This window comes from Spongiactinospora sp. 9N601 (genome assembly GCF_044326295.1).
Taxonomy (GTDB): Bacteria; Actinomycetota; Actinomycetes; order Streptosporangiales; family Streptosporangiaceae; genus Spongiactinospora; species Spongiactinospora gelatinilytica.
On the sequence record NZ_JBIRBB010000011.1, the window covers coordinates 113,537 to 169,167 of the forward strand.

55 protein-coding genes and 3 tRNA genes (2 of these 58 running past the window's edge) are annotated in these 55,631 nt (G+C 71.2%); 19 read left to right on the forward strand and 39 right to left on the reverse strand.

Annotation, left to right across the window (positions count from 1 at the left end):
• Positions 1–121: the 5' end (the start) of a hypothetical protein gene (locus ACH34R_RS26240; protein ID WP_397564180.1), read on the reverse strand. The gene continues 455 nt to the left of window position 1, outside the view; 121 of the gene's 576 nt are visible here — the first part of the coding sequence; the start codon lies at positions 119–121; the stop codon falls past the left edge of the window.
• Between the two features lie 469 nt (positions 122–590).
• Between ACH34R_RS26240 and ACH34R_RS26245 the strand changes: the two genes are divergently transcribed.
• Positions 591–947: a hypothetical protein gene (locus ACH34R_RS26245; protein ID WP_397564181.1), complete on the forward strand. Its 357-nt coding sequence runs from the start codon at positions 591–593 to the stop codon at positions 945–947.
• A 746-nt stretch (positions 948–1,693) separates the two neighbouring features.
• Here the strand turns inward: ACH34R_RS26245 and ACH34R_RS26250 are convergent.
• Positions 1,694–2,137, reverse strand: a complete 444-nt coding sequence (locus ACH34R_RS26250; RefSeq protein ID WP_397564182.1) for a hypothetical protein — start codon at positions 2,135–2,137, stop codon at positions 1,694–1,696.
• A 1,085-nt stretch (positions 2,138–3,222) separates the two neighbouring features.
• Entirely contained in the window at positions 3,223–3,870 is a 648-nt protein-coding gene (locus tag ACH34R_RS26255; RefSeq protein ID WP_397564183.1) for a response regulator, read from the reverse strand.
• 317 nt (positions 3,871–4,187) lie between these two features.
• Here ACH34R_RS26255 and ACH34R_RS26260 point away from each other — a divergent pair, with 317 nt between their 5' ends.
• Positions 4,188–5,810, forward strand: a complete 1,623-nt coding sequence (locus tag ACH34R_RS26260) for a substrate-binding domain-containing protein (protein ID WP_397564184.1) — start codon at positions 4,188–4,190, stop codon at positions 5,808–5,810.
• A 347-nt stretch (positions 5,811–6,157) separates the two neighbouring features.
• Positions 6,158–6,781, forward strand: coding sequence for a hypothetical protein (locus ACH34R_RS26265; RefSeq protein ID WP_397564185.1), 624 nt, complete (start codon positions 6,158–6,160; stop codon positions 6,779–6,781).
• A gap of 195 nt (positions 6,782–6,976) precedes the next feature.
• Here the strand turns inward: ACH34R_RS26265 and ACH34R_RS26270 are convergent.
• The 3 genes from ACH34R_RS26270 to ACH34R_RS26280 form a co-directional block, all read right to left on the reverse strand.
• Positions 6,977–7,051, reverse strand: a tRNA-Val gene (locus ACH34R_RS26270).
• 23 nt (positions 7,052–7,074) lie between these two features.
• Positions 7,075–7,145: transfer RNA gene (locus tag ACH34R_RS26275), tRNA-Cys, on the reverse strand.
• A gap of 33 nt (positions 7,146–7,178) precedes the next feature.
• A tRNA-Gly gene (locus ACH34R_RS26280) sits at positions 7,179–7,251 on the reverse strand.
• 113 nt (positions 7,252–7,364) lie between these two features.
• Here ACH34R_RS26280 and dusB point away from each other — a divergent pair.
• Entirely contained in the window at positions 7,365–8,489 is a 1,125-nt protein-coding gene (dusB, locus tag ACH34R_RS26285; RefSeq protein WP_397564186.1) for a tRNA dihydrouridine synthase DusB, read from the forward strand.
• Positions 8,490–8,508: 19 nt separating this feature from the next.
• Here dusB and ACH34R_RS26290 read toward each other — a convergent pair whose 3' ends face one another.
• The 3 genes from ACH34R_RS26290 to ACH34R_RS26300 form a co-directional block, all read right to left on the reverse strand.
• Positions 8,509–9,939, reverse strand: coding sequence for an esterase/lipase family protein (locus ACH34R_RS26290; RefSeq protein ID WP_397564187.1), 1,431 nt, complete (start codon positions 9,937–9,939; stop codon positions 8,509–8,511).
• A gap of 126 nt (positions 9,940–10,065) precedes the next feature.
• On the reverse strand, positions 10,066–12,570 hold the full coding sequence (locus tag ACH34R_RS26295; protein WP_397564188.1) for a DEAD/DEAH box helicase: 2,505 nt from the start codon (positions 12,568–12,570) through the stop codon (positions 10,066–10,068).
• Positions 12,571–12,619: 49 nt separating this feature from the next.
• The gene (locus ACH34R_RS26300; RefSeq protein WP_397564189.1) at positions 12,620–13,906 is read right to left on the reverse strand and encodes an acyltransferase; all 1,287 of its coding nucleotides are present in this window, start codon (positions 13,904–13,906) and stop codon (positions 12,620–12,622) included.
• Between the two features lie 193 nt (positions 13,907–14,099).
• Between ACH34R_RS26300 and ACH34R_RS26305 the strand changes: the two genes are divergently transcribed.
• Together ACH34R_RS26305 and ACH34R_RS26310 are read left to right on the forward strand one after the other, a co-directional pair.
• Positions 14,100–15,347 (forward strand): sensor histidine kinase, encoded by a 1,248-nt coding sequence (locus ACH34R_RS26305; protein ID WP_397564190.1) that lies wholly within the window; start codon positions 14,100–14,102, stop codon positions 15,345–15,347.
• Positions 15,338–15,985, forward strand: a complete 648-nt coding sequence (locus ACH34R_RS26310) for a response regulator (protein ID WP_397564191.1) — start codon at positions 15,338–15,340, stop codon at positions 15,983–15,985. Before ACH34R_RS26305 ends, ACH34R_RS26310 begins: the two co-directional genes overlap by 10 nt.
• Before the next feature lie 42 nt (positions 15,986–16,027).
• Here ACH34R_RS26310 and mihF read toward each other — a convergent pair whose 3' ends face one another.
• Positions 16,028–16,333, reverse strand: a complete 306-nt coding sequence (mihF, locus tag ACH34R_RS26315; RefSeq protein ID WP_397564192.1) for an integration host factor, actinobacterial type — start codon at positions 16,331–16,333, stop codon at positions 16,028–16,030.
• A 159-nt stretch (positions 16,334–16,492) separates the two neighbouring features.
• Positions 16,493–16,900: a heme-binding protein gene (locus ACH34R_RS26320; RefSeq protein WP_111169795.1), complete on the reverse strand. Its 408-nt coding sequence runs from the start codon at positions 16,898–16,900 to the stop codon at positions 16,493–16,495.
• Positions 16,901–17,021: 121 nt separating this feature from the next.
• Between ACH34R_RS26320 and ACH34R_RS26325 the strand changes: the two genes are divergently transcribed.
• Both ACH34R_RS26325 and ACH34R_RS26330 read left to right on the forward strand, forming a co-directional pair.
• A complete protein-coding gene (locus tag ACH34R_RS26325) occupies positions 17,022–18,113 on the forward strand; it encodes a phosphotransferase enzyme family protein (protein ID WP_397564193.1) in 1,092 nt (363 codons plus the stop codon).
• A complete protein-coding gene (locus ACH34R_RS26330; protein ID WP_397564194.1) occupies positions 18,110–18,994 on the forward strand; it encodes a ribokinase in 885 nt (294 codons plus the stop codon). The genes ACH34R_RS26325 and ACH34R_RS26330 overlap by 4 nt, the downstream gene beginning before the upstream one ends.
• 65 nt (positions 18,995–19,059) lie before the next feature.
• Here ACH34R_RS26330 and ACH34R_RS26335 read toward each other — a convergent pair whose 3' ends face one another.
• Positions 19,060–21,042 carry a glycosyl hydrolase family 18 protein gene (locus ACH34R_RS26335; protein ID WP_397564195.1) on the reverse strand — a complete coding sequence of 661 codons (1,983 nt, stop codon included), beginning with the start codon at positions 21,040–21,042 and terminating at the stop codon, positions 19,060–19,062.
• A gap of 440 nt (positions 21,043–21,482) precedes the next feature.
• Between ACH34R_RS26335 and ACH34R_RS26340 the strand changes: the two genes are divergently transcribed.
• Positions 21,483–22,325, forward strand: coding sequence for a formylglycine-generating enzyme family protein (locus tag ACH34R_RS26340; RefSeq protein WP_397564346.1), 843 nt, complete (start codon positions 21,483–21,485; stop codon positions 22,323–22,325).
• 14 nt (positions 22,326–22,339) lie between these two features.
• Here the strand turns inward: ACH34R_RS26340 and ACH34R_RS26345 are convergent, their stop codons facing one another.
• Positions 22,340–23,296: an SPFH domain-containing protein gene (locus tag ACH34R_RS26345; protein ID WP_397564196.1), complete on the reverse strand. Its 957-nt coding sequence runs from the start codon at positions 23,294–23,296 to the stop codon at positions 22,340–22,342.
• Between the two features lie 187 nt (positions 23,297–23,483).
• Between ACH34R_RS26345 and ACH34R_RS26350 the strand changes: the two genes are divergently transcribed.
• The gene (locus ACH34R_RS26350; protein ID WP_397564197.1) at positions 23,484–24,386 is read left to right on the forward strand and encodes a phenylalanine 4-monooxygenase; all 903 of its coding nucleotides are present in this window, start codon (positions 23,484–23,486) and stop codon (positions 24,384–24,386) included.
• A 59-nt stretch (positions 24,387–24,445) separates the two neighbouring features.
• Here ACH34R_RS26350 and ACH34R_RS26355 read toward each other — a convergent pair whose 3' ends face one another.
• Positions 24,446–24,673 (reverse strand): ferredoxin, encoded by a 228-nt coding sequence (locus tag ACH34R_RS26355; RefSeq protein WP_397564198.1) that lies wholly within the window; start codon positions 24,671–24,673, stop codon positions 24,446–24,448.
• A 120-nt stretch (positions 24,674–24,793) separates the two neighbouring features.
• Between ACH34R_RS26355 and ACH34R_RS26360 the strand changes: the two genes are divergently transcribed.
• Entirely contained in the window at positions 24,794–25,060 is a 267-nt protein-coding gene (locus tag ACH34R_RS26360) for a DUF4031 domain-containing protein (protein ID WP_397564199.1), read from the forward strand.
• Here ACH34R_RS26360 and ACH34R_RS26365 read toward each other — a convergent pair.
• A complete protein-coding gene (locus ACH34R_RS26365; RefSeq protein ID WP_397564200.1) occupies positions 25,020–25,679 on the reverse strand; it encodes a metal-dependent phosphohydrolase in 660 nt (219 codons plus the stop codon). The two genes, ACH34R_RS26360 and ACH34R_RS26365, sit on opposite strands and share 41 nt — an antisense overlap.
• Before the next feature lie 84 nt (positions 25,680–25,763).
• On the opposite strand from ACH34R_RS26365, the gene ACH34R_RS26370 reads away from it, so the two are divergent.
• Positions 25,764–26,588 (forward strand): SAM-dependent methyltransferase, encoded by an 825-nt coding sequence (locus tag ACH34R_RS26370; RefSeq protein ID WP_397564201.1) that lies wholly within the window; start codon positions 25,764–25,766, stop codon positions 26,586–26,588.
• A 19-nt stretch (positions 26,589–26,607) separates the two neighbouring features.
• Here ACH34R_RS26370 and ACH34R_RS26375 read toward each other — a convergent pair whose 3' ends face one another.
• From ACH34R_RS26375 to ACH34R_RS26390, 4 genes are all read right to left on the reverse strand, one after another.
• Positions 26,608–27,003 carry a DUF2809 domain-containing protein gene (locus ACH34R_RS26375; protein ID WP_397564202.1) on the reverse strand — a complete coding sequence of 132 codons (396 nt, stop codon included), beginning with the start codon at positions 27,001–27,003 and terminating at the stop codon, positions 26,608–26,610.
• Between the two features lie 238 nt (positions 27,004–27,241).
• A complete protein-coding gene (locus ACH34R_RS26380) occupies positions 27,242–28,084 on the reverse strand; it encodes a hypothetical protein (protein ID WP_397564203.1) in 843 nt (280 codons plus the stop codon).
• Positions 28,077–28,583: an RNA polymerase sigma factor gene (locus tag ACH34R_RS26385; protein ID WP_111169086.1), complete on the reverse strand. Its 507-nt coding sequence runs from the start codon at positions 28,581–28,583 to the stop codon at positions 28,077–28,079. Before ACH34R_RS26385 ends, ACH34R_RS26380 begins: the two co-directional genes overlap by 8 nt.
• Positions 28,584–28,687: 104 nt before the next feature.
• Positions 28,688–29,416 carry a cellulose binding domain-containing protein gene (locus tag ACH34R_RS26390; protein WP_397564204.1) on the reverse strand — a complete coding sequence of 243 codons (729 nt, stop codon included), beginning with the start codon at positions 29,414–29,416 and terminating at the stop codon, positions 28,688–28,690.
• A gap of 128 nt (positions 29,417–29,544) precedes the next feature.
• Between ACH34R_RS26390 and ACH34R_RS26395 the strand changes: the two genes are divergently transcribed.
• Together ACH34R_RS26395 and ACH34R_RS26400 are read left to right on the forward strand one after the other, a co-directional pair.
• Complete coding sequence (locus ACH34R_RS26395) at positions 29,545–30,279, forward strand: phosphotransferase (protein WP_397564205.1); 735 nt, start codon at positions 29,545–29,547, stop codon at positions 30,277–30,279.
• A 123-nt stretch (positions 30,280–30,402) separates the two neighbouring features.
• Entirely contained in the window at positions 30,403–30,834 is a 432-nt protein-coding gene (locus ACH34R_RS26400; RefSeq protein ID WP_397564206.1) for a TIGR03667 family PPOX class F420-dependent oxidoreductase, read from the forward strand.
• An 11-nt stretch (positions 30,835–30,845) separates the two neighbouring features.
• On the opposite strand, the gene ACH34R_RS26405 is transcribed toward ACH34R_RS26400, so the two are convergent.
• From ACH34R_RS26405 to ACH34R_RS26490, 18 genes are all read right to left on the reverse strand, one after another.
• Entirely contained in the window at positions 30,846–32,585 is a 1,740-nt protein-coding gene (locus tag ACH34R_RS26405) for a CDGSH iron-sulfur domain-containing protein (protein WP_397564207.1), read from the reverse strand.
• 174 nt (positions 32,586–32,759) lie between these two features.
• Positions 32,760–34,076 (reverse strand): IS701 family transposase, encoded by a 1,317-nt coding sequence (locus ACH34R_RS26410; protein WP_397564208.1) that lies wholly within the window; start codon positions 34,074–34,076, stop codon positions 32,760–32,762.
• 534 nt (positions 34,077–34,610) lie between these two features.
• The gene (locus ACH34R_RS26415; RefSeq protein WP_397564209.1) at positions 34,611–35,366 is read right to left on the reverse strand and encodes a MinD/ParA family protein; all 756 of its coding nucleotides are present in this window, start codon (positions 35,364–35,366) and stop codon (positions 34,611–34,613) included.
• Between the two features lie 3 nt (positions 35,367–35,369).
• Positions 35,370–36,584 (reverse strand): PP2C family protein-serine/threonine phosphatase, encoded by a 1,215-nt coding sequence (locus tag ACH34R_RS26420; RefSeq protein ID WP_397564210.1) that lies wholly within the window; start codon positions 36,582–36,584, stop codon positions 35,370–35,372.
• Between the two features lie 24 nt (positions 36,585–36,608).
• Complete coding sequence (locus tag ACH34R_RS26425) at positions 36,609–37,064, reverse strand: ATP-binding protein (protein WP_397564211.1); 456 nt, start codon at positions 37,062–37,064, stop codon at positions 36,609–36,611.
• 11 nt (positions 37,065–37,075) lie between these two features.
• Complete coding sequence (locus ACH34R_RS26430) at positions 37,076–37,393, reverse strand: STAS domain-containing protein (RefSeq protein WP_397564212.1); 318 nt, start codon at positions 37,391–37,393, stop codon at positions 37,076–37,078.
• 43 nt (positions 37,394–37,436) lie between these two features.
• Entirely contained in the window at positions 37,437–39,551 is a 2,115-nt protein-coding gene (locus ACH34R_RS26435) for a glycogen debranching protein (RefSeq protein WP_397564213.1), read from the reverse strand.
• Positions 39,551–39,904, reverse strand: a complete 354-nt coding sequence (locus ACH34R_RS26440; protein WP_397564214.1) for an STAS domain-containing protein — start codon at positions 39,902–39,904, stop codon at positions 39,551–39,553. Before ACH34R_RS26440 ends, ACH34R_RS26435 begins: the two co-directional genes overlap by 1 nt.
• 28 nt (positions 39,905–39,932) lie before the next feature.
• On the reverse strand, positions 39,933–41,750 hold the full coding sequence (locus ACH34R_RS26445; protein ID WP_397564215.1) for an AGE family epimerase/isomerase: 1,818 nt from the start codon (positions 41,748–41,750) through the stop codon (positions 39,933–39,935).
• Entirely contained in the window at positions 41,734–42,192 is a 459-nt protein-coding gene (locus ACH34R_RS26450; RefSeq protein WP_397564216.1) for a VOC family protein, read from the reverse strand. Before ACH34R_RS26450 ends, ACH34R_RS26445 begins: the two co-directional genes overlap by 17 nt.
• Positions 42,189–42,773 carry a DJ-1/PfpI family protein gene (locus tag ACH34R_RS26455; protein WP_397564217.1) on the reverse strand — a complete coding sequence of 195 codons (585 nt, stop codon included), beginning with the start codon at positions 42,771–42,773 and terminating at the stop codon, positions 42,189–42,191. Before ACH34R_RS26455 ends, ACH34R_RS26450 begins: the two co-directional genes overlap by 4 nt.
• Entirely contained in the window at positions 42,766–44,376 is a 1,611-nt protein-coding gene (locus ACH34R_RS26460; RefSeq protein ID WP_397564218.1) for a GMC family oxidoreductase, read from the reverse strand. Before ACH34R_RS26460 ends, ACH34R_RS26455 begins: the two co-directional genes overlap by 8 nt.
• On the reverse strand, positions 44,376–44,753 hold the full coding sequence (locus ACH34R_RS26465; RefSeq protein ID WP_397564219.1) for a nuclear transport factor 2 family protein: 378 nt from the start codon (positions 44,751–44,753) through the stop codon (positions 44,376–44,378). Before ACH34R_RS26465 ends, ACH34R_RS26460 begins: the two co-directional genes overlap by 1 nt.
• On the reverse strand, positions 44,750–45,190 hold the full coding sequence (locus ACH34R_RS26470; RefSeq protein WP_397564220.1) for a hypothetical protein: 441 nt from the start codon (positions 45,188–45,190) through the stop codon (positions 44,750–44,752). The genes ACH34R_RS26465 and ACH34R_RS26470 overlap by 4 nt, the downstream gene beginning before the upstream one ends.
• A 26-nt stretch (positions 45,191–45,216) precedes the next feature.
• Complete coding sequence (locus ACH34R_RS26475) at positions 45,217–46,836, reverse strand: thiamine pyrophosphate-binding protein (RefSeq protein WP_397564221.1); 1,620 nt, start codon at positions 46,834–46,836, stop codon at positions 45,217–45,219.
• 2 nt (positions 46,837–46,838) lie between these two features.
• The gene (locus ACH34R_RS26480; RefSeq protein WP_397564222.1) at positions 46,839–47,663 is read right to left on the reverse strand and encodes a type 1 glutamine amidotransferase domain-containing protein; all 825 of its coding nucleotides are present in this window, start codon (positions 47,661–47,663) and stop codon (positions 46,839–46,841) included.
• Between the two features lie 151 nt (positions 47,664–47,814).
• Positions 47,815–48,150: a nuclear transport factor 2 family protein gene (locus tag ACH34R_RS26485; protein ID WP_397564223.1), complete on the reverse strand. Its 336-nt coding sequence runs from the start codon at positions 48,148–48,150 to the stop codon at positions 47,815–47,817.
• A gap of 97 nt (positions 48,151–48,247) precedes the next feature.
• Positions 48,248–49,393 carry a low temperature requirement protein A gene (locus ACH34R_RS26490; RefSeq protein WP_397564224.1) on the reverse strand — a complete coding sequence of 382 codons (1,146 nt, stop codon included), beginning with the start codon at positions 49,391–49,393 and terminating at the stop codon, positions 48,248–48,250.
• A gap of 75 nt (positions 49,394–49,468) precedes the next feature.
• Between ACH34R_RS26490 and ACH34R_RS26495 the strand changes: the two genes are divergently transcribed.
• From ACH34R_RS26495 to ACH34R_RS26510, 4 genes are read left to right on the forward strand one after another with little or no spacing between them, the layout of a single operon-like run.
• Positions 49,469–50,323, forward strand: coding sequence for a type 1 glutamine amidotransferase domain-containing protein (locus tag ACH34R_RS26495; RefSeq protein WP_397564225.1), 855 nt, complete (start codon positions 49,469–49,471; stop codon positions 50,321–50,323).
• A gap of 19 nt (positions 50,324–50,342) precedes the next feature.
• A complete protein-coding gene (locus tag ACH34R_RS26500) occupies positions 50,343–50,801 on the forward strand; it encodes a (2Fe-2S)-binding protein (protein ID WP_397564226.1) in 459 nt (152 codons plus the stop codon).
• Complete coding sequence (locus tag ACH34R_RS26505; protein WP_397564227.1) at positions 50,798–53,194, forward strand: xanthine dehydrogenase family protein molybdopterin-binding subunit; 2,397 nt, start codon at positions 50,798–50,800, stop codon at positions 53,192–53,194. Before ACH34R_RS26500 ends, ACH34R_RS26505 begins: the two co-directional genes overlap by 4 nt.
• A gap of 2 nt (positions 53,195–53,196) precedes the next feature.
• Positions 53,197–54,030 (forward strand): FAD binding domain-containing protein, encoded by an 834-nt coding sequence (locus ACH34R_RS26510; RefSeq protein WP_397564228.1) that lies wholly within the window; start codon positions 53,197–53,199, stop codon positions 54,028–54,030.
• A gap of 12 nt (positions 54,031–54,042) precedes the next feature.
• Here ACH34R_RS26510 and ACH34R_RS26515 read toward each other — a convergent pair whose 3' ends face one another.
• Both ACH34R_RS26515 and ACH34R_RS26520 read right to left on the reverse strand, forming a co-directional pair.
• The gene (locus tag ACH34R_RS26515) at positions 54,043–54,360 is read right to left on the reverse strand and encodes a DMT family transporter (RefSeq protein WP_397564229.1); all 318 of its coding nucleotides are present in this window, start codon (positions 54,358–54,360) and stop codon (positions 54,043–54,045) included.
• Between the two features lie 5 nt (positions 54,361–54,365).
• A complete protein-coding gene (locus ACH34R_RS26520) occupies positions 54,366–55,100 on the reverse strand; it encodes an SDR family NAD(P)-dependent oxidoreductase (RefSeq protein ID WP_397564230.1) in 735 nt (244 codons plus the stop codon).
• A gap of 86 nt (positions 55,101–55,186) precedes the next feature.
• Here ACH34R_RS26520 and ACH34R_RS26525 point away from each other — a divergent pair, with 86 nt between their 5' ends.
• On the forward strand, positions 55,187–55,631 hold the 5' portion of the coding sequence (locus ACH34R_RS26525) for a TetR/AcrR family transcriptional regulator (RefSeq protein ID WP_397564231.1). Its footprint extends 179 nt past the window's final position; the window shows 445 of its 624 coding nt (coding positions 1–445); the start codon lies at positions 55,187–55,189; the stop codon falls past the right edge of the window.

Genomic DNA, 55,631 nt, shown 5'->3' on the forward strand with positions numbered 1-55,631 from the left:
CGGCCAGCCAGATCCCCAAGGTGATGACGGCGGAAATCACGATCGCGAAAGCGGCGATCTTATCCGTCCGTGCCCACCTCCGCCTGCGGTGGGTGGGCTCTTCCGGGCTCGGTTCATTCATCGCGTGCACCGCCCCTCCGAATCCGAGCTTCCACCCTTATGGTAAGCGGGGAACCTGCATTCCGCTTACGGCCTGCTTTAAATTGGGTTTGGTCCGGCAATGGCCGCTTTATCCGCTACTGTGGCCGCGCAACGACGGCCACGGCGATGCCCATGGCCGGGCGAACGGCGGGCCGCCGGGCCCACCGGACGATCCGCGCCGATCCGGCCGGGATCTTCAAAGCGCCGATCAAGAATGCGCGGCCCGGCGCGTAACCGCCGGGGCTTATGGCGAACCGTATGTGACCTGCGGAAAAGCCGTGGCGGTGTTTCCGGCCCCTATTGCCGGGGATGTCGAAGACGAAGGGAGGCGAATGGCAGCGAATGGAGGTGAAAGGGAGAGCAGGCGCGCGCCCGGCCGCTTCCAGCGGCCGATGCCTCCAGCGCGAGCGCGGCACCGAACCGAAGCCGTACGGAGGGAGGCGTGACCTTTGCGTGAAGCCGATGACACCACCGACCTGGCCGCGACCCGGCACGATGAGCCGGACGTGACGTGCCAGACCGCGCTGGAACGCAGGGTCCGGGTGATCCTCGGCCGGGCGGGCTTCGTGGTCGACCCCGCCGACCTCGCCGTGGACGGCGGCCTGCAGGTCCACCGTGCGGCCGGGGGCGACGTACTGGTGTCCTGGATCAGCACGGCGAACCTGCCCAATGGCGACATCACCCGATACGCAGGCATCCGAGAGGCCATTCACCTGGCGCTGACCACCATCCTGCGGCGGCGCGGATTCACGGTCGCGGCCGATCCGGACACCGGAGACCTGATCATCGGCGACTCGGGCGGCTGACCGGAGAACCAGTGGCCGGTACCGGGGGCATGGTGATCACGCTCGATCCGAGGACCGAGCACCGGCAGGTGCTCGACGGGACGACCGTGCTTTCGCGTACGTGATGTCGGGCCCGTCGGCGGTCGGCGGCCAGGCGCGACGCACTTCACGGCGCCCAGAACGACGCAGCACCGAGCCGGGTGGCCGACACCCTGTACCAGCCAGCCAGGCTGCCGTTCCCGAACTCGGCGGTAACGTGGGAGGCTGCTCAGCCCAGCGCACGCCGAACTGTTTCATGGCGGGAAAGCCGCCGGGGCACGGCGGCGGCGCGAGCGCGAACTGGGCCACCTATCGTGACCTCGGCTGGATCACGGTCGTCCTAATCTAGGCGGCTACGGCCTCGACACGGTGGACAGGGGCACGATCATCGACAGGGAACGGCACCTCGTCGCGGGACCACCGTCCGGGAGCATCGTGGTCGGCGATACTGGGATCGAACCAGTGACCTCTACCGTGTCAAGGTGATTCGGACTGTCCGCTGGCCTGCGGCTTTTCCAGATTCCCAGGCCAGTGGCGTTTGATGGGGTCGGTTGACGGCGGTTGGGATCGATCGGATGCTCCTGTTGATCTTCTATGCGGTCGGGAGCACTGGGAGCAAGCGACCACAGCGCCGCATGCACGTCATGGTGCTTCCCCAGCGAGCCGCCGGAGAAGGCCAAACCGAGTTCCCTGGAGGCGTACGTTGCCTGCGCGGCCCCGGCGGCCGGTCAATAGCGCTCGAGCCGGGCTGCCGGGTTGAGGCTGCGGTGCACTCGTCCCTTTGACCCACCTGCGTAGCAGGCCACGTCGTTGCCGACGGCGACCCACGCGTTGGCCTCATGCCTGACTCCCGCCGGCAGCTCCCGATCGATCAGCAGGTAGGAGTTGATGTACAGGGGGGTGACCGCCGGACCAGCGGTCATGAGGACCGCTGCGACGCTCCACGGGGAGCGGGCCGCCAGCAGCGCGATGATCGGCACGCCGAACACCAGGCTGATCACCGCATGCCGCCGCCACAGGCAGCGGGCGGGCCTCAGGGCACCGTAGACGAGCCCGCCGATCACGCCGCCCGCACTGATGGCGGCGGTGATATATCCCGAGGTCGCGATGGCGCCGCCGGTGGCGGGCAGCGCGGGCACCGCGATGCCGAGGAAACCGAAACTGGTGCCCATGACGGTGATCGGGCCGACGATCTGCGCAGCCGCGGCCGGGCGATGGGGCCCACCAGCCGGTGCAACAGCCCGATGGCACGCCCGGCGCGGCTGCGCGGGTCCGCCTTCGGCGACGGTACAGGAGGCGGTGCGGGGTCGGGCGTGGGGTCGGGCGCGGGCGGGGTACGGCCGGCCGGCCGGGTGCGCCGCACCAGCGGGGTGAACACGGTCACCAGCATGACGACGCGCATCGCCGCGGCGATGATGAGCAGCCCCATCTGCACATCCAGGGCCGGCATCACGGCGGCGGCGAGCGCCGGGCCGGCCAGAAAGCCGATCTCCTCGATGATGGGATCGGCCGCGTGCAGTGCTTGGACCCCGGCTTCGGTGCGGGCGGTGCGCCGCCAGGAAGATGCGCACCGCGCTGTCCAGCGCCGGCGCCGACAACGCCATGAAAGGCGCCAGCACGCCGATCACGGCACTGCTGATGTGCGGGTTGCCTGCGCTGAGGGCCAGACCGGCGGTGGCGATCGTGGAGGGCCACGCACCGCAGCGGCAGTGCCCTGCCGCTGCCGAACCTGTCCAGGATCCGCGCGCGGAAAAGGGGCATTGCCGGCCAGCGCGGTGACCAGCACGGCCCGCAGGAGCGCGGCCTGGCCGTATCCGCGGGTGGCGGCCACCGTGATCAGGAACGCGATCGGGAAGGCCGCACCGCACAGGCGGCCGAGGACGAGGCAGGTGAGCAGGACCAGCGCCGCCGGTCGGCGCAGGGCGGCGTCTCCAGACATGACGGTGCCTGTCCTGCGCCGGCCTGTTCTGCGCCGGCCTGCAGCGAGTCCCGGTGCAGCAGCACGATCCGGGCCGGCGGCGCCCCCCGCGTAATCGGAGTGACCCGGTGCGGGCGCACGGCCAGGCTCATCCCCGGCCCGCCGGCGCCGGCATCGACCTGCCGGGCCGACAACACCCCGTGGGGATCTCGAGCCCGCTCGGCGCATCCAGCCCCATCACCAACAAGAACATGCCGTCGGGGATGCGGGCCGCCCAGCCCAGCCGTCCCCCTCGGTGCAGCGCCCCGAGCCTCGGTTTGCTTGCCGACGATCAAGCCCTCACCGTACGAGGCCGGACTGGTAGGCGATGACGACGAGTTGCGCACGGTCCCGGGCACCGAGTTTCACCATGGCCCGGCCCACGTGGGTTCGGACGGTAGCGGGACTGACCACCAAATGGGCGGCGATTTCATCGTTGGACAAGCCCTCGCTGACCAGCCCGACAATCTCGCGTTCCCGCTCGGTAAGCCCACTCAGCCGCCGGTGAGGGCCTACCGGGACGCGGCGGGCGAACTCGCCTATCACCCGCCGCGTCACCGAGGGCGACAGCAGGGAGCCGCCCTCGGCCACCACGCGAATCGCTCGCAAGACTTCGTCCGGCTCGGCGTCTTTGACCAGGAAGCTGCTGGCTCCGTCGCGCAGCGCGGTGAAGATGTACTCGTCGATCTGGAACGTGGTGAGCATGATCACACGCGTCGTGGTCAGCACAGGGTCGGCGACAATGTCCCGGAGCGCCGCCAAGCCATCGATGCCGGGCATTTGAATATCCATGAGCACCACGTCGGGACGGAGCCGCCTGGCAAGTTCGAGAGTCTCCTTCCCGTCGGTGGCCTCCCCTACCACCTCTAGATCATCCTCGGTCTCGATCAGCACACGCAGGCCGATCCGGATCAGCGCCTGATCATCGGCGATCAGCACGCGGATCAACGCTTCGTGCCCTTCGGCTCTCGATCTCCGTGCTTTTCCGGCTGGGACGACTACCCCGCCCACGAGGAACCGCCGGAAGGCCCCTGACCCCCGGCCTCGCCTTGGGGCTTCCTGACTTCTCTGGTCATCTTGGGTTCTTGGCCTCTTCCCGCAGGTCAAAGCTCGATGATCTTGTCAGTCACGTCAGGCATGTTGACCGGCCTTGACGGCATGGTGCGGCAAGGGCTTGCCGATGGAGGGCGTGACCGGATGCTGAACTCCTCATGAACACTTCGCCTGTCTCGGTGGCTATATCAGGAGATAGTGAGAATTGGGGCGTGGCCGTCTTACAGCGCCTGGCGGAGCTGGTCGAGTCTCTCGGAGGAGTCAATCAAGTCCTCTTCGGGATCGCCCTCCTGCTCGTCGCGCCTTTCGTCGATCGACTGGTGGTGCGGCGCAAGCGCATCAGCTTCCGCGTGCTGTACAACTCCAAGATCGGCCTGGGACCCGAGAGCTACGAGCCCGCCGAGACCGACCCGCCGCAACTGCGACGCCTGACCACGCTGCTGGAGCGGATGAGCATCGTGGTCATCCGGATCCGCAACAGCGGCAGCTACGACATCGACGCAGGCGACTTCGACCGCGAGCTGTCCTTCACCTTCGGCGACCGGGTGGTGTGGAACGCCCGCGTGTCGGAGGCCAGCACCGATTCGTTGCGCACCCAGCTGCGCAACGGGCTGCGCTTCTTCACCACCGGCAGGCAGCCCTCGCCCGACAGCCTGCAGACGGTGCGCGGACGGCTCGGGGAGCGGATGGCGCGCTGGCTGCTCGGCGGCCAGACCCAGCACGACACCGCCGAGCCGACCTGGCACGGCGTCCGGATGGGGGAGATGGCACTCAAGCGGGGCGAGCACGCCAAGCTCGTCGTGGTGTTGCGCGAGACGGGCCCGGTCGGCGGCGAGATCACCAAGATCGTCAAGCACGCCGGCAGGCTCAAGGACACCGGCATGATCAAGGACGAGGGCCACACGCGACGAATCACGCTGCCGCGGGTCAGCGGCGCGCTGGTCATCGTGCTCAGCGTCCTGCTGGTGCTCAGCCAGCTCGCCGAACCCCCGGACCGTACGGTGGCCTGCGCGTCGGGGACACTGATCGTCGAGGGGTCGAGCGTGTTCATGAAGGTCATCGAGTCGGCCGGCGACGCATACACCAGGATCTGCGGCGATGCGAAGATCGAGACCAACGCGAACGGCTCGCTCGCCGGCGTCCGCAAGGCCGCCCAATCCAGGAACGGCAACCTTCTGGCGCTGTCGGACGGCCACAGGGGCGGATACGACCATCTGCACATGCAGAAGCTGGCGATCGTCGTCTTCTACGTGGTGGTCCACCGCAGCGCGGGCGTCACCTCGCTGAGCCTTCAGCAGCTGAGCAGGATCAACAGCGGCGAGTTGAACGACTGGCAGCAGATCCGTGGCGGCGAATCGCTGCCGATCAGGATCGTCAGCCGCGACGCCCAGTCCGGGACCCGGAAACTCTACGAAGAACGCGTGCTGGGCGGCACCGGCGAGACCCAGGTGACCTCCACCGACTGCCTGACCAACGACCGCGACCGCGCCGCGCGGGTCATCCGCTGCGAGCGCAGTGACAACGACGAGGCAATCCAGCAGATCAGCACCACTACCGGGACGATCGGCTACTCCGACGCCCAGTCACTGGCCAAGGCCCGCCGCGAGGGCCACGTCACCGCGCTCACCCTGGACGGCCGCGCCTTCGACGCCGCCACCGCCGTCGAGTCCGGCTATCCCTTCTGGACCGTTGAGTATGTCTACACCAGGGCCGAACCGGCGTCCGGCTCCCTGGCCGCAAACTTCCTGGCCTTCCTGCGAGAGCGCCGCCTGCGGGAGTCCGGCTTCCTCCCGTGCGACACCGTCGAAGCCCAGCCCCTGTGCGACCTGCGATGAGTCGTACAGCTCACGCTCAAGCAGCCGATCTGGAGGCGATCGCGGTCGCCGGAGCATGTGCTCCCCGGCCCCGCGCTTCCCGGTCGACTTGATCGACCGGGGCCAGAGGAGCGTTGATGACCCTGCCCGCGCGGATCCGTCCGCCGCGGGGTTCACATCAGCCTCTGTCTGATCGAGGAGGAGCGTTTATGGCATGGGTGGAAAAGCGCGGACCCTGACCCCCGGATCCGCTGGCGTGACACCGATGACGGCGTGCCGATCCCGGCCCATCCCCACCGGGGAGCAGGTGCTGCAGGTGGCCGGCCGGATCCGCGATGCCGGGCCATGGGGGGCAGTCCATGGCCGCCATGGTGTTCACCGCCGCCTTCACCGGGATGCGCTGGGGAGAACTGGCCGGGCTCGCCGCAGCAGACTGCCACTTGGACGACGGCTACCTGCGGATCGACGGGTCGAAAGGGGCGTTGCATGAAGTCGGCGGACGGGTATGGCGGGGACCGCCGAAAATCCGGGCTGCGGTCCGCAGGATCGATCTGCCGTCCTTCCTGGTCGATCTGCTCGCCGAGGCCGTCGATGTCAGCGGGAACGAGGAGCAGGTGGTGTTCTCCGCCCCGGAGGGTGGGGTGTTGCGCCGGTCCAACTTCGCCCGCCGGGTCTGGTGCCCGGCCTGTGGCGGACACCCGGCCGGTGCGACCGGCACCGGTATGCCGGCCTCCGGCGAACCGGCGGAAGAGGCGGTGCCGCCGGTCGTTGCCGGGGCGGTGTTTCATGGGCTGCGGCACCATCACAAGGCGGTGCTGGAGGAACTGGACGTCCCCGAAGTGCTCGTGTGTGAGCGGATGGGGCACCGGATGGGCGGTGTCCAGGGCCGGTACAGCCATGTGACCGAGCAGATGCGGCGGCGTTTGAACAGCGGGTTGCAACGCCGCTACGCCGGCCTGGCCAAGACCACCCGAGCGGGAGGAAGACGATGAGCTGGGGGTGGTCCCGATGCTGTCGGCCGGCAGGTGAACTCCGCCCGAGGCTGGGTGGTGGGGAGTGGTGAGCCCTGCCCATGGGCAGGGTCGGGTAGCGATCTTCGGGGAGCAGTGTGCTGCCGTTTTGCTCCCGTTCCCGTGATCAACGATCTTGGGGAACGGGAGCCCTGGGCCTGTGGCCAGGGGAAATGGTGGTGGGCGATACTGGGATTGAACCAGTGACCTCTACCGTGTCAAGGTAGCGCTCTCCCACTGAGCTAATCGCCCGAGGCCTTCGTCGTGTTCTTTTGAGGTGGAGACGGGATTTGAACCCGTGTACGCGGCTTTGCAGGCCGCTGCCTCGCCTCTCGGCCACTCCACCGAGCAGAGGCTCAGTAGTGACGGGACCTCTCCGAGCGGACGACGGGATTCGAACCCGCGACCCTCACCTTGGCAAGGTGATGCTCTACCAGCTGAGCCACGTCCGCAGTGCTGCCACCGTTTTCCGGCGACGAGAGAACTCTAGCGGGTTTTTCGCGCCGGTGCGTAACCGGGAAGGGGCCGGGACGGCCGTGCACCGCGTATGGGGTAGAAATGACGGGTGGAGGCGCTCCGAATCGGCCCGTTGCGGGTGTGGCCGCCCGTGGTGCTCGCGCCGATGGCGGGGATCACCAACGCGGCGTTCCGCACACTGTGCCGCGAGCAGGGGGGCGGGCTCTACGTCTCGGAGATGATCACCACGCGCGGGCTGGTGGAGCGCAACCGCAAGACCCTGGCGATGATCCGGTTCGAGCCGGGGGAGAGCCCGCGCAGCGTGCAGCTCTACGGCGTCGATCCCGAGGTGGTCGGGCGGGCCGCGCGGATGATCGCCGAGGAGGGCCTCGCCGACCACATCGACCTCAACTTCGGCTGCCCGGTGCCCAAGGTCACCAGGCGCGGCGGTGGGTCCGCGCTGCCGTACAAGCGCAACCTGCTGCGCGCGATCCTGCGCGCGGCGGTGGCCGGGGCCGGGCGGCTGCCGGTCACCATGAAGATGCGCAAGGGCATCGACGACGATCATCTGACCTACCTGGACGCCGGGCGCATCGCGGCCGGCGAGGGGGTGGCCGCGGTGGCCCTGCACGGGCGCACGGCGGTGCAGCACTACGGAGGCGTCGCCGACTGGACGGCCATCGCCCGCCTGAAGGAGGCGGTGCCCGAGATCCCGGTGCTCGGCAACGGCGACATCTGGAGCGCCGCCGACGCCGTGCGGATGATGGCCCGCACCGGCTGCGACGGCGTCGTGGTGGGGCGCGGCTGCCTGGGCCGTCCGTGGCTGTTCCGCGATCTCGCCGCGGCGCTGACCGGTGAGGGCGCGCACCGGCCCGTACGCCCGCCGCTGGGGGAGGTGGCCTCCGTCATGGCCCGGCACGCCGCGCTCCTGGTCGAGTGCTTCGGCAGCGAACCGCACGCGATCGCCGACTTCCGCAAGCACATCGGGTGGTACCTGAAGGGGTTCACCGTCGGCGCGGAGACGCGCCGGGCGCTGGCCACCACGGAGACCCTGGAGGGGTTGCGCGCCCACCTGGCGGAGCTGGACCCGGACCAGCCGTGGCCGGCCGAGGCGGAGGGGCCGCGCGGCAAGTCCAGCCCGCGCGAGCGTGTCCACCTGCCCGACGGCTGGCTCGACGACCCCTACGACGGCGTGGTGCCCGAGGGGGCCGAGCTGGAGACCTCCGGAGGCTGACCGGCGCCGAGCGGCCCGCTCAGGGGTGCAGCCACCGCAGGATCTGGGCCGACGGCTTGGGGAGGCTGAAGTAGGCGCTGTGGTGGACCGCGTCCTTGGGGACGAGGATGAGGGCGTCGCCGGTCGCCACGGTGCCGGAGGAACCCAGGTCGCGTACGCCCTCCGAGGGCACGATGAGGTCGTTGCCGCCGGAGAAGATCAGGTCGGCGGCGAGGTCCTGGAGCAGCATGGAGCTGCCGGAGGGCTCGAAGTCCGAGCCCAGGGCGTGGTAGGTGACCCCGGGCACCGGCCGCGCCGCGCCCAGCCCGCGCAGGTAGGCGCCGCCGGGGTCCATCGAGGTCAGCCCGGGCAACTCGGCCATGACCCCGGCCGCGGCAAGTTTGACCAGCTCCAGCACCAGGGTCAGGGCCTCGGTGGCCGGTGCGCCGCCGCCGAGTACGGCCAGCAGCGTGGTCATCCGGTCCAGCAGTTGGTCGCGGCGGTCGGCGTCGGCCAGCGTGGTGCCCGCGTTGGGCGTGCCGGCGAAGACCACCTTGCCGATCCGCAGCCGCCTGCGCCCGAGCCCGCCGGTGGCGGCGGCCTGGCGGACCAGCTCGCGGGCGACCAGGCCGCCCCTGGAGTGGGTGAGGACGTCGAAGCGCAGGTCGGAGCCGTCGGGGATCAGGCCGATCAGCCTGCGCACGTTCTCCGCCGGGTCGTGGATCAGCGTGTGGTGGTCGAAGGCGATCACCCGGCCCCCGTAGGCGCGGTGCAGCTCGGCGAACGTGCCGGCGGGCAGCCCGCCGAAGGCGGTGTGCGAGCGGCCGAAGGCGCCGTGCAGCATCAGCAGCGTGCGCCGCTCGCCGCCGCCGGTGACCAGGCCGGGCCACGCCGATCCGGGCAGGTCGTCGGCCACGTCGGTGCCATAGGAGGCGGGCAGGCAGGCCCGCAGCCGGTAGCGGTGGCGGCGCTCCTCTATCCGGGCGGCGAGCTGTTCGGCGACGTCGCCGCTCACCTCCTCGATGGCGAACCCGAAGACCTTGACCAGCAGCGTGCCCGTCCAGCCCCGGGCGGTGTTCCACGCCCGGCGCTCCACCGTGAACCGCCCGGCGCCCGAGCGCTCCATCGGGTGCCAGGTCAGCATGCCGTACCCGTCGTCGCCGACGGTGGCCGCCAGCGCGACCCGGAACTCGCCAGGCGGCGGCGCGGTGTCCTGTTCGATCAGCACATGGGGGCGGCCCGCCGTGCGGGCGGTGCTCCGCACCGTGAGCATGCGGTCCGTGCCGAGGTCGCGCAGCCCGGCCGCCTCGGCCGCGTCGGTGAGGGTCTTGGGGGCCCGCAGGTCGCGGGCCGCGGGGCGGGCTGCGGACGCCGGCGCCGGAAGCTCCTCGGCGCTGCCGGTCACGCCGACGCTCGTAAGACTCGACCGCTCTCCGATCCGGACGCTCTCACCTGCTCGGAAGTCCACCATGCGACCAAGCATCCATCGCCGGCCGGCCGCCGCGCATGAGCGAAACCCCTTGCCCGCCGGTTACATGCTGAAATGGACTGAATGGCCTCCAGCGGCCTTCCAGCGCCCTTCGAGCGGGCCGCTGACTCAGAGCCGGGTCAGCCCGGTGACGTGCAGAACCGCACGGCCTTCGGCGTCGGAGGCCGAGAGGTCGACCTGGGCGTCGATGCCCCAGTCGTGGTCGTCGGCGGGGTCGTGCACGGTCTGCCTGACCCTCCAGAACTCCTTCTCCTCGGTGATCCGGAGCAGCGCGGGGCCGCGGGCGTCGGCGTCGGTGCGGATCTCCTCGTGGTCGGCGAAGTAGGCGTCCAGCGCGGCGGTCCAGTCGACGTCGGGGGCCAGCTCGGCCAGCTCGTCCTCCTTCTCCAGCGCGGCCAGCTCGACCAGCCGGAACATCGCGTTGCGCACCAGCACCCGAAACGCCCGCGGGTTGCCGGTGACCGGGCGCGGCTTGGCCTCCAGCTCCTGGGCCGCGGTCAGCGCGGTCTGCGGGTTGGACAGCGCCTCCCACTCGTCCAGCAGGCTGGAGTCGACCTGCCTGACCAGCTCGCCGAGCCATTCGATGAGATCGACCAGGTCGTCGGTCTTCAGATGCTCGGGGATGGTCCGTGACAGCGTGCGGTAGGCGTCGGCCAGGTAGCGCAGTACCGTGCCCTCCGAGCGGGCCAGCTCATAGAACTGCACGTACTCGGTGAAGGTCATCGCCCGCTCGTACATGTCACGGATCACCGACTTGGGGCTGACCGTGTAGTCGCCCACCCAGGGGTGCCCGTGCCGGTAGGTCTCGTACGCGCCGAGCAGCAGGTCCGAGAGCGGCATCGGGTACATGACCTCGGTGAGCCGCTCCATCCGCTCCTCGTACTCGATCCCGTCGGCCTTCATCTGCGCCACCGCCTCCGCCCGCGCCTTGTTGAGCTGGGCGGACAGGATCTGGCGCGGGTCGTCCAGGATGGACTCGACGATGGAGACCATGTCCAGCGCGTACGCGGGCGACTCCCGGTCCAGCAGGTCGAAGGCGGCCAGCGCGAAGGTGGACAGCGCCTGGTTGAGCGCGAAGTCCTCCTGCAGCTCGATGGTGAGGCGGGCCCTGCGGCCCTGCTCGTCGGGCTCGGCGAGCTGTTCGACCACGCCGCCCGCCAGCAGCGACCGATAGATCGCGATGGCCTGGCTGATGTGCCGCCGCTGCCACTTGCGGTCCTCGTGGTTGTCGGTGAGCAGGTGCTTCATCGCCGCGAAGCAGTCGCCCGGCCGGTTGATGACCGCGAGCAGCATGGCGTTGCTGACCTTGAAGCGGGAGCCGAGCGGCTCCGGCTCGGCGGTCTGGAGCTTTTCGAAGGTCTCCTCGCTCCAGCCGACGAAGCCCTCCGGCGGCTTCTTCCTGGCGTAGCCGCGCCGCCGCTTCGGGTCATTACCGATCTTGGCCAGCGCCCGCTCGTTCTCGATGACGTGCTCGGGCGCCTGGCAGGCGACGTAGCCGATGGTGTCGAACCCGGCGCGCCCGGCCCGCCCGGCGATCTGGTGGAACTCGCGGGCGCGCAGCCGGCGCACCTTGTTGCCGTCGTACTTCGACAGCGCGGTGAACAGCACCGTGCGGATCGGGACGTTGACGCCGACCCCGAGGGTGTCGGTGCCGCAGATCACCTTCAGCAGCCCTGCCTGGGCCAGCCGTTCCACCAGCCTGCGGTACTTCGGCAGCATCCCCGCGTGGTGGACGCCGATCCCGTGCCGGACCAGCCGGGACAGCGCCTGGCCGAACTTGGTGGTGAAGCGGAACTTGCCGATCAGGGCGGCGATCGACTCCTTCTCCGCCTTGGTCGCCATGTTGATGCTCATCAGGGCCTGGGCCCGCTCCATCGCCGCGGCCTGGGTGAAGTGGACCACGTAGACGGGGGCCTGCCCGGTGGACAGCATCTCCTCCAGGGTCTCGTGCAGCGCGGTGAGCCGGTAGGAGTAGACCAGGGGGACCGGCCGCTCGGCGTTCTTGACGACCGCGGTCGGCCGCCCGGTGCGCCGGGCGAGGTCCTCCTCGAACATCCGTACGTCGCCGAGCGTCGCCGACATCAGCACGAACTGCACCTTGGGCAGTTCCAGCAGCGGCACCTGCCAGGCCCAGCCCCGGTCGGGCTCGGCGTAGAAGTGGAACTCGTCCATGACGACCTGGCCGATGTCGGCCGCCGCCCCGTCGCGCAGCGCCACGTTGGCCAGGATCTCGGCGGTGCAGCAGATGATCGGCGCGCCCGCGTTGACGCTGGCGTCGCCGGTCATCATCCCGACGTTGTCGGTGCCGAACACCTCGCACAGGTCGAAGAACTTCTCCGAGACCAGCGCCTTGATCGGCGCGGTGTAGAAGGTCCGTTGGTCGCGGGTCAGCGCGGCGAAGTGCGCGCCCGCCGCCACCAGGCTCTTTCCCGAGCCGGTCGGCGTGGACAGGATGAGGTTGCTCCCGGAGACCACCTCGATCAGGGCCTCCTCCTGGTGGGGGTAGAGCGTGAGCCCCCGCCCGGCGTTCCATTCCGCGAACGCGTCGTAGATCGCGTCCGGTTCGGCGTCGATGTCGTCAGGGAGGTAATCGATGAGGCTCACGCCTCCCATACTGCCGAAGCCCGCGCACTGTTCGGACCACTCCGGCAAGCCCGGGTTGTCAGGAATCGGCGGAAGGCACGGTGAGCAGCAGCCCGCCGACGATCGCGAGGACCGCGAGCACCGGCGCGAGGCCCGTGGCGAAACCGCGCACGGTGAGGGTCAGCAGGCCCGCCCCGACCAGCCCGGCCGAGATGAGCGTGCCCGTCCAGCCCGCCTTCCCGTAGGGCAGGGCGGGCACCCGCTCGAAGCGGGCGAAGCACCGCAGCAGGCCGTACAGGACCATGCCGAGCAGCCCCAGCCACAGCGGCCACCCGGCGAGCCAGGCGGCGCCGCCCGGCGCCGGGGTCCCGACGCCCGCCCCGACCACGACCACGCCGGTGACGATGACGAGCGCGGGCATGTGCCACAGGTAGATGGTCATCATCCGCGGCGAGGCCCAGCCGAGCACCCGCCGCCAGGGCAGCCGCACGATCCACGGTCGCAGCAGGTTCACCAGGCCGACCTGCCCCGCCGCCACGGCGAGCAGGGCCAGGCTGGGCGGCGCCATGTTGGACATCCCGGCCCCGGGCATCCCGATCATGCTGCCCGGGTAGGGGCCGTAGGCGACCAGCAGGGCCGCCGCGCCGAAGCCGCCCACGGCCAGGAGCGCGGGCCGGGTGAGCCGGCCGGCGGCGTACATCACGCCGGCCTGGTGGACGGCCAGCCACACGAAGACGATGTTGGGGTAGCCCAGCCACTCCTGGCCGGAGGCGAACCTGACGGCGTCGGTCGCCGCCGCCGCGGCCGTGAGCGCGGCGGGCACGAGCCAGCCGTACCGCTCGTGGGCCCTGACCATCAGCGGCGTCACCACCACCGCGATCACGTACACGGCCAGGAACCACAGCAACTGCCCGACCAGCCTGGCCCCCAGCTCGACCGGCTGGACGGGCACGCCCATGCTGAGCAGCACGTGCGGCAGCGGTATCCACACCGCGGCCAGCGCCAGGACCGGCCAGGCCAGCCGCCGCAGCCGGATGGCCGGCCAGGCCGCGGGCCCGCCGGTGAACCGGCCGAAGCTGATCGAGTTGGCCGCCCCGCCCGCGAAGAAGACCAGCGGCATGACCTGGATGATCCAGGTCAGCACCCATACCCCCGGGGCGGAGAGCGCGTTGCCCGCGGTGATCCGCGTGCCGTCGTAGGACAGCAGCGGCATGCTCCAGTGTTCCAGCACCACGACCGAGATCCCGAAGACGCGCAGCGCGTCGATGAACACGTCCCGGTGCTCCGCGGCGGGCCTCGCCGCGGGGCGGCGCGCCGGCGCGGGGGAGCGGACTGAGGTTTCCGGGCGGTCCAGGAGGATGGTCATGTGATGCTCGATTCGTCCACGAGACGGGTGGGAGAGTGAATCGAGCCTCTCGCCTGGAGGGGTTCGGGCGCAGTGATGCCATCTGCCCACTTTTGGTTGCCGCCGCACCACCGACCGGGGTAGGGCTAGCCCCACCCCGGAACTGAAGTCGGCGGGATCGATGTCACGCCGCGAGACTCGTAGCGTTATGGGCATGCGCTCCCTCATCAAGCAGATCGGCGTGGACACCAGGTACCTGCTGATCGGGTTCCCGGTCGCCATCGTCGGCTTCTGCCTCCTGGTCGCCGGCTTCGCCGCCGGTGTGGGCACCGCGATCATCTGGATCGGGCTGCCCATCCTCAGCGGCACCCTGCTGATCGCCCGCGGGGTCGCCGACATCGAGCGGCACTGGCTGCCCGACGTGCTCGGCCGGCCGCTGGCCCGTCCCCGCTACTCCCGCCCCCCACAGACCGCGGGCCCCCTCCGCCGCATTGTCAACCCGATCACCAGCGGGCAGTCCTGGCTCGACCTGGTCTTCGGGATCGTGGTCTTCCCGTTCGCCATCCTCGGCTTCGTGGCCACCCTGGTCTGGTGGTGCGTCGCCGTCGTGGGGCTGACCTACCCGATCTACGGGTGGATCCTGTTCAACATCCCCGGCAACAACGGCCTGGCCCACATGCTCGACCTTCCCGACATCTACCTCGTGGACGCCGGGCTCAACTTCGCCATCGGCGCGGCCGCCGCCATCACCATGCCCTTCGCGCTGCGCCTGGTGGCGCTGCTGCGCGGCGGGCTCGGCAGGGTCCTGCTGACCGGTGTGGCCGAGCTTCAGGAGCGCATCGACGACCTCGCGCAGGGCCGCGCCGCCGCGGTGTCGGCCGAGGCCACCGCGCTGCGCCGGCTGGAGCGCGACATCCACGACGGCCCGCAGCAGCGGCTGGTGCACCTGGCGATGGAGCTGTCCCGCGCGCAGCGGCAGATGGCCAAGGACCCGAACGCCGCGCAGACCACGCTGTCGGACGCGATCGTGGCCACCCGGGAGACCCTTGACGAGCTGCGCGCCCTGTCCAGGGGCATCGCCCCGCCGATCCTCTCCGACCGCGGGCTCGCCCCGGCCCTGGCGGCGCTGGCCGGCCGCTGCACGATCCCGGTGGAGATCGACGTGCAGACCACCGAGCGCTACCCCGCGGCGCTGGAGAACGCCATCTACTTCGTGGTCGCCGAGAGCCTGACCAACGTGGCCAAGCACAGCCGCGCCTCACTGTGCACGGTCACCCTGGTCCGTACCGGCGACGTGCTGCTGCTCACGATCGGGGATGATGGTGTCGGCGGCGCGCACGTCGCCAAGGGACACGGCCTGGCCGGTCTGGCAGACCGGCTGCGGGCGGTCGACGGCGATCTCGCCGTCGAGTCGCCGTCCGGAGGGCCGACGCTCATCGTCGCGGAGGTGCCGTGCGGGTAGTTGTGGCCGATGACGCCGTCTTGATCAGGGAGGGCCTGATCAGGTTGCTGGAGGAGTTCGGCTGCGAGGTCGTCAAGGCGGTGAGCGACGGGGAGAGCCTGGTCAAGGCCATCGTCGAGCACCGCCCCGACGTTTCCGTGGTCGATGTCCGGATGCCGCCGAGCTTCAGCGACGAAGGACTGCGGGCCGCGGTGGAGGCGCGTCGCCAGGTGCCGGGCGCACCGGTGCTGATCCTTTCCCAGTACGTGGAGGTGTCGTATGCCGACGACCTTCTCGCCGACGCGCGCGGCGCGGTCGGCTACCTGCTCAAGGACCGCGTCATCGACGTCGACGAGTTCCTCGCCGGCCTGCGCAGGGTGGCCGGGGGCGGCACGGTCTTCGACCCCGAGGTGGTGGCGCAACTGATGGTGCGACGGCGCCGGGACGACCCGCTGGCCCAGCTCACCCCGCGCGAACGCGAGGTGCTGAGCCTGATGGCGGAGGGCAGGTCCAATCCCGCCATCGGCCGGCAGCTCGTGATCACCGACAGCGCGGTGGAAAAGCACATCCGCAGCATCTTCGCCAAGCTCGGCCTGCACACCGAGGACACCGACCAGCATCGCAGGGTGCTGGCCGTGCTCACCTACCTGCGGTCCTGAGACGGCTCGCGGCGCGCGGGGAGCGCGCCCGGCGCGAGACGATCAGGACAGCGCGTCGACCAGCTTGCGGCGCTGCTGGGCGCCGAGGCCGCCGATCCGCCGGTTGGGATCGACGCCGGCCTGCTCCATCAGGGCGTTCGCCTTGGCCGGGCCCACGCCCTTGACCGCGCGCAGCGCCTGGGAGACCTTCGTCTTCTTGGTGATCTCGTCCTCGCGGTCCAGCAGGTCCGCGAACGACATTTCGCCTTTCTTGATCTTGGCCAGGAGGGCGGCGCGCGCGGCGCGGGCCTCGGCCGCCTTCTCCAGCGCCGCCTGGCGCTGCGCGGGGGTGAGTACGGGAAGGGCCATGGGTGATTCTCCTCCTCGGCGTCCTGGATCGCGTCTGTGTTACCCGTGATGCCGTTTCTAATCGTGGCGGACACGAGTTTTCCGCCTCCAGGCCCGCAAGGGAAGGGGTTTGCCGCCTCTCGGGCCGCTGGGACGGCCTTCAGCGGCGGTCCGGCGCGCTCATGAGGTCTCCCACAGCGCGACGGCCGCCTCGGCGCAGGCCACGTCCTGCTCGATGGTGCCGCCGCTGACCCCGACGCCGCCGATCACCCGGTCGCCCTCGCCGTGCTCGTCCCACAGCGGGACGCCGCCGCCGAAGCAGACGAATCCGCCGCCCGCCGCCAGGCCGTACAGCTCGCCGCCCGGCTGCACCAGGGGGGCGAGGTCGGCCGTGGCGATGCGATGGGCCACGGCCGTGTACGCCTTGCCGGGGGCGAGCGCCGGTCCGGCGATCTCCGCGCCGTCCATGCGCTGGAAGGCCAGCAGGTGCCCGCCCGCGTCCACCACGGCCACCGACACCACCGCCCCGGAACGGGCGGCCTCCTTGATCGCCGCTTCGCACATTCGCAGCGCAAGCTCCAGGTTCACGTTCGCGCGCCCTCCGCCCACCACACCCGCACGTCCGGCCGATTCGTTCGTACCTCGCCCGCCATCCCACCGCAAGATCGGACCGGGTGGGGAACCATGCCGTAGCTGATAGAAGAAGGGCATGCGGATTCACGATCTGTCCGCCGGAGACGGCGTGCTCTCCCGGGTCGCGGAGGTCGCCCGTGCGGCGCTCGGCCGCTACCGGCTGTCCCCCGCGGCGACCGCCGAGCTCATCAACGTGTCGGAGAACGCGACCTTCCGGGTGCTGGACCCGGAAAGCGGCGAGCGCGCGATCCTGCGGGTACACCGGCTCGGCTACCACTCGCGGGCGGCGATCGAGTCCGAGCTGGACTGGCTGTCGGCGCTGCGCCGCGACGAGGGGGTCACCACGCCGCGGGTGCTGCCCGCCGCCGACGGCGGCCGAACCGTCATCGTGCCCGACCCGTACGGCGGGCCCGCGCGCACCTGCGTGCTGTTCGAGTTCCTGCCCGGCGCCGAGCCCGGCGAGGAACGGCTGGCCGCCGACTTCGAGCGGCTGGGCGAGGTCACCGCGCGGATGCACCGGCACGCCAGGCGCTGGCGCGCCCCGGCCGGGTTCACCCGCTTCCACTGGGACCACGACGCGGCGCTGGGCCGCGAGGCGCGCTGGGGCCGCTGGCAGGACGGCGCCGGGGTGCATGGGGAGGCGCGCGCCGTGCTGGGCCGGCTGGACGCGGCGCTGCGGGCGCGGCTGGCCCGCGCCGGCACCGGCCCCGACCGGTACGGGCTGATCCACGCCGACCTGCGCCTGGCGAACCTGCTGGTGGCGGGGGACGCCCCGCCCAGCGTGATCGACTTCGACGACTGCGGCTACGGCTGGTACCTGTACGACCTCGCGGCGGCGCTCAGCTTCATCGAGCACCACCCGCTGGTGCCCGAGCTGATCGACGCCTGGGCACGGGGGTATCGGACGGTGGCCCCCCTTCCGGACGCCGGAGCGGCGGACATCTGGACGTTCATCATGTTCCGCCGGCTGATGCTCGTCGCCTGGATCGGCTCGCACCCGGCCGCGGGGGCGGCGCGCGAGCTGGGCGCCGGGTACACCGAGCAGAGCTGCGCGCTGGCCGAGCGCTACCTGGCGGGCGAGTTCGCCGTCACCCAAGCCGTCACCCAAGCCGTCACCAGAGCCGTCACCAGAGCCGTCGGCACGGCCGTCACCAGGGAGATCGGATGATCAGCGTTTTCGGCAGCGCCAACATGGACCTGGTGGCCTACGTCGCGAAGGCCCCCGGCCTCGGCGAGACCGTCACCGGGCGGGCCTTTCGCACGGTCCCCGGCGGCAAGGGGGCCAACCAGGCCGTGGCCGCCGCGCGGGCCGGGGGCCGGGTGGTGTTCGTCGGCGCGGTGGGCGACGACGCGTTCGGGCCCGAGCTGCGCGGCGCGCTCGCAGGCGCGGGGGTCGATGTCACCCACCTGCGCACCGTGCCCGGCCCCTCGGGCATCGCGCACATCGTGGTGGAGGACTCCGGCGCCAACTCGATCATCGTCGTGCCGGGCGCCAACGGCACGCTCACCGGGCCGGGGGAGGCGGGCGCGGCGGCCATCGCCGCCGCCGGGGCCCTGCTCATGCAGCTCGAACTCCCGATGGAGGCGGTCATCGCCGCGGCCCGGTGCGCGGACACCCCGGTCATCCTCACCCCGGCCCCCGCCGTGCCGCTGCCCGCCGAACTGCTCGACGCCGTGGACCTGATCGTGCCCAACGAGCACGAGGCCGCGGCCATCACCGGGCACGACGACCCCCGGCGCGCGCTGTCCGCGCTGCTGGAACGCGTTCCGGAGGCGGTGGTCACGCTGGGCGCGCGCGGCGTACTGTACGGCGGGCGCGAGACCACCCCCGGCGGCCCCGTCCACGTGCCCGCCTTCCCGGTGACCGCCGTGGACACCACGGCGGCGGGCGACACCTTCGTCGGCGCGCTCGCGGTGGCCCGGTCCGAGGGCGGCGAGCCCGCCGCCGCGCTGCGGTTCGCCTCGGCCGCCGCCGCGCTGTCGGTGCAGCGCGAGGGGGCCACCACCTCGATGCCGCACCGCGCGGCGATCGACGCCTTCCTCACGTAACGGGAAGCGGGGCCGGAAACGGCAAAGGGCCGGGGAGACGCGCTCCCCGGCCCCGCCGTACGGCCTTAGCCCAGGCCGCTCTTCATCGCGTTGATCAACTCACCGTTGGTGGTGTCTCCACTGAGTTCCCAGAAGAAGGCGCCACCGTAGCCCCTGCTCTTCGACCAGCCCATCTTGCTGACGATGGTGGCCGGGGTGTCGTAGCTCCACCACTGGTTACCGCAGAAGGCGTACGCGGTTCCGGCGACGGTGCCGTTGGACGGGCAGCGGGTCTTGAGGACCTTGTAGTCCTCGATGCCCTGCTCGTAGGTGCCCGGCGCGGGACCAGTGGCGGTGCCGCCCGGCTCCTTCTGCGTGACGCCGGCCCAGCCGCGGCCGTAGAAGCCGATGCCGGTGAGCAGCTTGCTCGCCGGGATGCCCTTGCCGATCAGGTGCGACATCGCCTGCTCGGTGTGGTAGCCCTTGATCGGGATGTCCGGGTAGTCGGTCAGCGGCGAGTGCGGGGCGGTCGGGCCCTTCGCCTCCCAGGCGCCGAAGAAGTCGTAGGTCATCACGTTGTACCAGTCGACGTACTGCGCCGCGCCGGCGTAGTCGGCCGCGTCCATCTTGCCGCCCTCGGTGCCGTCGGCGGTGATGGCCGCGGTGACCAGGTTGTCCGGGCCGAACCTGGCGCGCACCGCCTGCATCAGGTTCTTGAACGCCGCCGGGCCGCTGGTGTCACAGGTGAGACCACAGGCGTTCGGGTACTCCCAGTCGAGGTCGATGCCATCGAAGACGTCGGCCCAGCGCGGGTCCTCGACCAGCTTGTAGCAGGAGTCGGCGAACGCGGTCGGGTTGGCCGCCGCCTGGCCGAAGCCACCGGACCAGGTCCAGCCGCCGAAGGAGAACAGCACCTTCAGCTTGGGGTACTTGGCCTTGAGCTTGCGGAGCTGGTTGAAGTTGCCGCGCAGCGCTCCGGCGTCCCAGGTGTCGGACTGGCCGTCCACGCTCTCGCCCGCGCCGTAGAAGCGGTCGTAGTCGGCGTAGGAGTCGCCGATGGTGCACCGGCCGCCCTGGACGTTGCCGAACGCGTAGTTGATGTGGGTCAGCTTGGCCGCCGAGCCGCTGGTGTCGATGTTCTTGACGTGGTAGCCGCGCTGGTAGATGCCCCACTGCACGAAGTAGCCGAGCAGCTTGTTGCCGCCGCCGGTGTCACCGCCGGTGGTCTTGGCGGTCACCGCGTTGCTGGAGCCGGAGCGGTTGCCCGCCGCGTCCCTGGCCTTGATCGTGTAGGTGTAGGACGTGTTGGCGGTGAGGCCGGTGTCGGTGTAGCCGGTCGCGGAGCCGTTGGTGGTGTTCACCAGCGTGTCGCCGCGGAAGATCTCGTAGCCGGTGACGGCCCGGTTGTCGGTGGCGGCGTTCCAGGCCAGCGTGATGGTGCTGCCGCTGGCGCCGGTGCTGCGCAGGTTGCCGGGCGTGGTGGGCGGCTCGGTGTCATCGCCGCTGCCGCCGCCGGTGGTCTTGGCGGACACCGCGTTGCTGGCGCCCGAGCGGTTGCCCGCGGCGTCCTTGGCCTTGACCGTGTAGGTGTAGCTGGTGTCGGCGGTCAGGCCGGTGTCGGTGTAGCTGGTCGCGGTCGCGTTGGTGGTGGTGACCAGCGTGTCGCCGCGGTAGACCTCGTAGCCGGTGACGGCTCTGTTGTCGGTGGCGGCGTTCCAGGCGAGGGAGATCGTGGTGTCCGTCGCGCCGGTGCTGCGCAGGCTCGCGGGCACGCTGGGGGCCTGGGTGTCCTCACCGCCGCCCGACGACGCCTTCCAGAGGGCCGGTACGTTGGTGGGCTCCCAGCCGGGCAGGGAGGTGTGCGCCTGGCGGCACTCGTAGTCGACACCGTTGTAGGTGACGACGGTGCCTGCGGTGTAAGCGGTGTAGGGCGCCCAAGCCTGAGCCGCCTGCGCGCGAAGCGCGACCGGCGCGGCCGACGCGCCGGGCGCTACCGCGAACGCCGTACCCAGCGGGATCACCACCGCGACCGCCGCTGCCGCGAGGCGGGTGTAAATCCTAGAGTTCATTGTGTGCTGCTCCACGTCCGAAGTGCGGTGTGGCGAGTTCTGATGTGGTGAGCGGCGTTGCTCACGCATGGCCCCCTGCGGATCGTCGTCGGGTCGGTACGGGCGGTGATCGCGGCACAGGTCACTCCAAGCCGTCCGGTAGTCCGGCTAATTGTTAGTAAGGTTTCTTAAAAGTTTGGTGTGAAGGTAGCCCGGGATGCTGGCCCGCGTCAATGACATGGCCGCAACGGAGGGCGCGACCGCAGGCCCCGGGGGCGCGCGGAGGGCGGTGGTCCGGGATAATCGGCGAGGTGGCGAGTCCCGATCGCGAAACGGTGATGATGTCGAAAGAGCACTCCCCGGCGTGCTGCGCACCCTCCCGGGGCGAGACGACGGCCGCGCCCGCGCCGCTCGCCGAGCCCGCTGCGCGCCCCTCCGCCGCTCCGGCGGTGACCGGGGGAATGGTCCTGCTGCCCGGCGGACCGTTCCTGATGGGCGGCGCGGACGGCGAAGGGTTTCCCGCCGACGGGGAGGGGCCGGTGCGCGAGGTGCGCCTGCGGCCGTTCCGGATCGACGTCCACGCGGTCAGCAACGCGCGGTTCGCGGAGTTCGCCGCCGGCACCGGCCATGTCACCGAGGCCGAGCGGTACGGCTGGTCGCACGTTTTCGCCGGGTTCCTGCCCGGCGCGCTGCGCCGCGACTCGCCCCGGGTGGCCGAGACCCCCTGGTGGTGCGCGGTGCGCGGGGCCGACTGGCGGCACCCGGAGGGCCCCGGCTCGACCGTGGAGGAGCGGTGGGACCACCCCGTGGTCCACGTCTCATGGAACGACGCCGCCGCCTACGCCCGCTGGGCCGGGCTGCGGCTGCCCACCGAGGCCGAATGGGAGTACGCCGCCCGCGGCGGGCTCTCCCGGCGGCGCTACCCGTGGGGTGACGAGCTGACCCCCGGCGGACGGCACATGTGCAACATCTGGCAGGGCGCGTTCCCCACCAAGAACACCGCCGAGGACGGCCACCGCGGCACCGCCCCCGTCGGCTCCTTCCCGCCCAACGGCTACGGCCTGCACAACGTCTCCGGCAACGTCTGGGAGTGGTGCGCCGACCGCTTCAGCGCGACCTTCCACATCGACGGCCCCCGCGACGACCCGGCGGGCCCGCCGGACGGCCCGGCCCGGGTGTTGCGCGGGGGCTCCTACCTGTGCCACGACTCCTACTGCACCCGCTACCGGGTGGCCGCCCGGATGGGCAACACCGGCGACTCCTCCTCGGGCCACACCGGCTTCCGCTGCGCCGCCGACGCCTGACCCTCCGGGCGGGCTCAGCGGCTGGGCACCACCACCGCGTCGGCGTTGCCCGGCGCGTAGACGGTGATGCCCCGGGGCAGCGACTTGAGCCTGTCGATGTCCGCGCACGCCGGGCACTTGTCGTAGCCCTCCTGACGTGCCCGGTTGGCCTCGGACTCCGCCTCGGCCTGCGCGACCTTCGCCCTGGCCTCCGACACCAGGGCCGCCGCGGCGAGCGAGCGGTCCACGGCCTTCTGCACCTCGGCGGGGAGCGTGACCTTGACCAGGTTGAAACGGACGCCGGTGATGAAGTCGCCGCCGAGCATGGCCGGCAGGTCGCGGGCCAGGGTGGCGTTGACGCCGTTCTGTACCTTGACCACGTTGGTCACGGTGTCGCGGACCTCCAGCCCCGCCTTGGCGCCGGTCTCCTGGACGAGCCCGCACGAGGCGACCAGCTCGGCGCACCGGTGCGCGCCCACCTGCACCCGCATCGCGTTGTCGATCACCGGCCGGACCGCCTGGCCGAAGAAGGCCGCCCAGCCCTCGTCGCCCTCCCAGGCGTGCCGGGCGGCGTCGTCCTGGCCGCGGAAGGTGCGCGTGCCGTACCGGTCGTCGAAGCGCCGCAGCGATTCGTGGTCGAGGTTGAGGGTGAAGTAGAGGGTGCCCTCGATGCCGAGGTTCACGCCGTCGCTGCTCGGCGTGGTCACCACGTCCACCCCGAGCGCGGTCGCCCGCTTGGGGTCGGAGGTGATGGTGTAGAAGCGCTGCTGGGCGGGGTAGGTGTGCACGCTGGACCACATCCCGGCCCAGGTGAGCCCGGACCCGGGGTCGATGATCTGGCGTATCGCGTTGTCGTCGAACGGCCCGCCGTCCCGTACGACCGCGACCTCTCCGGCCGCGGTGCGCTCCAGGCCGCCGACCAGGCCGATCAGCGTGGGCAGCCCCACCACGGCCGCGATCACCCCGGCGATGACTCCGATCCTGTATGACATGGCGTTGCCTCCGTGAGGGGGAGAAGCATCCCCCTTACGGTAAGAATTGTTGAACGATTCGACAAGTGAATTAGCCGACAATCTCGGGCGGGATGAGCCGCCCGAAGGGGTGACGCGGATCGTCCGAGGGGATAATGCCAGGTCAGAAGTGGTGTGCTTGTCTGGCTACGCGGTAATTAAGCAGGTTATGAGCGATGTGTGGCGCCGGACTCCCATCACCGCCGGCGGCGGCGTAGGCACGGCCGCCGAGCATCCCGGCATGCGCGATCCGCGTTACCTCGCGCGCCGCAGATCCCTGGCCGCGCCGGCGCGGGGTCATCGGGTGGGCGACCCGTCGCCCCAGGTGCGCTACACCGAGGAGGAGCAGGCGACCTGGCGCGAGGTCCACCGGGCCCTGGCCGAATCCCAGCGCGCGCACGCCTGCCGTGCCGCGCTGGACGGGAGAGAGGCCGCCGCGATCCCCGCCGACCACATCCCGCAGCACGCGGAGATCGGCGCGCGGCTGCGGCGGCTGACCGGTTTCGACTACACGCTGGCCGGGGGCGCGGTGGCCAGCCGGCGCTTCCTCTGCTCGATGGCGCGCGGCTACTTCCACGCCGTGCAGTTCATCCGCCACCCCGCCGTACCGATGTACTCCCCCGAGCCCGACGTCGTACACGACGTCTTCGGGCACGGGGCGCACCTCGCGCTGCCCGAGTTCGCCGCGATCTACCGGCTGGTCGGCGAGGCGGCGGCCCGTCTGGAGACGGAGGAGGCGCTGCAGATCGTCACCGACATCTACTGGTTCACCCTGGAGTACGGCGTCGTGGACGAGGGCGGGGTGCCCAAGGCGTACGGGGCCGCGCTGTTGTCGTCCTATGGCGAGCTGGGCAGGCTGGGCGGCTGCCGGCTCGCGGACCTGGACGTGCCCGGCATGCTGGCCACGCCGTACGAGATCTCCGGCTACCAGCCGGTGTTGTTCCGTGCCCGGTCACTGGGTCACGTCGCCGACACGCTCGCCGGTTTCCTGGGCCGGCTGGACGACGGCGACGCCCCGGAGCTGCGCCGGGCGGCCGTGGCCGGCCGGCGCGCCGGACGAGGCCGGTCCTGAGAGTCGCGTGGCCGGGCGGGAGCGCCTTCGCGCTCGGAAGGGCCCCGCCCGGGGAGCACTCAGGTCGCCGCCGACGACTCCTGCCTGGCATGGTCGTCCACGACCCGGATGGTGCCGCTGGGGCACCGGTCGGCCGCCTGCCTGGCCGCCCGCTCCTGGGCGGGCGTGGCGGGCTGGGCGAGGAGCACCACGGTGCCCTCGTCCTCGTCCTGGTCGAAGAGGTCTGAAGCGGTCAGCGCGCACATACCTGCGCCGATGCATCGCTCCACGTCGAGTTCGATTCTCATCGGTGCTCCTTGTTCAGGCGTTCACTCTCCAGCATGTCAGGCCGGAGGCGCGCCCCGCGCAAGTCCCCGCAAGTTCGCGGCACGTATCCCGGTACGTCCGGTGCGTCTACCCTTGACCACGTGACCGTGCTGATCGACCCGCCCATGTGGCCGGGGCCGCGCGGGCTGCTCTGGTCGCATCTGGTCAGTGACACCTCGCTGGAGGAACTGCACGCCTTCGCGGTACGGCTGGACGTGCCGCCGCGCGCCTTCGACCGCGACCACTACGACGTGCCGGAGACCGTCCACGCCCGCGCCGTGGCCCTTGGGGCCGAGGCGGTGACCTCGCGGGAGCTGCTGCGAAGGCTCATCGCCTCCGGGCTGCGGCGGCGGCGGGTCCGCCGGTGAGCCGGTCCAGCTCGGCGGCCAGGTTGGCGCGGGCCGCCGCCTCCCACAGGTCGTGTCCCAGCGGGGTCCGGTAGAGCCGGGGCGCGGCGAGCAGGCGGCGCAGGATCTCCGCCCGCCCGGCGCGGAACGCCGGGTCCGGCACATGCCGGTACTCCTCCCGCACCGCGCGGGCGTAGGCGTCGTAGCCGGGTCCGGCCAGGACCGCCAGGTCGGCGTCGCACAGCACGGCCCCGTCGGCGTCGCCGTCCGCGGGGTCGTGCGTCGCGGTCAGGCGTACCAGCCGGGCGGTGCGGGCGATCCGCGCGGCGGGCACCCCGCAGCGCGGCAGCAGCCGCAGCGCGAGCTGTGCGCTGCGTTCCTCGTCACGTCCCGCCCGGCCCTCGTAGACGGCGTCGTGGAACCAGGCGGCCAGCCGTACCGCGACGGGGTCGGCCGCGTGCCGTTCCAGCCGGCCGGTGGCGGCGAGCACCGCGCGGAGGTGGCCGAGGGTGTGGTAGCGGCGGTGCGGCTCGGCCCAGCGGGCGGCCAGCTCGGCGGCGACCGCGAGGGACGCGGGGGAGTCACCGGCGAGCGCTTTCCAGGCGGTGGTGAGTTCGGCGCGTTCGTCGCTTTCGTCCACGAGGGCAGCATGACATGGCCGGTCTGCCGTGATCGATGCCGCCCCATGACATCGCGGCACGATCGGGAATGGTAATTTCCGATCATGGCAGACCGCCTGGAGCCCTCCCCCGGGGAGCCCGCCGCCCCGAAGATCGACACGAGCCGCCCGCACTCGGCGAGGGTCTGGAACCACTGGATCGGCGGCAAGGACAACTACCCGATCGACCGGCAGGTCGGCGACCGGATCCGTGAGGTGTTCCCAGGGATCATCGAGGTCGCCAGGCACTCGCGGGCCTTCCTCGGCCGGGCGGTGCGCCACCTGGCCGCCGAGGCCGGAATCCGGCAGTTCCTGGACATCGGGACGGGCCTGCCCACCCAGGACAACACGCACGAGGTCGCCCAGCGGGCCGCGCCCGACTGCCGGGTGGTCTACGTGGACAACGACCCGCTGGTGCTCGTCCATGCCCGGGCGCTGCTGATCAGCACGCCGGAGGGGGCCACCGACTACATCGACGCCGACGTCCGCGACCCCGAGCGCATTCTCGCCAAGGCCGCGCGGACGCTCGACTTCGACCGCCCGGTCGGGCTGATCCTGCTCGGCATCATGGGCAACGTCGCGGACGACGAGGAGGCGTACGCCATCGTGCGGCGGCTGCTCGCCGCCCTGCCGCCGGGCAGCCACCTGGCCCTCAACGACGGCACCGCCGTCTTCGACCAGGAGGGCGCAAGGACCGGCGAGCGCCACCGCGCAGCCGCCGGCGACCCGTACCGGCTGCGCACACCCGAACAGATCGCCCGCTTCTTCGACGGCCTGGAAATGCTGGAGCCCGGCCTGGTCCCGGTCTCACGCTGGCGTCCCGAGGCGACCCCCTTCGGCGCACCGCCGGAGGTCGACGCCTTCTGCGGCGTGGCCCGCAAGCCCGCCTGAGCCTTCCGGGGACGGCCTGTCAGTGCCGCCGGGCCAGGGTGTGCGCGATCAGGCCGCAGGCGGCGCCCACCGCGTACCAGAAGAGGTCCGGTGGGTTGAAGGTGGTGCCGAGCACCAGCCTGGCCGGCAGGCTTTCCTGGGACAGTGCCGCCGGTACGCCGGTGAGCTGCGCGAACTCCACGAGCCAGCTCACCCCGGCGGCCACCAGGGCGGCGACCGGCGGCCTGACCCTCGGTGCGGCCACGACGACCAGCGCGTAGATCAGCAGGGTGTAGAGCGCGTCGCCCGCGTACTTCGCGAAGTCGCCCTCGGCCAGGGCCCTGACCCCGAGCCCGGCCGCCACCGTGACCAACGCCGCCGCACCCGCGGCGAGCCGAGTACGCCCGGCCCCACCGCCCACTCCCGATCCACTCACCCCGGCACTGTACGGCCCGGTCCCCGGTGGAGCGAGGGGGTACCCTGCGCGGGGATCTCAGCGGGCGATCGGCAGGTCATCGGCCTCAGGTGTTCGTAAGGAGTGTCCGCGCAGGGTCCGGGGCAGGGTGGGCCAGGTACACCGGTAGGGCCGTCGTGGTGTCCTGCGGCGGGCCGCGTACCTGCCTCTATGCTCGCCCCCCGGCTCGCGGCGTGGGGGGGTGCCCGACGAGGGGTGATCACCAGGCGGTGCGCTGGCGGAAGCGGCCGGTGATTTCGGGGGCGCCCGGCCTGGTCAGGACGATTCGGGCGACCTCGGCGACGTGGTGGTCCACGGAACTGCCCCATGTCGCGCGTCCCGCCGCGATGAGCACCTGGCCCATCGCGCGGCGCCTGCCGTCGATGGTGACGACGGCCACGTCGTAGACGCCGGAGACCGGCGCGTTGACGATGGTGAGGAAGAGCCAGCTCGGCGCCCCCTGGTAGCCGAAGACCTGGCCGACCCGCTGTCCGGCCGCGTAGACGCCCCCCGCGGTCAGGTACCGGCCGTTGGCGGCCTCCAGGGTGGCCCGGTACCCGGCGGCCAGTGTGCGGTCGGACTCCGTCGCCCGCCACACGCCGCCCCCCGCCAGCGTGGCGACCGCGATCAGGGCGACCAGGACCGCCGCGGGCCGCCGCCAGGCCCGGTCGCCCGGGTCGGCCGGTCGCCGCGTCCGCGGAGGGCCGTCCGCCGCGCCGCGCAGGACCGGCCACCGCCTGGCCGGGCGGCCGTCGCGCGGGCTCTGCCGTACCGGGTCGCGGCGGCGCGGCGGGCGCACGCGCCGCCACCGCCTCCGCGGCTCGGGCCCCTCCGTCCCGATCCGCGCGAGAACCGCGACCTCGAACCCGGCGGGCGGCTCGTACTCGGGCGCGAGCGACAGCAACTCGTCCACCGCGGCGGCGTTCTCCCGCAGGTCGTGGCGGCAGGTGGGACACCCTGACACGTGGCCGAGCGCGCCGGCCCGCTCGTCCCCCGCCGTCGCGCCGGCCGCGAGCTCCGGAATCACCTCCCGGGCCTTGGCGCACGCCGGGTCGTCACTCATCACCGGCCACCTCCATCCGCTCGCGCAGCTTGGCCATCCCCCGTCGCAGCCGTGTCTTCGCGGTGCCCAGCGGTATCCCCTCCCAATCGGCGACCTCCTTGCCCGTCATCCCGTAGAAGACGGTGAGCGCGATGACCCGCGCCTGCTCGCGCGGCAGCGAGTGGAGCGCCTGGCGGACGAACTCCTCGTCCTGCGGCGCGTCCTCCCTGCGCTCACCGTCCAGCAGCTCGGTGAGGAGCCGCTGCGGATCCACCGGGTCCTCCCTGCGTAATCGCAGGGCGTCGACCGCCAGGTTGCGTGTGATCGTGAGCAGCCAGGTGGACACCTTTCCGCGCCTGGCGTCGTACACGGCCGCGTGCCGCCAGGCCCGGACGAACGCCTCCTGGGCGACCTCCTCGGCGACGGCGGCGTCCCCGAGCACCGCGCGCGCCAGACCGAACACACGTGCCTGATACCTGCGGACGAAGGACGCGGCGGCCTGGGTGTCACCGGCCGCCATGCCGGCGAGGAGCGACTCATCGGAAAGTGCCCACACACGGTAATACGGCCCCCGGCTGCCCTATGGATTCGCCAAATGTTTGGAAATTGGCTGACTTGTCATCTCTACGGCAGGTACGTGACCGTGCAGGGAGTGGAGTCGAGGGAGAACCGCTGCGGCCGGGCGTCGGTGCTGGAATGGCGCCAGGCGTACCCGAGTTCGGTCGTCTCGGCGGGCATGATGGTCTCGTTGTGGGCGAGGTTGGACAACGCGGCGTGCGTGCCGTCCTGCGACCACTTCGCGCCCCAGGAGAACTCGATCCGCCGGCCCTCGGGGAGGTCGAGGTGCAGCGTCCATCCCCTGACCGGGGCGGTGCCGGTGTTGGTGAGCTTGATGCCTGCGTAGGACCAGGGGCCGGACCGGCCGGTCGCGTGCTCGACATGGCAGCCGGGGACCGGCAGTCCGACCTGGGCGTGGGCGGTGTACCGGTCTGAGGGAGGGCTCGTGTTGCCCGCCGCGTCCCTGGCCACGATGAAGAAGGTGTAGGGACGGGCGGGGACCAGCCCGGTGGCGGTGTAGGCGGGCCTGGCGGAGGTGCCGTGCAGCCGGGCGGTGCCGTCCTCCACGATGTAGATGTCGTAGCCGGTCACCCCGGTGTCATCGGTGGAGGGCGTCCAGCACATCGGCACCGCGCCGTGGTAGTCGGCGATGCACTCCCAGATGCCGGTGGGCTTGGACGGCGGCAGTTCGTCGGCTGCCGCCGCCCTGGCCGGTCCGCCGAGCGACACCACGAGCGACACCATGAGCGACAGCGTGATCGACACGGTCGCGCCGGTGAGCGTACGGCGTTTCATCAAGCGCATGGGACACCATCCTGTCGGGGGTTCACCTGGGGCGGTCCGAGGTGATCGTCGGCTGAGTGTTCAGGGGTGTCAACCCTGCGAAATTCCCCTATTTCCGCATCTCGCGGTTGAATGGGCCGGTGCGTGAGGAGCGGCTGCCCGGGGGATGGGTGAACGAGGTGGTCCGGGTCGGTGACACGGTCCGCCGCAGGCCGGGGGAGCGGGCCGGTTACGTCCATCGGCTGCTGCGCCACTTCGAGCGGCAGGGCTGGACGGGCTCCCCGCGGCTGCTCGGCACGGACGACGACGGCCGGGAGATCCTCACCTACCTTCCCGGACACGTGCCCTGGACCTCGCCCGCGGCCGGGGTCTCGTCGCCGGAGAGCCTGGCGGGCGTCGCCCGCCTGGTGCGCCGCTTTCACGACCTCACGGCGGGAACCCCGCTGGCCGAGGGGCATGAGGTGGTCTGCCACAACGACCTGTCGCCCAAGAACACCGTCTACGAGGACGACGGCGCGGGGTCGCGGCCGGTGGCGTTCATCGACTGGGACATGGCCGCGCCCGGCGAGCGAGTCCACGACGTGGCGCACGTGTGCTGGCAGTACCTGGACCTCGGGCCGGGGGTGAGCGATGTGGCCGCGGCGGCCCGGGGCGTGCGGCTGATCTGCGACGCCTACGGCCCCATCGAGCGTGGCCGCGTGGTGGACACGATTCTCTGGTGGCAGGACCGCTGCCGGCGCGGCATCCTCGCGGCGGCCGGGGCGGGGGACCCGGCCATGATCCGGCTGCGCGACCACGGCGTCGCCGACGCGGTTCTGGAGGCCCATGACTGGGTGGCCGCCAACCGGGACGCGCTGGACTCGGCGCTCGCCTGAGACCTCCGGTAAATCGGTCAAAATGCGCCAAATAACGAATCAATCGGACGCGAAACGGCTAAGTGCGCGCCGCAGGCGTGTTCCGGCCTGGCTGTGCCAAGTGGCACGGCATACCATCGGGGAATGGCGAATGAAGTGCTTCCCGACCCGGCCACGCCCTTTGGCGAGCGGGTGCGGCGCAGACTTACCGATGACCTCGTCGTCTGGCTCACGACGGTCGCTCATGATTCGACCCCCCAGCCCAATCCCGTGTGGTTTCTCTGGGACGGCGGGGAAAGCCTCATCATCTACAACCGGCCGATTGCGAAACGGCTGGTCAATATCCGCCGCAACCCCCGGGTATCGCTCAACTTCGACAGCTCCGGCGGGCGGGACATCGTCGTGATGACCGGCGACGCCGAACTGCTCGACGAGCCCGCCACCGCCGTGCCCAATCCCGCCTACCTGGAGAAATATCGCGACAACATCGTCCGGGTCATCGGCGACGCCGACAGCTTCGTCCAGGCGTACCCGGTGCGGCTCCGGGTACGCCTGACGCGGGTGCGGGGTTTCTAGACCGCGCCCGGCTATTGCGGCATCCCGGTTTCCGTCCAGTGCCGGAAAACGGCCACCCACTCGGGTGACCAGCCGCCGTCGCACGGCATCGAGCCGTTGCTCAGGCGCTTCAGGATCTCGGCCGAATGGGTTTTCACGTCCTCGTACGACCACAGGTCGAACGCGAACCGCATCGAGTTTCTGTCCATGGCCCTGAACAACGGCTTGATGTGCGCCGCGAACGATACCGGCTCACCCGCTCCGGGTAATGTCACCACCTGCTCTTCCGGTTCTTTTCCGGCCAGCGCGGAGACCCGGGCGCCCGGAGTGGCGTTGCACACCCACCACCAGCGGGGCACCGGCATGCGCTCGGGGGGCCGGGCCCCTGCCTGGGAGTTCTCCAGCGCGATCCGCGACCCCCACTCCAGGTAGGCCACGAAGGCGGCCCGGAACTCCGCGTCGGCGGGCAGCCCCGCCTGCTCGGCGGCCTGGCACATCAGGGCCACCCAGCGGGCGCGCTGCGGCTCGGTGAGCCGCTTGCCGAGGTGCTGGGAGATCATCCGGTCGTATCCGCCGTACTGCTCGCTGTAGGCGTGCGGGCCGCCGAACACCTCGCCCAGCCACTTGGCCACCCGGTCGGGGTGGTCGGGGTGCATGGCGGCGAACAACGGCCCGACGAGCGGGTCCTCCGGCACGTACTTCCCGTAGAACAGGCGGGTCATCCGGGTCAGCGCCGGCAGGCCGCCCGCCCACTCGAACAGCGTCGGCTCGTGGCCGGGGTCCTCCACGGGATCATGGAAGCCCGCGTACCAGTGCATGCCGCTGCAGAAGGGCTTGTTCTGGGAGTGGCCGCAGCGGCAGAGGCTGTAGTGCTCCAGCGACGCCCCCTCGTTGCGCTCGGCGTCGCCGCCGCCCTGACCGCACAGCGGGACGCCGCCGGTGATCCGGTACGGCCCGTCCTTGGAGACCTCGATCGCGGGCTCCCTGACCGAGTCCACCGTCTCCCGCCGCTCGACGCCCCCGAGGGCGAAGCTCAGCGCCCCCGAAGGGCAGTCGCGGACCGCGCCCACGATCTCGTCGAGCCGGCCCCCGCTGGCGGCCACGAAGGGCTCCTTGCCCTGGCGGAACACCGCCGGCACCCGGTCGGTGCAGAATCCGGAGTGGGCGCAGGTGCCGCGGTTGTCCAGTACGGTCAGGCTGACACCTGAACGGCTCTCCCGGTGGTCGGGCACCCGGTTGGGGTCCTTCGCGCCGGAGAAGCCGATCCGTTCGTGGCTGCCGTCGCAGAACGGCTTGGACGCGGAGGCGCCGCACCTGCACAGCGCCACCTGCGGCCCGGCCGGGATGGGACGTCCCAGCCAGTCGTGCAGGGCCGAGACGTTGGTGACGAGGTAGGGCCCGTCCTCGGCCACCTCTATGCCGCCCTCCAGGCCCTCGTGCAGCGCGCGCAGCCGCGCGAGCCGTTCGGCGGCGACGTCGTCCGCGGCGAGGCGCAGGGACAGCTCTTGCAGGGCGGCGACGGCCTCGCGCAACCCGGCGCTCGCGCCGGCGCCCGCCTGGACCCGCAGTCGTGTGGCGTCGACGGCCGACTCCCACAGCCGCGCCTCAAGGGCGGCGGGCGAGCCGTCGCCCAGGGGCGGCGCGGCGATCCCCGAATCGCCGTCCGCCTCGCCCGCCGCTTTCGCCAGCGGGCGGATCACACTGGCCCGAAGCCGCCGCCCGCAGGCCGCCCAGGGCTCCGTTTGTTGCACGCTCTCGAATTCGTGTGCCAAGCGCGTAATATTTTGGAGAAGTGTGCCTAAGGTGTTATCCGTCATAACGTAACCTCGATCGTTCGCGACCTGATGTCCGCCGACGGGACGGCTTACCGCAGTCAATTCCGGGCTTACGGTAGACCGGTCGTCGTGGTGTTGCCCAGCGCGGTGACGGCACTTCATGAGGTCGGCTCAGGCTTCCTGCCATGGAGAATCCGCGTGCCGTCCTGGCATGACTTCGCCTTTCGGATCGGCCGGCCCGCGAAATGAGCCGTGCAGGCGGTTGAGCGAGATGAAGGCGTGCGCCGCCGACACCAGAGTCACGTGCCGGTGCCAGCCGCCGAATGACCTGCCCTCGAAGTCGTACAGGCCGATTCGCCGGCTGATCTCCTCCTGATCCCGGTGGACCTGGCGAGTCAGATTGGCGCACGCCAGCAGCGCGGGAACCGCGGCATTGGTGATATTGGAAACCCAGAACGCGGGTTTGCCCTGTACCGAGTCGCGCCATTCCGCGACGAGCGCCAAGGCCCGCTGCATGGGCGGGACGTCCACACCGACCGGGACGAACGCGCCGCCGGGATCGCTCATCCCGACGTCGGAGTTGGTCAGGCGGTCGGGCAGGTTGACGTGCACGGCCGCGGCGAGCACCCCCTGATGGGTCCCGCGCTCGCCGTCGTGCCACTGCACGACCCTTCGCCGCCCCTTGAGGATCTGGCCCAGGGAGTCGGCCGTGTACTCGTCGTCGGGGCCCCTGCGGCCGGGCGCGGGCCTGGCCCTGACGAAGCGGGTCGCCCGGCTGACCCGGACGATGAACGGGATGTGCAGGCGCTGCAACTCGCCGATGATCTCGCTCGCGTCGGCCTGGCGGACGTCCATGACGGCCGGGCGCACGGGCAGCCCCCAGTCGTTGATCATGGTGATCAGCGCCTCGACCCCGTGCTCCCAGGCGGGGGCGTTCTTGACCTCCACGGGTATCGCGGCCCGCTGCCGCCGGATCGGGTCGTCGGTCCAGCTCGGCGGCAGGATCAGCCGCCAGTCCATCGGGCAGCTCACGCCCGGCTTGACGAACCAGACCCCCAGGGCCTGCTGGCAGTTGACGAGCCGGCCCAGGTGGGTGACGAACTGGGTCTCGACCCCGACGGTGTTGCTGCCCGACTTGGGGATGACGAGCGGGGAGAGCACCCAGGCGGTCGCCTTGAGGTGGCGGCACAGCACCCTCGCCAGCCGGCGGCGCACCTCCTCCCACTCCCAGGTCGACTTGCTGACGAACTGCTGCAGATTCTGCTGGGACGCCGGCTGGTGTGCCGTGGCGGCGATGTTGCGCATCGACTTCCGGCCCGCAGACAGCAGCAGGCCCCGGACGTACATCCACCCCCACCGTCGCTGGTCCCGCCGGCTCAGCGGTGCGAAGAGTTCTTCACAGAACTCCTGCAGGGAATCCTCGCGAACGCGGCCGGCGAGTTGTACGGGCGACTCGGTGATGTGGTGTTCATGGTTGATCGATTGCACACTTGTGTCTTCCTTTCCGGATCTGGCGCGTGCGGGATCGAAGCGTGGCCGCGCCCCGGAAGGAAAACGAAGAAGGGCGGCCCCGGCCTGCGCCACCTCCCCCGCGGACGCCTTGTCGGCCTGCCTGGCTTACAGATAAGCAAAGAAACCCCGTTCTGGCTATATGGCCAGAAGGATGGAGAACCGGGCGATGACCGGATCATGCCCGGTTATGCCAGGTTCGTCCAGTCGAACACTGTACGCCGGAGCCGGCGTTCCGTCGCTAATAGGCGCATTTTCTTCATGGACTAATCCGGATAGGATCTCCGGCGAGCCAATGGGCACGTTCAGAACGCCCGGAAAGCAGGTATTTAATCGGCCACCAAGAGTTCACCTGGAAGTACGCATGGCCCGCTTACCCGTGCGTTCTCGCGAAGTCTTCGCAGTTACCGTGAGCGTGCGAACACCCGCTCGATTTCGGTATAACGGATGCCCATCGGGAACTGCGCGCATGACGAGGGCCGCGATATTCGGGCGGCGATTATCGGCCTTTTCCTACCAGCGCGCGCGGTGCGCCCCGGGGATGGTCGCGGCGAGCGCGCGTATCCGTGCCGCCGCCTCGTGCCCCGGATGGGCGTCCACGAAAACACCCCCGCCGCCCATCGCCGCGAGTTCCGGGACGTACGGCAGGACGGTGAGCGGCGGCGGGACGCCGAAGACCGCCCGCACGTCGCGCTCGACGTCCGGCTCGGCGAGCGCCGCGGGCACCATGTTGACCACCAGCCGGAACGACGATCCGGCCGTCCCCGGCCCTCCCGGCGCCTCGCGGTAGCCGCCCACCCGGTCCACCTGCACGACCGTGTCGGCCATTGCGGTGCTGACCAGGGCCTCGGTGTTGAGTCCGGGAGGTGTGTCGAGCAGCAGCACGTCCAGGTCCAGCAGGTCCACCAGGCGATGGCAGCCCTCGACGAGCAGGCCCGGGTCGTACCCGCCGACCAGCGCCGCCGCCGCGTCCTCGCGGTCCCGGCAGGCCGCCACCGCGAACAGGGCGCCCTCCGCGCCCCCCGCGCCGCGGTGGTGCCGCACGGCCTCGGTGATGTCGCACGCCCCGCACAGGTAGTCGGCCAGCGAGTGCGGGACGCTCAGCCCGAGCGCGGCGGCGAGGCCCGGCGACTGCATCGCGGTGTCCACGACCGCGACCCGCCTGCCGTACCGGAAGGCGACGGAGGCGATGTTCACCACCATGGACGTCTTGCCGGTGCCGCCGTGCGGTGAGCACACGGCGACGATCGGCGCATGGCGTCGGCCCACGGTCTATGGACACCTGCGCAAGGCCAGCATGGTGATGTCGTCGGACTGCGGGGCGCGCCCGCCGTGGGCCTGGACCTCCGCGAGCACGCGGGTCACCGCGTCCTCGGCGGGCGCGCCCGGCATGCCGTCCAGCAGCTCGACCAGGCGCGGCAGGCCGAACATCCGGCCGGCCTCGTCCCTGGCCTCGGTGACCCCGTCGGTGTACATGAACAGCGTGTCGCCCGGGGCGAGCGCGACCGCGGCGATGGTGAACACGGCGTCCGCCCAAAGACCCACGGCCGGGCCGGTCGCGCGCAGCAGGCGGTGCCCGCCCGCCGCGCGCAGCAGGATCGGCGGGTTGTGCCCGCCGTTGATGTAGAGGATCCGGCCCGTGACCGGGTCGGCCACGCAGAAGAAGAGCGTGACGAAGTACGCCTGGCTCAGATGGTTGGTCGTCAGGTAGGCGTTGGCGCCGCGCACCGCGGCCAGCAGCGGCACCGCGCCGATGCCGGGCGAGCCGAGGAAGCCCTGCCTGCCCGGCAGCAGGAACGGCGCGAGCGCGCCGGGCCACCAGTTCAGCGCCGAGTGCCGCAGCAGGGTCCGCATCAGCGCCATGAACAGCGCCGAGCCGATGCCCTTGTCGCACACGTCGGCGACCAGGAACGCCGCCCGCCGCCCGGCGGCCATCGAGAAGCCGTCGTAGAAGTCGCCCGAGATCTCCCTGGCCGGCTCGAACCGCGCCGCCACCTCCCAGCCGGCCGGGCAGGGCAGCTCGGCCGGCAGGAAGCCCTCCTGGATCCGCCGCCCGATCCGCAGGTCCCGCTCGTGCGGCAGGACGGCGAGCGACGGCTCCAGGTCGCCGACCGCCCGGGCCAGCCGCCGCCGCTCGTGGCCCCCGGCCAGGCGATTGCGCACCAGCCCCGGCGTGAACGGCGGCAGGATGTAGTCCAGCCCCGCGTCGAGGTGCGGTTCGAGGCTGACGTGGTCGGCGCCACAGAACAGCAGCGCGCCCGGCGGGTCACCGGAGCGCCGCCACCGGTCCCTGACGAACCCGACCTCGCCGACGGTCAGCTCTGCGTGCAGCAGCAGGAGGTCGGGGTCCAGGGCGTCATGCGCCCCCGCAAGGACCTCCCTGCCCGAGGCGAGCACCGGGCGGGTGCCGCACTCGACCAGGGCGCTCGCCAGTTCGTGCGTGGTGCCGTCGCCGGCGCCGTGCCTGCCGACGACGAGGACCTTCAACCCTTCCATTCTCATCAGCCATCTTCAGCGGATCTCGGCCTCGCACAGCCGGCGTCCGGATCGGCGGACCACGATGATCGTCCGATTCAGGTCGCCGGTGCGTTCGTACATGATCCGGTCGGCGCACATCCGGGCGAGGGTCAGGCCGAAACCGCCGGTCGTGCCCTCCTCCCGCCGCCACACCGCGGCCTGCCGCACGGCGGGCGCCATCCGGTCCCGCCCGGTCGGGTCGAACTCCCCGGCCGTGTCCAGCACCACCACCAGCACCCAGCCGTCGCTGACCGACACCTGAAGCTCGATCTCGCCGGGCGTGAGGTTCCGGAACCCGTGGGTGATGACGTTGGTGACGAGTTCGTCGGTTGCGAGCCGCAGCCGGTACGCGTCTCTTTCCCCCAGATCCGCGTCCGTGCCCGCCTGGCCGACGAACCGCGCGACCTCCCCCAGCGAGGCCACGGTGGCGGGCACCCGAAGTGTCTTCACCGCGCGCCCGCTCAACCGGAGAACGAGGACCGGATCGTGAGGGCGTGCTCCATCCCCGTCAGCCGGATCGTCTCCGCGACGCTCTCGTTGGCGCCCTCCACGATCACCTCGACGTCGTCGCCCATCTTCTGCCGGGCGAAGACGAGGCCGCGCACGCCCGCCGAGGAGATGTACTTCAGGTTGTGCATCGCCAGACAGAGCCGCTCGGGCGCGTGCCCCGCCGCCTGCTGAAGGATCTCGTGGAAGCTCGGCGCCGATGACGCGTCGAGGTCGCCGCTGAGCTGGATGATCACCATGCCATCGTTGATGGTGAGATCGGCCTGGAACATTTCGGTGTCCTTTCCCCAGAAGGTCGCGATGTTCGCGATGTGCCTAGCTGATGCGTGAGCAGAGGACGACGGTCGAGCGCGCGTTCACCCTGATCGAGCGCTGGTCGCCCAGGATCGGCTCCTCGCCGATCGGGAAGACGTCGCCGGGGGCGGCGGCCGAGGTGTCCGCGGCGACCCGCCACAGTGCCCCCTCGGGCAGCCACGGCAGCTCGACCTCGCGCCCCTCCCAGTGCGCGTTGGAGGCGACGTAGACGCAGTCGACGTCGCCTTCCGGCCCCTCCAGCGGGGCGCACCGCATGACGGCGAGCAGCCTGCTCTCCTGTGACCAGTCCGGTGAGTACGCGGCCACGCCGTGCCAGCTGATCTCGGGCAGGCCGGGCAGCACCTCGCGCCCCGTCGGGTGTTCCAGCGCGTGCACCGCGGGATGGGCGGAGCGCAGCCGGGTGAGGTGGGAGGTGAACCTGGTCATCTCCTCGGCCAGGTCGCCGCCGGACCAGTCCACCCAGCTCAGCTCGCTGTCGTGGCAGTAGGCGTTGTTGTTGCCCCACTGCGTGCGGGCCCGCTCGTCGCCGGCCAGGATCATGGGAATGCCCTGACTGGTCATCAGCAGCGTGAGCAGGTTCTTCATCTGGCGGCGGCGCAGCTCGCCGATCTCAGGGTCGTCGGTCGGCCCCTCGGCGCCGCAGTTCCAGCTGTTGTCGTCGTTGCCGCCGTCCCGGTTGCCCTCCCCGTTGGCCTCGTTGTGCTTGTCGTTGTAGGAGACCAGGTCGTGCAGGGTGAAGCCGTCGTGCGCGGTGATGAAGTTGATCGACGCGGCCGGTGAGCGGCCGGCGTACATGTCGGGGGAGCCCACGTAGCGGGTGGCCATCTCGCCGGCCATCCCGGGATCGCCCTTGACGAACCGCCGGACGGTGTCCCGGTACCGGCCGTTCCACTCCGACCAGCGGTGGTAGTTGGGGAAGCTGCCGACCTCGTAGAGCCCGGCGGCGTCCCACGCCTCGGCGATCAGGATGCAGCCGCGCAGCAGCGGGTCGTAGGCCAGCTCCTGGAGCAGCGGCGGGTTGGGCAGCGGCGTGCCGTCCACGTCCCTGGTCATGATCGCGGCCAGGTCGAACCTGAACCCGTCGATGTGGTACTCCACCACCCAGTAGCGCAGGCAGTCCAGGACGAACTCGCGCACCACGGGATGGTTGCAGTTCATCGTGTTGCCGGTGCCGCTGAAGTTGTAGTAGTAGCCCTCCGGGGTCATCATGTACCAGACGTCGTTGTCCAGCCCCTTGAACGAGATCGTCGGGCCCTCGTGGTTGCCCTCGGCCGTGTGGTTGAACACCACGTCCAAGATGACCTCGATGCCGTTCGCGTGGCACTCCCTGACCAGCGCCTTCAGCTCGTCGCCGGCCATGCCGTACCGGCCGCTCGCGGCGTACCCGGCCTTGGGCGCGTAGAAGGAGACGGTGGAGTAGCCCCAGAAGTTGTAGAGCCGCTCCCCGGTCTCCTGGTTGACCCTGGAGTTCTCGAACTCGTCGAACTCGAAGATCGGCATGAGTTCCAGTGCGTTGACCCCGATGGACTTCAGGTAGGGGATCTTCTCCCGCAGCCCCGCGTACGTCCCGGGCGCGCTCACCCCGGAGGACGGGTGGCGGGTGAACCCGCGCACGTGGGCCTCATAGATGATGAGCTGCTCGCGGGGGATGCGCGGCGGGGTGTCGTCGCCCCAGTGGAAGTCGTGGAACATCAGCCGGGAGCGGTGCTGGTAGGGGTCGGACCAGTCGGGATCCTGCCCCCAGACCTCGCGGCCGGACACCAGCTTGGCGTACGGGTCGGACAGGATCCGGTCGGGGGAGCAGTTGGGGTCGGGGCCGCCGGCCCGGAAGCCGTACTCCAGGTCGTCCAGATTGTCCAGGTCGTACACCGTGACCGACCAGATGTGCCCGGTCCGGAACGTGTCCGGGAGCGGCAGCTCCGCGTACGGTTCGCGCTCCCCGCGCTTGAACAGCACCAGGCTGATCGAGGTGGCGTTCTCGGAGGAGACGCTGAAGTTCACCCCGCCGTGCGTGAACGTGGCCCCGGGGAGCAGCGGGTTGCCGTGCCGCACCGGAAAGCCGGAGATCTTGTGTGTCGGGTAGGAGTCGATCCGGTCGATCAGGGGGATCGTCATCATTCCTCCGTGAGCAGCTTCGTGGCCTCGTCGAGGTCTTCGGCGATGGTGAAGAAGCCCAGGAACCCCACCGCGCTCATGATCATGCGGAGTTCGCCGGACAGCCCCACCACGGCCATCTCGCCGCCCGCCCGCTGCGCCTGCCGGTACGACAGGAGCATGACCCGCAGACCTGCGCTGGACATGTAGCGCAGCCCGGTCAGGTCGAGGACGAGCAGCCGCGACCGGGTGAGCGCGGTGCCCACGTGTTCCTGGACGGCGGGGGCGGTCCGGCTGTCCAGATCGCCGCTGAGCCGCACCACGGCCAGCTCACCGGCCTTCGATGTGGTCACGTCGAGCGTTCGTGCCGGCATTCGGCCTTTCACCTGTCCTTCACTTCCTTCATTTCGCCGAGACGAGGGTGACCCGGACCGTCAGCCGCTCCTGCGAGTCGGGCAGGTCCACCACCAGGCCGTCCCGGTCGAAGGCGGTGTGCCTGCGGCCGTCCACCTCGACCTCCTCCAGCCGCACCGAACCGGCGGGCAGCAGGTCGGGGGAGACGCGCAGCCGGCGCGGCGCGGTGGGCAGCGGCTTGAACCACAGGTTCAGCGGCTCGCCCCTGACCAGCAGGTTCGTGTAGACGGTGGCGAGATAGCACAGCTCCGCGGAGTGGTACATGCTCATCGAGTGGCTGCCCTTGAACCGCTCGGTGCCCAGCAGGTACGGCATGCCGTCGGCGAGCACGTTGAAGTACACCGCGCCCTCGTCGTGGTCCAGGAAGAACGCGTTGTAGAAGGCCGACGCGCGGCGCGCCTCCTCCAGGTGATCCTGGCCCTTGGTGGTGCCGGCCAGGATCAGGTAGGCCAGGATCGCCTGCTCCTGCTGCCACCACGCCTTGCGGTCGTGCCAGGTGAAGGCGTACCAGCGGTCGCCCGCGGCCTTGGTCCGTTCCACGACGTCGTACCATCCGCCGCGCTGCTGGTCGCTGCCGATCGCGGGCATCCGCCGGGCGATCCGCTCGGCCAGCGCCCGGTAGTCCTGCTTGGCGCGCAGCGAGTGCATCCGCATCAGGTTCCAGGCGATCTTCAGGTTGTGGCCGACGACCGCGCGGTCCTGCTGCCAGGTGTGGCTGCGGTCGGGGCTCCAGTCCTCGTTGAAGCGCTCCTGGACGAACGGGCTGTGGTCGTCCTCGGGGAAGTGCGCAACGATCGTGTCGAACGTGCGCTCCAGCATGTCGGCGTACTCCTCGCGGCCGGTCGCGAGGTACAGGTTGATCAGGTACGCGGGCGCGTGGTCGCCGACGGAGTTCCAGTTCTTGCGCCCGTCGTTCGGGGCGATGGACGCGTGGCGCGGGTCCATGAAGATCGGGTCGATGTGGCTGAAGTAGCCGCCGCCCTTGTAGTCGCGGAAGTGGTCGTCGAACAGCCTGATCGTGCCCTCGGCGTCGCGCAGGATGCGGGGGTCGCCGTTGATCCGGTAGGTCTGGGTGGGGCCGGCCAGCGCGTAGATCTGCTCGTACATCGGGATGGCGTCGTAGTCGTCGGAGAACTCGGAGGTGAACAGCTTCTTCTCCGGGCGGCCCTCCTGGACCTCGATGCCGTGGTACCAGTAGGTGACGTTGTGGGTGGTGTCGACGAAGCGCATGTGCTCGCGCAGGTAGTCCACGCCGCGCTCGGCGGCCTCCAGGAACTCCTCCTCGCCGCTCAGCATGTACGCCGAGGCCATGCCGTACACCAGGCGCGAGATGGTGTCGGTCTCCTGCACGTGGCTCGCGGTCTTGCGGCCGTCCAGCCGCAGCACGGTCCGGTAGTCGCGGTAGTCGATCGGCCCTGCGCCGAACTGCGCCCTGCGGTAGAAGGCGGCGATGCGGCCGAGCTGGTGGATCCACCAGTCCGGCTCCTCGAACCGGTAGTCCTCCGGCCCCCGGCCCAGGAAGATCACCCGCTTGGCGGCGAACCGCAGCTCGCCGTCCTGCGGCGTGAAGACGCCGTAGGCGAACAGCGGCCGGCCGGGGACGACCATCTCATCGCGATGGCCGGCGGCGTCCAGGTAGGGGTGTTCCAGGTTGCGCAGCACCTCGGCCGAGGTGTTGCCGTCCATGGTGACGCGGAACTCGCGGCCGTCGGCCGTGGTCAGGCCGAACGTGCCCCGCTCGTCCACCGGCGAGCCGACCCGGCCCGCCACTAGGTCGCTGAATCGGAAGTCAATGCCGCTGGGCATCGTCTTCACCTCCGGTGGTCTGGTCCTTGTAGCCCTGGCTGATCTCGACGACGGTTCCGTCGGGGTCCTTCACCCACACCGAGCGCCAGCCGGGGACGAACTCGTCGAAGCACAGCGGTCCGAGGGAGACCTGTGCCTGCGGTCCCATCCGCGCGAGGACGCGGTCGATGTCGTCGGTCCGCAGCGCGATGTGCCGCAGCGTCCCGGCGCGGACGGGCCCGTCGCCGCGCGCCGCGTCGTCCGCCGGGCCTTCCGCCGCCTGGAACAGCTCCAGGTAGGCGTCCCCCTTGCGAAGGAACACGATCTTGGTGTCGCCGACCGGGAACGCCGCGGCCCGGACGAACCCGAACCACCGGCAGTAGAACTCCGCGGTCGCGTCGATGTCGCGGCAGTTCAGCGCCGCGTGCGACCAGCGCAGGTCTTCGGTGTCCCCGCCGCTCACGACGCGGCCCTGCGCGCGGTCAGCTCGCCGATCAGCGCCCGGGCGAACAGGTGGGCGTGCGCGCCGCTGCGGCCCGTCACCAGGTCGCCGTCGATCACGACGTCCTCGTCGCGGTACTCGGCGCCCATGTTGACGACGTCGCCCACCAGGTTGTTGTGGCAGGTGACCGGCCGGCCGCGGACCGTCTGCGGGACCTTGGCCAGCAGCCACATGCCGTGGCAGATCACGCCCTTGAGCACCTCGGGCATGGCGAACGCGCGCTGCATCAGCTCGGTCGCGGGGGAGAGGTCGCGCGGCTTCTCACTGAACCGCAGCCGGTCGGCGACCATCCCGGACGGCACGATGACCGCGTCGTAGCCGCGCAGGTCGTCGTCGGACAGCCCCTCCAGGCTCTGGTCCACGGCCAGCGGCGCACGGTACTCATGACCGGTGAAGGTGATCTGCGGCTGCCCCCACAGCCGGGTCATCAGCGTGAGGCGCACCCCCTCCTCGGCGAAGCGCCGCTGGTAGTAGAAGATCTCCGGCTCGAAGTAGTCGCTCTCCATCAGCAGGGCGACGCGCGCCCCGCGCAGTTCAGCCATCGAAACCCCCGAGGACGAAGTCGGCGCACCGCTCGGCGATCATCTGGACGGCCGCGTGCGTGTTGCCGGACGTCACCGCGGGCATCACGCTGGCGTCGGCCACCCGCAGGCCCGTGACGCCGCGCACCCGAAGCCGCGGGTCCACCACCGCGTCGTCGTCGATGCCCATCCGGCACGAGCCGGCCTGGTGGTGGTAGGTGTCGGCGCGGTCGCGGGCGAACCGCGCCAGCGCCTCGCGCCCGGTGACGTCCGGGCCGGGCAGCAGTTCCCCGGCGAGGTCCCCGGCGAACGCCCGCGTGGCGAAGATGTCCCTGGCCAGCTCCACGCCCTGGACCAGGCGGTCCAGGTCGGCGCGGTCGCCCAGGTAGTTCGGGTTGACCAGGGGCGGGGTCAGCGGGTCGGCCGAGGCCAGGCGCACCCATCCGCGGGAGGCCGGGCGCACCACGCCGGGCAGGATGCTGACCGCGTTGGGATGCCGCCGCCCGACGATGATGTCGAACGGCACGTGCACGAACGCGATCTGGATGTCGGGCGCGACCATGCCGCTCTCGGAGACGGTGAACAGCGCCGCCTCCGACAGGTTGTTGGCGCCCGGCGGCACCGGCCGCCTGGTCTCCTGGATGACCCCGGTGAGCACGTGGTTGTGGAAGTTGGCGCCCACGCCGGGCAGCGGCAGCCGTACCTCGACCCCCGCCTCGCGCAGGTGCCCCGGATCGCCGATGCCGGACAGCATCAGCAGCTTGGGCGACTCGATGGCGCCGCCGCACACCAGCACCTCGCGGCGGGCCCGGACCTGCCGCAGGCCGGTCTCGGTCGTGGTGTCCACCGAACGGCCGGCCAGCCTCCTGCCGTCGCTGCCGGAGGGGGCGGGGGCCTGGCGCAGGTACTCCACCCCGGTGCAGCGGTCGCCGTCGAACAGCAGCCGGGTCGCCCGCGCGTTGGGCCGCAGGGTCAGCCGCTCGTGGTCGAGCACCGGCTCCAGGTAGCAGTGCAGCGCGCCGCGCCGCCGCCCGCCCTCGGCGTTGATGTGGTGCCAGCCCGCGCCCAGCATCGAGGGCCCGTTGAAGTCCGGTACGGCCGGGTGACCCAGCTCGGCGCAGGCGTCGAGGAAGGTCCGCGAGTACGGGTTGGGGTCGTGCGCCCCGGCGTTGGCCACGACCTGCGGGCCGCCGGTCCCGGTGCCCTCCCAGGTCTTGTCCTCCTGGTTCTCCAGGCGCTGGAAGTACGGCAGGCAGTCGGCGTAGGACCAGCCGGCGGCCCCCTGGTAGGCCCAGTTGTCGAAGTCCGCGCGGTGGCCGCGGATGTGCATCATGATGTAGAGGTCGCTGCTGCCGCCGACGATCCTGCCGCGCGGCTCGCGCGTGGTCCGGCCGGAAAGACCCGGCTGCGGCACGCTCTCGTAGTTCCAGTCGATGCCCGAACCCAGCAGGGTGAACCACAGCGGCGCGGCGTCCACGTTCGCGGGGATCCAGGTGCCGCCCGCCTCCAGCAGCAGCACCGTGCCCGCGCCCGACTCGGCGAGCCGGCGGGCGAGCACCGAGCCCGCCGCGCCCGCGCCGACTACGACGTAGTCGAACTCCGCTGCCTCCGTCGCCGGGGACATCACTTGTCCAGCCCGAGCGGGCCGCGGAACGGCATGGTGTCGTGGAAGTTGGCCATGTAGGCGATCCGGCCGTTCTCCAGGCGGAAGTAGTTCATCACCTCGGCCTCGATCGGCTCGCCGCCGGACGCGACGGCGCTGATGTGCGACACCACGCCGGCCTCGTCGCCGGCGATGACGACGTGCCTCGGCTCGTTGCGGAAGGAACGGTAGATCTCCGGGAACCCGGCCACCGCCGCGCGCAGCGTGTCCTGGCCCTCCAGCCGCCCGCCGATCTGCTCGTCCACCACGGCCTTCTCGGTGAACAGGTCGCACCAGCGCGACCAGTCGCCGGCGTTGGCGTACTCGTAGTAGTGCGCGATGGTCTCACGCGGTGTCATAACGGCCTGCTTCCGGGCATGGGCTCCAGCCGGTCCACGACGTAGTTCCTGATCCGCAGGTCCCCGGCCGGGCCGGCGACGACCTCCCAGGTCTGGTAGGCGTCGAAGCCGATCCATTCGCTCCGCGCGGCCGGCGGGTCCCAGATCCTGGCCTGCCAGTTCACGACGACCTTGAGGGTTGCCGCGCCGTCGTGCCACGGCCCGACCTCGACCGAGGTGACGGTGTGCTGCTCGTCGAAGAAGCGGTTGGTCACCGTCTCGTACCACTTGCGGAAGTCGCCGTGGCCGCGGGAGGTCCCCTCGGGGAAGACCATCGTCAGGTCGTCACCGGTGAGGTGGTCCCATAGCGTCTCGATGTCGTCGTGCCGGTCGAGCGCCCGGTACCAGCCGGCCACCCACTCCTCGACCGTCCTGTCGGACGGGGCGGGTCTCGCCATAGTGATCACTTCCTTTCCGGCCGGGGCTACCGGCCGCCGGGCTCCACCGAGACGTGGGCCAGGAACGGCTCGTCGTCGGCGAGCATGCGTTTGATCGCGGGGCCGATGTCATCGGCGGTGGCCACCCGCGCGGCCTGGACGCCCAGGCCGCGGGCCACGTCGGTGAATCCGATCGGCAGGCCGCGCAGGTCGAAGGAGGAGGGGAACGGATGCGGGGCGATGCCGCGCTCGCGCCAGTAGACCGAGATGTTCTCGTTCAGCAGCTCGTACCGGCCGTTGTCGCAGATCACGAACTTCGCGCCGATCCCCTGGCGGGCGGCGGTCCACAGGGCCTGGACGGTGTACATGCTGCCGCCGTCGCCGGTGAAGCCGATCACCACGTCGTCGGGCATGGCGAGCTTGATCCCGACCGCGCCGGGGATGCCGACGCCGAGCGAGCCGCCCCTGGTGAGGTAGTAGCGGCCGGGGCTGCGCGGCGGGAAGTGGCGGGCCAGCGGCGGGCTGGAGGTCAGCGCCTCGTCGAAGATCACCGGGTCGGTGGTCTGGGCGGCCAGTTCGGCCAGGAACCGGTCATAGATCTCGCCGCCGGTGACCTCCGCCCGAGCGGCGGGGGGCGGAGGCGCGGTGGCGGGTCGGGCGCCCCGGCCTGCCAGTTCCGTGGCGAGCGCGGCGAGCGTGGCCCGCGGGTCGGCCACCAGACCGAGGTCGGCCGGGTGGTTCTTGGCGATCTCGTAGGCGTTGAGGTCGATGTGCACCACCCGCGCGCCCGCCGCGAACGGCGAACCGAGCATCGGGAACACCTCGGGGAAGACGTAGGTGCCGACGATGAGCACCGCGTCCGCCTCCCGCACGGCCGCGGCGCTCACCTCCCCGAACATGTGGCCGAGCGGGCCCCGGTACAGCGGGTGCGCCGCGTCGAGGTTCACCACCGAGGTGTCGGCCAGCCACACCCGCGCGCCCAGCAGTTCGGCGACGCGGGCGAGTTCGGGTTGCGCGCCGGACTCGGCGACCCCGTCGCCCGCGACGATCACCGGCCGTTCCGCGCCCGCGAGCAGCCCTGCCGCGGCCTCGACCAGTTCGGGGACGGGCACCGTCCGGGTCTGCGGGATCGAGGTGGGGACCGCGACCTCGTCGTTGGGCGCGTCCAGGACGTCCAGCGGCAGCGAGACGAACACCGGCCCGCACGGCGGCGTCGCCGCGATCTTGATCGCCTTGCGCAGCACGCGCAGCACCGAGCGCGGATCGATGACCCTGGTCGCGAACTTGGTGACCGGGCGGGCCATGCCCACCAGGTCGGCGGCCATCTGCGCGTCGAAGGCGTCGTAGCGCACCCCGGCCTCGCCGGCGACCACCACGAGCGGCGAGTGGCCGCGCATGGCCTGGTACATCATGCCGATCCCGTTGCCGAGCCCGACCCCGGAGTGGAGCTGCACGAACGTGGGCCGCCTGGTCGCGCGGGCGTAGCCGTCGGCGATCCCGACCACCGCGGCCTCGGCGAGGGCCAGCACGTAGCGGAAGTCGCCGGCGGAGTCGATCGCGTCCAGCAAGCCCTGCTCGACCGTGCCCGGATTGCCGAACACCGTGGTCATCCCGTCGGCGCGGAGCTGGTCGAGCACCGCGGCGGTTCCGGTGCGTAGCGTGGTCATGGTCACCAGCCGTAACGCCGCAGGCCGTCTTCCAGGACCGCGACCATCTTCTCGCCGGTGGTGATCGAGTCCGGCGTGGACCGCCCGGTGACGAACGGGTAGTCGACGATCACGGAGATGGGGTGCCCGACGTTGCCGTGGTAGCGCCCCTGCGGGCCGGTCGCGTCGCGCAGGATGTACTCCAGCGGGTACGGCGGCGGCCCCATGTCGAAGTCGGTGCCGAGGAAGCCGGTGCCCTCCTTGTAGTCGTACTCCTTGCAGTGGCCGGTGACGTGCTTGCCCCAGATGATGCTCTTGCGGTCGTCCCAGTCGCGGGCGAACGCCAGGCAGGCCACCCCGTAGCACTCGGCGCCGACCGGCTTGCCGGCCGCCAGGAACGCCAGGATCAGGGCGTGGACGCGCTCGTTGTTGCCGAGGTCGGCGATCGGGCCGCTGCCGCCCACGATCAGGATCGCGTCGAAGTCGGCGATGCCGTGCTCCAGCTCACTGAGCGCCCGATGGTAGGACTCAAGGTCGCGCAGGTACCCGGGGGCGCTCATGTAGGGGCGCTCGGGGACCCACGCGGAGATGTCCACCGGCTTGGCCAGCCGGTCGGAGGCGTCCATCTCGCGGACCAGCTCGGCCATGGCCGCGGTGGTCACCGAGCGGCCGAGCGGGGGGTCGATGAAGTCGGGGTCGATGCTCGGCGGAAGCGCGTGCGGCCTGCGCCCGCGCGGTGTGGCGATGACGGACTCGTAGCCCTGGCGGTCGAAGACGCCGAGCGGCCCGACGAGTTCCTCGCCCCAATAACCGAGTTCGGAGACGACGACGAGAATCGTTCTGGACACGCTGAACTCCCCAGGTGTCGGTGAATTTCGTGAATCGGCGTGGAATTGATCCGGCCCGCGGCCGTCGCGGGCGGCCCTGATCGCCGTCCCCGCCGCGGCGGCGCCGGGCGGGGACGCGCGGTCATTCGATGAAGCGGCTTTTCCCTAATCGTCAGTCAGAGACGAGGACCGCGGTCTGCCGCCAGATGAGACCGTTCTTCAGCACCCAGGTGCCGACGTCCTTGTGCACCTCGTCACCGATGCCGATCTTGGCGTAATAAAGGATCAGGTCATCGGTGCCCTCGGCCACCATGACCTCGACGATCCGCGGTTCGAGCTTCAGATATTCGGCGAAGAACTCGCGGATCTCGGCCTTTCCCCGGGCGATCGCACCGGGACGCATGACCACGGCGTCATCGTGATAGTTGCGTATCATCGCGTCCAGGTCGTGCGCTTTAAGCTGGCCTATCTGCTTGTCCAGCAGGGCCGGCAGAACGATGGCCGCCATTTGCCCCTCCCAAGAGGTTCGGTGGTGTGCTTTCTCACCGAAACCGATTGGTGTGCGCACTGTCCAGGAAAGCCGGAATACTTGCGGAGGTCCGCCGCTACACTCTCGCTACTCGCCGGCTTCGGCCGCGTTCTTCAAAAGCCAGCGTGGCGAAGATGAGCGCCACGACGAGCACCAGTTGGACGGCCGCGTTCACCAGCCCGATCGGCATGGTGGCCAGGGTGAGGAGCGCGGTGGCGGCCCTGAGCGTCCGGCCGGGCAGGCCGAGCGCGGCGCGGAAGGCCACCGAGCCGAGCAGGAACAGCGCCACCCCGCCGGCCAGGGCGAACTGCGCCCCGCCGGTCAGCGGGTCGCCGGGGTGGGCCACGGCCTTCTTCAGGCCGGCCGACAGCGCGATGATGCCGAGCAGGATCGGCACGTGCGCGTAGAAGAACCCGAACAGCACCATCCGGGTGCGGCGTACCTGGTCGGTGACCTCGGCCAGGGCGTGCTCGGCCCGCTCCAGGTCGATGTGGAAGTACGCCCACCACAGGCTGGCGCTGAGCGCGAGGCCGATCAGGGCGATGCCGATGGCCGGCACGCTGAGCCGCCCGCCGTTGCCCTCGATGCCGATGGCGACCGCGACGATCGACTCGCCGAGCGCGATGATGACCACCAGGCCATGCCGTTCGACCACGTGCCCGGGGTGTAACGGGAAGCCCTCCTGCCCGGTCACGTACGGCGAGGCCCACATGACCAGGAGCGCGGCCAGCCACAGGCCGTACTTCGGTGCCCCCTCCATGCCCGCCGCGGCCAGGATGAGCAGCGCCCCGCCCAGGTTGGCGGCGAACATCCGCAGAATGCGCAGCGTGGACTGGAGGTACATCAGCCCGTGGACGACGACCACCACGAGCAGGCCCACCGCGAATCCGGCCCCGTCCTCGCGGAACGCGCCGGGCACGGCGAGCGCGACGATCAGCCAGCCCGCCATCGCGAGCAGCATGAACAGCCGCCGGGCGACGCGCACCGGCGGCACCGCGTTGGTCACCCAGGCGTAGCTGGCGAACATCCACCAGATCACCCCGAACATCAGCAGCACCTGCGGGGCGCTGCCGAAATCGGCGGCGAGCACCACGGTGAGCTGGGTGGCGGTGAACACGAATACGAGGTCGAAGAAGAGTTCAAGCGTGGAAACACGCAGTTGTTCCTGGTCCGGCACGGGAGCCACCCGTTCGGCGAACCAGGTCGGAAGTCGGAGGTTCATGCCCGGATTGTGGCCGCAGCGCGGTCCCGCGCCAATCCCGCGCCGGAGAATTCCCGGTGTCGTCCGGCTGACATCATGAAGTCGCGCGATCGAGGTGGGAAAGTGCCGCTACCGCGCCATCCCGGGATTGCCGCCCTGGTCGCCCGCGGCCCATTGTGGGGCGAAGTGCCGCAGGAAGGGCGAAGGACCATGGCGGACGTACTCATTCTGATGACCAAGGCCAAGACCCTCGGACTGCTCGACGGAAGGCGACACGCCTCGGGATTTTGGGCGGAGGAGTTCGTGGTGCCTTACGAACGGTTCCTCAATGAGGGTCATACGGTCGACATCGCGACCATCGGCGGGCGGGCGCCCACCCCCGACCAGGGCAGCCTGACCGCCCTGTCGGTCTGCAAGACCAGGCCGGAGGGCTCGCCCGACAATGACGAGGCGAACATCGCGCACTACGAGCAGGTCATCGGCTCGCTCGCCGCGCTGCGGGCGCCGCTGAACGTCTCGGACATCACCCGGGAGCGCCTGGCCGGCTATGCGGGGGTCTACATCTCCGGCGGCCACGGGGCGATGGAGGACATGCCGCACGACGCGGCCATGACCCGCGTCGTGCGCTGGATCCTCGACCTGGAAAAGCCGCTCGCGGTGGTGTGCCACGGCCACTCGGCGCTCCTTCCGCTGCGCGACTCGGAGGGGCGCTGGCCGTTGGAAGGATATGAAATGACAGCATTCTCCCATGACGAGGAGAAGGTCACGGATATGGCGGGTAAGTTGCCATTCGTCCTGCAAGTGGAACTGGAACGGCTCGGCGCGAAATACGAAAAGGCGAAGGTGATCTGGGATTCCCACGTCGTGGCGGACAGAAATCTGATCACCGGCCAGAATCCGTATTCGTCCACGGCGCTGGCGGAGGCGTTCGTGAAGCGCCTGGCCGGTTGACCGGACGGGCCGATCAGCGATGCGAATCTCGCTCACCGTCAACGGGGCCGGCGTGAACACGACCGCCGGCCCGGACGTTCTGCTCGTGGACCTGCTGCGGGACACCTGTGGCCTGACCGGCGCCAAGGTCGGATGCGGCACGGGCCAGTGCGGCGCGTGCGTGGTACAGGTGGACGGCCGCTCGGTCAAGAGCTGCCAGATGCTGGCCGTACAGGCCGACGGGACCCAGGTCACCACCATCGAGGGGGTGGCGGCCGGAAGCCTCACCGCCCTCCAGGAGGCCATCTGGGCGGAACACGGCGCGCAGTGCGGCTACTGCACGCCGGGGATGACCATGTCCCTGCTCGACTTCCTTGAGCACGAGCCCACCTCGGACGGAACGGCCATCCGCGCCTGGCTGGCCGGGAACATGTGCCGCTGCACCGGCTACAACGCGGTCGTGCGCGCCGTGCAGACCGCGGTGAAGGGCATGAAATGACCACTGGGACCACGGCCCGCACGACGGCCTTCGGAACGGGTCTGAAGGACCGCGAGACGCCCGCGATGCTGCGCGGCGCGACCAAGTTCACCGCCGACCTCACCCTGCCGGGCATGCTGCACCTGGAGTTCGTGCGCAGCCGGTACGGCCACGCGCGGATCGACCGGATCGACGGTGCGAAGGCCGCCGCGATGCCGGGCGTGGTGGACATCGTCACCGGCGCGGACCTCGCGGGCCACCTCATGCCGCTGCCGTGCATCTGGATCCCCGGCGGAGTGGAGAGCCACTTCCCGCCGCACCCCTCCGGGGTGCCCGGCGCGGGGACCGTGCTGGCCGGGGACCGCGTGCGGTTCATCGGCGAGCCGGTCGCCGCCGTGGTGGCCGAGACCGCCGGGCAGGCCAGGGCGGCGGCGCTCGCCGTGCGGGTGGACTACACGCCGCTGCCCGTCGTCACCCGGCCGGAACAGGCGCTCGCCCCCGGCGCGCCGCAACTGCACGACGCGGTGCCCGGCAACCTCAACGCGCTGTGGACCTGCGGGGACGCCGAGGCGACCGACGAGGCCATCGCCGCCGCCGACATCGTCGTCGAACTCGACCTCTACAACCAGCGGACCATCAACAACCCGATGGAGCCCAGGGCCGCGCTCGGCGAGTACGACCCGATCGCCGACGAGTACACCCTCTACGCCACCACGCAGTCGCCGCACAACCACAGGTTCCTGCTGTCGGCGCTGGTGCTCGGCATCCCGTTCAACAAGCTGCGGGTCATCGCACCGCCCATCGGGGGCAGCTTCGGCACCAAGGGCTACCTCTACCCGGACATGCCGCTGGTCCTGTACCTCGCCAAGCGCCTCGGCCGCCCGGTGAAGTGGGCCGACACCCGCGAAGGGCTGATGTGCTCCACCGTGCAGGGCCGCGACCACCGCCAGCACGTCACCATCGCCGGCACCCGCGAGGGGCGGATCACCGCGCTGCGCTGCACCAGCCACGCCAACCTGGGGGCCTACCCCTCCACCATCGGCCCCGGCGTGGCCACCGCCCTGATGGGCCGCAGCCTCACCGGCCCCTACGCCATCCCCAACGCGTTCTGCGAGGTGTACGCGGTGTTCACCAACACCGTGCCGCTGGGCGCGCAGCGCGGGTCGGGCCGGGCGGAGGCCACCACGATCACCGAGCGGGCCGTGGACCTGTTCGCGGCGGAGGCCGGCCTGGACCCCGCCGAGGTACGGCTGCGCAACATGGTCCCCCCGGACCGCTTCCCCTACGACAACGGCCTCGGCTGGACCTACGACTCCGGCGACTACCCGGCCGCGCTGCGGCGCGCGCTGGAACTCGCCGGCCACGACAAGATCGAGGTCCGGCGCCGGGAGGCGCGCGAACGGGGCCGGCTGCTCGGCGTCGGCATCGGCAGCTTCGTGGCGGTGTGCGGCGTCGGCCCCTCGGCCCGGATGCGCGAGGAGGGCATGCTCGGCGGCACCTGGGAGGGCGCCAACATCCGCGTGCATCCCAACGGCGAGGTCGCGCTGTGCATCGGGTCCACCTCGACCGGGCAGAGCCACCGCACCACGTTCGCGCAGATCGCCGCCGACGCGCTGGGCATCGACGTGGCCTCGGTGACCGTCTCGCAGTCCGACACCCAGCGCTCGCCGTACGGGCAGGGCACCTACGGCAGCCGCTCCTACAGCGTCGGCGGCCCGGCGGTCGTCATGGCCGCCCGGCAGATCATCGCCAAGATGCGGACGGCCGCCGCCCACGTCATGGGCGTGCCGGAGGCGGACGTCGAGTACGCGCAGGGCCGGTTCTTCGTGCCGGGCAAGGAGGAGACCGCCAAGACCTTCCAGGACCTGGCGATGGCGATCTGGTACGGCTGGAGCCTGCCCGCGGGCATGGCGCCCGCCCTGGACGTCACCTCCTTCTTCGACCCGCCGGACTTCAACCACCCCTTCGGCTCGCACGTGGCCGTGGTGGAGATCGACCAGGAGACCGGGCAGGTGGAGATCGTCCGCTACGCGGCGGTCAACGACGTCGGCCCGGTCGGCAACCCGCTGGTGGTGACCGGCCAGTTCGAGGGCAGCATCGCGCACGGCCTGGGCCAGGCGCTGATGGAGGAGGCCCGCTACGACGGCGAGGGCCGGCTGCTGAGCGCGGACCTGCTGGGTTACGCGCTGCCGCGCGCCGCCGACGTGCCGGTCTTCGAGCTGGACCGCACCACCACCCCGAGCCCGCACAACCCGCTCGGCGTCAAGGGCGCGGGGGAGATCGCGACCGTCCCGGTGACGGCCGCCGTCGCCAACGCGGTCTGCGACGCGCTGCGGGACTTCGGCGTACGGCACATCGACATGCCCTACACCGCGGAGAAGATCTGGCGCGTCATCCGAGAGGCCAGGAGATGATCATGGATGTGCCGGCCTACACGGCCCCCGCCGACCTCGAAGGCGCACTGCGAGCCCTGTCCGAGACCCCCGGCGCGCGTCCCCTGGCGGGCGGGCACCGGCTGGTGCTGGACCTCAAGCGGCGGGTGCGGCGCATCCCGCTGCTGGTCGATCTGGGCCGGGTGCCGGAACTGCGCGGCGTGCGCCGCGGCTTCGGCGGCGCGCTGGAGATCGGGGCGATGACCACGATCACCGAGCTGGTCGCCCACCCCGCCGTACCGGAGTCCTACGCCCACGGCCTGCTCGCCGACGCGGCGGCGACCCTGCCGGACCCGCAGACCAGGAACCGTGGCACGGTCGGCGGGTCGGTCGTCGCCGGGACCGACATCGCGGCGGCCCTGATCGCCCTGGACGCCGTGGTGCGCGTCCGGGGCCGCGGCGGCAGGCGGCGCACGCTCAGCGTCGAACGGCTGCTCGACCCCACGGCTCCCGGCCTGGCCGCGGGGGAGGTGATCGCCGCGGTCGGCGTTCCCCCGGGGACCGCCCACGGGGCCCACGTACGCCGGCCCGTGCCCGCGACCCTCGCCTCGGTGTGCGGGGCGGCGGTCGCCGTGACCTTCCACATGGACGGCGCGGTCGCCTCCTGCCGGGTCGCCGTCTGCGGCGGACCACGGCCCGCCCGCCGGGTGCCCACCCTGGAACGCGCCCTCACCGCAGGGGTGCTCACCGCGCCCCCGCTCGGTGACCTCTTCCAGGGTGACCAGGACGCGTCCGGCGAGTACCGCGCCCACCTGGCGTGGGTGCTCGCCAGACGGGCGATGGCCCGGGCCCGCGAACGCACCGGACCCACGGCCTGAGCAGGATCCGGCCTACCCCTCGGCCAGCTTCAGGCCCACCACCCCGGCCAGGATGAGGAACAGGCAGGCCAGCCGGGCCGGGGACGCGCTCTCGCCCAGCGCGAGGATGCCGGCGACCGCGACGCCGACCGCGCCGAGTCCCACCCACACGGCGTACGCGGTGCCGGTCGGCAGGTCGCGCAGCGCGAAGGTCAGCATCGCGAAGCTCAGCACGGCGCCCGTCACCCCGATGGCCGCCGGGACGAACCGGGTGAAGCCATCGGAGCGGTCCAGCGCCAGGGCCCACACGACCTCCAGCAGGGCCGCTCCGATGAGCAGCAGCCAGGCCATCGCGCTCAGGCCGTCGTTCCCGCGTCCACGGCGATGGACGCGCCGGTGATGTTGCGCCCGCCCGGTCCGGCCAGGTGGGCCACGGTCGCCGCGATGTCCTCGGGGTCGCAGTAGCGGCCCAGCGAGGTGAAGGCGCGCTCGCCGTCCGCCTCCGGGCTGTCGGCCGGGTTCATCTCGGTGGCGGTCGAGCCGGGGTGGACCAGGTTGGCGGTGATCCCCCGGGGGCCGAGGTCCCTGGCCAGGCCCTTGGTGAGCCCGGTGAGCGCGGACTTGCTCATCGAGTAGAGCGTCCACCCCGGGTAGGGCACGCGCTCGGCCAGGCTGCTGCCGATGTTGATGATCCGCCCGCCGTCGGGCATGCGCGCGGCGGCGGCCTGGGCCAGCATGAAGGAGGCCCTGGCGTGGATGGCCAGCGTACGGTCCACCTCCTCCAGGGTGACCTCCTCCAGCGGGCCGTACGGCGCGATGCCGGCGTTGCTCACCAGGATGTCCAGCCGGCCGAACGCGGCGGCGGTCCGCTCGACCGCGTTGATCAGCGCCTGCGCGTCCGTCGCCTCGGCGTGTACGGCGAGGCCGCGCCGCCCGGCCGCCTCGATCTGCCCGACCACGTCCTTGGCCCGGCCCTCGGCCGAGGTGTAGGTGATCGCCACGTCCGCGCCGTCCCCGGCCAGCCGCCGGGCGATGGCCGCCCCGATGCCGCGGCTGCCCCCCGTGACCAGCGCGACCCGTCCTTGCACCATCTCATGTCCTCCGCTATCCGGAACTGATTCCGGTTGTGAGCTTAACCGGAATCAATTCCGGATGGCAAGCCGGTAGGGTTTAGCGCGTGACCCAGACCCGGCGACCGCTGCCCCAGGTAGAAGCGGGCGACCGGCGCCCGGAGGAGCGCGCGGACGCCGCGCGCAACCGCGCCAAGATCCTCGCCGCCGCCGAGGAGATCGTCGCGACCCGCGGCGTCGAGGGGCTGTCCATGGCGGAGGTCGCCGCCGCGGCGGGCGTGGGCGTGGGAACGCTCTACCGCCGGTTCGGCGACCGGTCCGGCCTGGCCTACGCGCTCATCGACCGGCGCGAGCGGGAGTTCCAGGAGTCCTTCATGGGCGGCCCGCCGCCGCTCGGGCCCGGCGCTCCGGCGGCGGCCAGGGTCCGCGCCTTCCTGCACGCCCTGGCCGTACGCGTCGCCGACCAGCTCGACCTGCTGCTGATGGCCGAGACCGCCACGCCGTACGCCCGCTTCGGCGCCGCCTACGGCGCCTACCACCGGCACCTGACGA

Bases quoted from the DNA above. Each gene is read 5' to 3' on its own strand.
- ACH34R_RS26495 (WP_397564225.1), top strand. From the start codon at position 49,469: ATGAAGTCGCGCGATCGAGGTGGGAAAGTGCCGCTACCGCGCCATCCC.
- ACH34R_RS26510 (WP_397564228.1), top strand. From the start codon at position 53,197: ATGGATGTGCCGGCCTACACGGCCCCCGCCGACCTCGAAGGCGCACTG.
- ACH34R_RS26475 (WP_397564221.1), bottom strand. From the start codon at position 46,836: ATGACCACGCTACGCACCGGAACCGCCGCGGTGCTCGACCAGCTCCGC.
- ACH34R_RS26500 (WP_397564226.1), top strand. From the start codon at position 50,343: ATGCGAATCTCGCTCACCGTCAACGGGGCCGGCGTGAACACGACCGCC.
- ACH34R_RS26380 (WP_397564203.1), bottom strand. From the start codon at position 28,084: ATGAGTGACGACCCGGCGTGCGCCAAGGCCCGGGAGGTGATTCCGGAG.
- ACH34R_RS26335 (WP_397564195.1), bottom strand. From the start codon at position 21,042: ATGAACTCTAGGATTTACACCCGCCTCGCGGCAGCGGCGGTCGCGGTG.
- ACH34R_RS26325 (WP_397564193.1), top strand. From the start codon at position 17,022: ATGCGGATTCACGATCTGTCCGCCGGAGACGGCGTGCTCTCCCGGGTC.
- ACH34R_RS26295 (WP_397564188.1), bottom strand. From the start codon at position 12,570: ATGGGAGGCGTGAGCCTCATCGATTACCTCCCTGACGACATCGACGCC.
- ACH34R_RS26300 (WP_397564189.1), bottom strand. From the start codon at position 13,906: ATGACCATCCTCCTGGACCGCCCGGAAACCTCAGTCCGCTCCCCCGCG.
- ACH34R_RS26505 (WP_397564227.1), top strand. From the start codon at position 50,798: ATGACCACTGGGACCACGGCCCGCACGACGGCCTTCGGAACGGGTCTG.
- ACH34R_RS26265 (WP_397564185.1), top strand. From the start codon at position 6,158: ATGGTGTTCACCGCCGCCTTCACCGGGATGCGCTGGGGAGAACTGGCC.
- ACH34R_RS26345 (WP_397564196.1), bottom strand. From the start codon at position 23,296: ATGTCATACAGGATCGGAGTCATCGCCGGGGTGATCGCGGCCGTGGTG.
- ACH34R_RS26435 (WP_397564213.1), bottom strand. From the start codon at position 39,551: ATGACGATCCCCCTGATCGACCGGATCGACTCCTACCCGACACACAAG.
- ACH34R_RS26340 (WP_397564346.1), top strand. From the start codon at position 21,483: ATGGTCCTGCTGCCCGGCGGACCGTTCCTGATGGGCGGCGCGGACGGC.
- ACH34R_RS26445 (WP_397564215.1), bottom strand. From the start codon at position 41,750: ATGCCCAGCGGCATTGACTTCCGATTCAGCGACCTAGTGGCGGGCCGG.
- ACH34R_RS26455 (WP_397564217.1), bottom strand. From the start codon at position 42,773: ATGGCTGAACTGCGCGGGGCGCGCGTCGCCCTGCTGATGGAGAGCGAC.
- ACH34R_RS26465 (WP_397564219.1), bottom strand. From the start codon at position 44,753: ATGACACCGCGTGAGACCATCGCGCACTACTACGAGTACGCCAACGCC.
- ACH34R_RS26370 (WP_397564201.1), top strand. From the start codon at position 25,764: ATGGCAGACCGCCTGGAGCCCTCCCCCGGGGAGCCCGCCGCCCCGAAG.
- ACH34R_RS26290 (WP_397564187.1), bottom strand. From the start codon at position 9,939: ATGGTGGACTTCCGAGCAGGTGAGAGCGTCCGGATCGGAGAGCGGTCG.
- ACH34R_RS26430 (WP_397564212.1), bottom strand. From the start codon at position 37,393: ATGTTCCAGGCCGATCTCACCATCAACGATGGCATGGTGATCATCCAG.
- ACH34R_RS26355 (WP_397564198.1), bottom strand. From the start codon at position 24,673: ATGAGAATCGAACTCGACGTGGAGCGATGCATCGGCGCAGGTATGTGC.
- ACH34R_RS26385 (WP_111169086.1), bottom strand. From the start codon at position 28,583: ATGGCGGCCGGTGACACCCAGGCCGCCGCGTCCTTCGTCCGCAGGTAT.
- ACH34R_RS26470 (WP_397564220.1), bottom strand. From the start codon at position 45,190: ATGGCGAGACCCGCCCCGTCCGACAGGACGGTCGAGGAGTGGGTGGCC.
- ACH34R_RS26485 (WP_397564223.1), bottom strand. From the start codon at position 48,150: ATGGCGGCCATCGTTCTGCCGGCCCTGCTGGACAAGCAGATAGGCCAG.
- ACH34R_RS26490 (WP_397564224.1), bottom strand. From the start codon at position 49,393: ATGAACCTCCGACTTCCGACCTGGTTCGCCGAACGGGTGGCTCCCGTG.
- ACH34R_RS26460 (WP_397564218.1), bottom strand. From the start codon at position 44,376: ATGTCCCCGGCGACGGAGGCAGCGGAGTTCGACTACGTCGTAGTCGGC.
- ACH34R_RS26350 (WP_397564197.1), top strand. From the start codon at position 23,484: ATGAGCGATGTGTGGCGCCGGACTCCCATCACCGCCGGCGGCGGCGTA.
- mihF (WP_397564192.1), bottom strand. From the start codon at position 16,333: ATGGCCCTTCCCGTACTCACCCCCGCGCAGCGCCAGGCGGCGCTGGAG.
- ACH34R_RS26330 (WP_397564194.1), top strand. From the start codon at position 18,110: ATGATCAGCGTTTTCGGCAGCGCCAACATGGACCTGGTGGCCTACGTC.
- ACH34R_RS26390 (WP_397564204.1), bottom strand. From the start codon at position 29,416: ATGAAACGCCGTACGCTCACCGGCGCGACCGTGTCGATCACGCTGTCG.
- ACH34R_RS26520 (WP_397564230.1), bottom strand. From the start codon at position 55,100: ATGGTGCAAGGACGGGTCGCGCTGGTCACGGGGGGCAGCCGCGGCATC.
- ACH34R_RS26400 (WP_397564206.1), top strand. From the start codon at position 30,403: ATGGCGAATGAAGTGCTTCCCGACCCGGCCACGCCCTTTGGCGAGCGG.
- ACH34R_RS26250 (WP_397564182.1), bottom strand. From the start codon at position 2,137: ATGGGCACCAGTTTCGGTTTCCTCGGCATCGCGGTGCCCGCGCTGCCC.
- ACH34R_RS26515 (WP_397564229.1), bottom strand. From the start codon at position 54,360: ATGGCCTGGCTGCTGCTCATCGGAGCGGCCCTGCTGGAGGTCGTGTGG.
- ACH34R_RS26305 (WP_397564190.1), top strand. From the start codon at position 14,100: ATGCGCTCCCTCATCAAGCAGATCGGCGTGGACACCAGGTACCTGCTG.
- ACH34R_RS26440 (WP_397564214.1), bottom strand. From the start codon at position 39,904: ATGCCGGCACGAACGCTCGACGTGACCACATCGAAGGCCGGTGAGCTG.